Origin of the sequence: Nitrosomonas sp. (assembly GCF_040256045.1) — a bacterium.
GTDB lineage: Bacteria > Pseudomonadota > Gammaproteobacteria > Burkholderiales > Nitrosomonadaceae > Nitrosomonas.
This window is the reverse complement of record NZ_JBDZWD010000019.1, coordinates 1-40752: the sequence shown is the minus strand read 5'-3', so window position 1 is coordinate 40752 and position 40752 is coordinate 1. Positions and strand designations below refer to the sequence as shown.

The 40752-nt window shown below is 50.4% G+C and carries 35 protein-coding genes, 1 pseudogene and 1 riboswitch; of the genes and pseudogenes, 12 read left to right on the top strand and 24 right to left on the bottom strand.

Annotated features, from left to right (window positions below):
- Positions 1-281 precede the first annotated feature (281 nt).
- Entirely contained in the window at positions 282-572 is a 291-nt protein-coding gene (locus ABUL11_RS05395; RefSeq protein WP_350282842.1) for a DinB family protein, read from the bottom strand.
- A gap of 114 nt (positions 573-686) precedes the next feature.
- Positions 687-790, top strand: a riboswitch (guanidine-I (ykkC/yxkD leader).
- A gap of 260 nt (positions 791-1050) precedes the next feature.
- Between ABUL11_RS05395 and uca the strand changes: the two genes are divergently transcribed.
- The gene (gene uca / locus ABUL11_RS05390; protein ID WP_350282841.1) at positions 1051-4677 is read left to right on the top strand and encodes an urea carboxylase; all 3627 of its coding nucleotides are present in this window, start codon (positions 1051-1053) and stop codon (positions 4675-4677) included.
- Here uca and ABUL11_RS05385 read toward each other — a convergent pair.
- The 3 genes from ABUL11_RS05385 to ABUL11_RS05375 all read right to left on the bottom strand — a co-directional run bounded on the left by ABUL11_RS05385 (position 4665) and on the right by ABUL11_RS05375 (position 10229).
- Positions 4665-6032 (bottom strand): transglycosylase SLT domain-containing protein, encoded by a 1368-nt coding sequence (locus tag ABUL11_RS05385; RefSeq protein ID WP_350282840.1) that lies wholly within the window; start codon positions 6030-6032, stop codon positions 4665-4667. The two genes, uca and ABUL11_RS05385, sit on opposite strands and share 13 nt — an antisense overlap.
- Before the next feature lie 149 nt (positions 6033-6181).
- A complete protein-coding gene (locus tag ABUL11_RS05380) occupies positions 6182-7327 on the bottom strand; it encodes a ribonucleotide-diphosphate reductase subunit beta (RefSeq protein ID WP_396956507.1) in 1146 nt (381 codons plus the stop codon).
- A 40-nt stretch (positions 7328-7367) separates the two neighbouring features.
- Positions 7368-10229 carry a ribonucleoside-diphosphate reductase subunit alpha gene (locus ABUL11_RS05375; protein WP_350282839.1) on the bottom strand — a complete coding sequence of 954 codons (2862 nt, stop codon included), beginning with the start codon at positions 10227-10229 and terminating at the stop codon, positions 7368-7370.
- A 246-nt stretch (positions 10230-10475) separates the two neighbouring features.
- Between ABUL11_RS05375 and ABUL11_RS05370 the strand changes: the two genes are divergently transcribed.
- The 3 genes from ABUL11_RS05370 (at position 10476) to ABUL11_RS05360 (ending at position 15704) form a co-directional block, all read left to right on the top strand.
- On the top strand, positions 10476-13922 hold the full coding sequence (locus ABUL11_RS05370) for an acyl-[ACP]--phospholipid O-acyltransferase (protein WP_350282838.1): 3447 nt from the start codon (positions 10476-10478) through the stop codon (positions 13920-13922).
- A gap of 172 nt (positions 13923-14094) precedes the next feature.
- Entirely contained in the window at positions 14095-14646 is a 552-nt protein-coding gene (locus tag ABUL11_RS05365) for a sigma-70 family RNA polymerase sigma factor (RefSeq protein ID WP_350282837.1), read from the top strand.
- A 35-nt stretch (positions 14647-14681) separates the two neighbouring features.
- Entirely contained in the window at positions 14682-15704 is a 1023-nt protein-coding gene (locus tag ABUL11_RS05360; RefSeq protein ID WP_350282836.1) for a FecR domain-containing protein, read from the top strand.
- A gap of 43 nt (positions 15705-15747) precedes the next feature.
- Here the strand turns inward: ABUL11_RS05360 and ABUL11_RS05355 are convergent, their stop codons facing one another.
- The 10 genes from ABUL11_RS05355 to ABUL11_RS05310 all read right to left on the bottom strand — a co-directional run bounded on the left by ABUL11_RS05355 (position 15748) and on the right by ABUL11_RS05310 (position 20788).
- The gene (locus tag ABUL11_RS05355) at positions 15748-16050 is read right to left on the bottom strand and encodes a HigA family addiction module antitoxin (RefSeq protein WP_350282835.1); all 303 of its coding nucleotides are present in this window, start codon (positions 16048-16050) and stop codon (positions 15748-15750) included.
- A gap of 9 nt (positions 16051-16059) precedes the next feature.
- Entirely contained in the window at positions 16060-16338 is a 279-nt protein-coding gene (locus ABUL11_RS05350; RefSeq protein ID WP_350282834.1) for a type II toxin-antitoxin system RelE/ParE family toxin, read from the bottom strand.
- A gap of 272 nt (positions 16339-16610) precedes the next feature.
- Complete coding sequence (locus tag ABUL11_RS05345) at positions 16611-17153, bottom strand: sugar O-acetyltransferase (protein ID WP_350282833.1); 543 nt, start codon at positions 17151-17153, stop codon at positions 16611-16613.
- A 68-nt stretch (positions 17154-17221) separates the two neighbouring features.
- Entirely contained in the window at positions 17222-17986 is a 765-nt protein-coding gene (locus ABUL11_RS05340) for an amidohydrolase family protein (RefSeq protein ID WP_350282832.1), read from the bottom strand.
- A gap of 501 nt (positions 17987-18487) precedes the next feature.
- Complete coding sequence (locus ABUL11_RS05335; protein WP_350282831.1) at positions 18488-18895, bottom strand: type II toxin-antitoxin system VapC family toxin; 408 nt, start codon at positions 18893-18895, stop codon at positions 18488-18490.
- On the bottom strand, positions 18892-19167 hold the full coding sequence (locus ABUL11_RS05330; protein ID WP_350282830.1) for an AbrB/MazE/SpoVT family DNA-binding domain-containing protein: 276 nt from the start codon (positions 19165-19167) through the stop codon (positions 18892-18894). Before ABUL11_RS05330 ends, ABUL11_RS05335 begins: the two co-directional genes overlap by 4 nt.
- A 258-nt stretch (positions 19168-19425) precedes the next feature.
- Complete coding sequence (locus ABUL11_RS05325; protein ID WP_350282829.1) at positions 19426-19806, bottom strand: type II toxin-antitoxin system VapC family toxin; 381 nt, start codon at positions 19804-19806, stop codon at positions 19426-19428.
- 3 nt (positions 19807-19809) lie between these two features.
- A complete protein-coding gene (locus ABUL11_RS05320) occupies positions 19810-20016 on the bottom strand; it encodes an AbrB/MazE/SpoVT family DNA-binding domain-containing protein (RefSeq protein ID WP_350282828.1) in 207 nt (68 codons plus the stop codon).
- A gap of 89 nt (positions 20017-20105) precedes the next feature.
- Positions 20106-20519, bottom strand: coding sequence for a type II toxin-antitoxin system VapC family toxin (locus ABUL11_RS05315; RefSeq protein WP_350282827.1), 414 nt, complete (start codon positions 20517-20519; stop codon positions 20106-20108).
- Between the two features lie 2 nt (positions 20520-20521).
- A complete protein-coding gene (locus ABUL11_RS05310; protein ID WP_350282826.1) occupies positions 20522-20788 on the bottom strand; it encodes an antitoxin in 267 nt (88 codons plus the stop codon).
- A 366-nt stretch (positions 20789-21154) separates the two neighbouring features.
- Between ABUL11_RS05310 and ABUL11_RS05305 the strand changes: the two genes are divergently transcribed.
- Positions 21155-21403 carry a type II toxin-antitoxin system Phd/YefM family antitoxin gene (locus tag ABUL11_RS05305; protein WP_350282825.1) on the top strand — a complete coding sequence of 83 codons (249 nt, stop codon included), beginning with the start codon at positions 21155-21157 and terminating at the stop codon, positions 21401-21403.
- A 110-nt stretch (positions 21404-21513) separates the two neighbouring features.
- Positions 21514-21933, top strand: coding sequence for a putative toxin-antitoxin system toxin component, PIN family (locus ABUL11_RS05300; protein WP_350282824.1), 420 nt, complete (start codon positions 21514-21516; stop codon positions 21931-21933).
- A gap of 155 nt (positions 21934-22088) precedes the next feature.
- Here the strand turns inward: ABUL11_RS05300 and ABUL11_RS05295 are convergent, their stop codons facing one another.
- From ABUL11_RS05295 to ABUL11_RS05270, 6 genes are all read right to left on the bottom strand, one after another.
- Positions 22089-23405, bottom strand: coding sequence for a PepSY-associated TM helix domain-containing protein (locus tag ABUL11_RS05295; protein ID WP_350282823.1), 1317 nt, complete (start codon positions 23403-23405; stop codon positions 22089-22091).
- Positions 23406-23415: 10 nt separating this feature from the next.
- Positions 23416-25887 (bottom strand): TonB-dependent siderophore receptor, encoded by a 2472-nt coding sequence (locus tag ABUL11_RS05290; RefSeq protein WP_350282822.1) that lies wholly within the window; start codon positions 25885-25887, stop codon positions 23416-23418.
- Between the two features lie 126 nt (positions 25888-26013).
- A complete protein-coding gene (locus tag ABUL11_RS05285) occupies positions 26014-27030 on the bottom strand; it encodes a FecR domain-containing protein (protein ID WP_350282821.1) in 1017 nt (338 codons plus the stop codon).
- 13 nt (positions 27031-27043) lie between these two features.
- A complete protein-coding gene (locus ABUL11_RS05280) occupies positions 27044-27601 on the bottom strand; it encodes a sigma-70 family RNA polymerase sigma factor (protein ID WP_350282820.1) in 558 nt (185 codons plus the stop codon).
- Positions 27602-27784: 183 nt separating this feature from the next.
- Positions 27785-28171: a VOC family protein gene (locus ABUL11_RS05275; RefSeq protein ID WP_350282819.1), complete on the bottom strand. Its 387-nt coding sequence runs from the start codon at positions 28169-28171 to the stop codon at positions 27785-27787.
- 56 nt (positions 28172-28227) lie between these two features.
- Complete coding sequence (locus tag ABUL11_RS05270; RefSeq protein WP_350282818.1) at positions 28228-28902, bottom strand: EcsC family protein; 675 nt, start codon at positions 28900-28902, stop codon at positions 28228-28230.
- Between the two features lie 384 nt (positions 28903-29286).
- On the opposite strand from ABUL11_RS05270, the gene mdoG reads away from it, so the two are divergent.
- The 6 genes from mdoG to smbP all read left to right on the top strand — a co-directional run bounded on the left by mdoG (position 29287) and on the right by smbP (position 35765).
- Positions 29287-30825, top strand: coding sequence for a glucans biosynthesis protein MdoG (gene mdoG / locus ABUL11_RS05265; protein WP_350282843.1), 1539 nt, complete (start codon positions 29287-29289; stop codon positions 30823-30825).
- Positions 30818-33421 (top strand): glucans biosynthesis glucosyltransferase MdoH, encoded by a 2604-nt coding sequence (gene mdoH, locus ABUL11_RS05260; RefSeq protein WP_350282817.1) that lies wholly within the window; start codon positions 30818-30820, stop codon positions 33419-33421. Before mdoG ends, mdoH begins: the two co-directional genes overlap by 8 nt.
- A 472-nt stretch (positions 33422-33893) precedes the next feature.
- Positions 33894-34118, top strand: a complete 225-nt coding sequence (locus ABUL11_RS05255; protein WP_350282816.1) for a ChaB family protein — start codon at positions 33894-33896, stop codon at positions 34116-34118.
- A gap of 72 nt (positions 34119-34190) precedes the next feature.
- Complete coding sequence (locus ABUL11_RS05250) at positions 34191-34586, top strand: CsbD family protein (protein WP_350282815.1); 396 nt, start codon at positions 34191-34193, stop codon at positions 34584-34586.
- Positions 34587-35072: 486 nt separating this feature from the next.
- Complete coding sequence (locus tag ABUL11_RS05245; RefSeq protein ID WP_350282814.1) at positions 35073-35387, top strand: hypothetical protein; 315 nt, start codon at positions 35073-35075, stop codon at positions 35385-35387.
- A 36-nt stretch (positions 35388-35423) separates the two neighbouring features.
- Positions 35424-35765 carry a small metal-binding protein SmbP gene (smbP, locus tag ABUL11_RS05240; RefSeq protein WP_350282813.1) on the top strand — a complete coding sequence of 114 codons (342 nt, stop codon included), beginning with the start codon at positions 35424-35426 and terminating at the stop codon, positions 35763-35765.
- A gap of 361 nt (positions 35766-36126) precedes the next feature.
- On the opposite strand, the gene ABUL11_RS05235 is transcribed toward smbP, so the two are convergent.
- The 4 genes and pseudogenes from ABUL11_RS05235 to ABUL11_RS05220 form a co-directional block, all read right to left on the bottom strand.
- On the bottom strand, positions 36127-36582 hold the full coding sequence (locus ABUL11_RS05235) for a DUF3465 domain-containing protein (protein ID WP_350282812.1): 456 nt from the start codon (positions 36580-36582) through the stop codon (positions 36127-36129).
- Between the two features lie 81 nt (positions 36583-36663).
- A complete protein-coding gene (locus ABUL11_RS05230; protein ID WP_350282811.1) occupies positions 36664-37053 on the bottom strand; it encodes a lysozyme inhibitor LprI family protein in 390 nt (129 codons plus the stop codon).
- A 121-nt stretch (positions 37054-37174) separates the two neighbouring features.
- Positions 37175-38452, bottom strand: a complete 1278-nt coding sequence (locus ABUL11_RS05225) for a nucleotidyltransferase family protein (protein ID WP_350282810.1) — start codon at positions 38450-38452, stop codon at positions 37175-37177.
- Between the two features lie 354 nt (positions 38453-38806).
- Positions 38807-40290 (bottom strand): annotated as a pseudogene (locus ABUL11_RS05220) (transposase).
- Positions 40291-40752 lie beyond the last annotated feature (462 nt).

The following is a 40752-nucleotide window of genomic DNA, read 5'->3' as shown; positions in this document are numbered from 1 at the left end:
TCAAAATATCAGAATTATGGCGGTAGAAATTGTGAAGCAATTATGGATAGTAAAACGTTAAATGAAAATAATAAACTTGAGACGTAACCCACTAAAACTTGACCTTTATGGCGGCTCACGGAAACTTCTGCTCTCTGCCAAGAGAAAGGGATTCGTGATGAAAGATTATCAGAGTCTGAGTCACCCAAAATGGGACTGCAAGTATCACATTCATATCGTCTAGTAGAAAATTTCAATAATCAAAACCCTCGTTTATAACCTCCAGGCCAGGAATCTTAAGATTAAACAGGAGTCTGCATTTCTCGAATTTGAGTAGTCAACAGAACAGGAGAAATAGGCAATCCCTCACGAAAAAACATATCCCCAGTGACACTGATATGGCAAAGACTATGTGTGACAAGGTACATCAGCATCTCTGCTCTACTCATGCAACCTTGGTCTCCATCAGTAAAAACAAAATCTATCCTTTCTGCTGCAGCTTCATCATCTAATTGTTTGGCGTAGCCAATAAGCCATTCGTCCAGTTTTCTGGCTTTGAAAGCCGATGACAACGAAAGGCAGTGCAGTCCCATTGAAAATATTATTGTTCCAGAAAAGATCGGCTGCCTATAAAATAGAGCTTATGTTTTGATTACAGCCAGTAACACCAACACCATCGAGATCGGTTGTACGGGTAGTTGGTTGCAATGACTTCAGGCTAGGGTTCCGGCTTTCCTGTAGAAAGCGGCTGGTCCGAGAGCCTGAGGCTTCGTATGACGAAGCTCCACGGAGGGATAAAAGCCCGGGAGGTTACATAATGCTAAACGCATTATTGATTTCTGTCGTTTCCTGACCTCCTGGAGATTCGTTATATGTATTATCTGCTTGCCTGCTTCTATTTCCGGCTTTACACCGTGTTTCCTGTTTTCCTCGCCCACGGCCCGTCCTCTACAGGAAGCGGATATCTGTGTTTTTCATCGACTTTAAAGAATCTATATTTGTTTTCGCTGATACAGTCAGCATGTATCGCAGTATGGCCTGTTTGATCAGGCAGTACAGTAAGGGGAATCTATGTTTACAAAAGTTCTGATCGCCAATCGGGGCGCCATCGCCTGCCGTGTCATTCGTACTTTGCGCCATATGGGAATCGGCAGTGTGACTGTTTTCACGAAAGCTGATGCGCTATCACGACATGTGCTGGATGCTGATGAAAGTGTTTGTATCGGTGATGGGCTTGCCAGCGAAAGTTATTTGCGTGCCGATAAAATACTGGAAGTTGCCCATCGCACTGGTGCCCAGGCTATTCACCCGGGGTACGGATTCCTGAGTGAGAATGCTTCATTCGCGGAACAATGTGCCGCAGAAGGGATTTGTTTTCTGGGCCCCACTCCTGAACAGATACGTACTTTCGGCCTGAAACATACCGCCCGTGCGCTTGCACAACAACTCGACGTGCCGATGCTGCCAGGTACCGGATTACTGGAACACCTCGAAACCGCCTGCGAAGAAGCACACCGGATCGGTTACCCGGTCATGCTCAAAAGTACAGCAGGGGGAGGGGGTATCGGTATGCGCTTGTGCCGCAACCGACAGGAACTGATCGATGCATATGAGTCTGTCAGAAATCTGGCACAAAGCAATTTCAGTAATGCCGGATTATTCCTGGAAAAATATATCGACCAGGCCCGTCACATAGAAGTACAGATTTTCGGCGATGGCCGCGGAAAAGTGATTGCATTGGGAGAACGTGATTGTTCCATGCAACGGCGTAACCAGAAAGTGATCGAGGAAACACCGGCACCCGACCTGTCACCAGTAACCCGTAACGCATTACAGGAAACAGCCGTGCGCCTGGGGGAATCGGTTCAATACCGGTCTGCCGGCACAGTGGAATATGTCTACGATCCCGCAGTCGACCGGTTTTATTTTCTGGAGGTCAATACCCGCCTGCAGGTGGAACATGGCGTCACCGAGATGGTAACCGGCATCGATCTAGTTGAATGGATGGTGCTGCTGGGTGCCGATGCTTTACCGCCACTGGAATCATTTACCATCCAGCCGCAGGGGGCTTCCATACAGGCTCGTGTGTATGCGGAAAATCCAGCCAAGAATTTTCAGCCGGCCAGTGGCTTGCTGAGCGCTGTCGAATTTCCGGAAACTGCACGGATTGAAACCTGGGTGGACGCGGGTTGTGAAGTATCGGCCTTCTATGATCCAATGCTCGCTAAAATCATCGTTCATGCCGGCAATCGTGATCAGGCCATCGACCGTTTGATCGCCGCATTGGACAAAACCACGCTCTACGGCATCGAGACCAATCTGGATTATCTCAAACAGGTATTATCCGGAACGGTATTTTGCAGCGGACAGGTCAGCACCCAATTCCTCGCCGGATTTCACTACCAGCCGCATACCCTGGATGTACTCAGCGCCGGTGTACAGACGACAGTGCAGGATTACCCGGGCAGAACGGGCTATTGGAATGTAGGAGTGCCGCCCTCCGGGCCGATGGACAGTCTGGCCTTTCGTCTGGCCAATCATCTGGTTGGAAACCCCGATGACTCGGCAGGATTGGAAATCACTCTGGCCGGGCCAACGCTGAGATTCAACTGCAACAGTCTGATTGCAGTATGTGGAGCACCCATCGATGTCTGGCTGGATGGCGCTCCCTTGGAGCAGTGGCGATCCCATTTCATCAAAGCAGGCTCACTGTTACGATTCGGCAAAATCCGTCAGTCTGGCAGCCGCGCCTGTCTGGCCATCAAGGGCGGAATACAGGTGCCGGATTATCTGGGCAGCCGCTCCACTTTTACACTGGGACAGTTCGGCGGGCATGCCGGGCGGGCGCTGTGCACCGGGGATGTGCTACATATCCTGCCTGCAGAAGATGCGGAGCCAAGAACATTGCTCCCCGAAAATATTCCCCATTACACCAGCCGGTGGGAAATCGGAGTCCTGTACGGGCCGCATGGTGCACCGGATTTCTTTACCGAGGCCGATATCAATGAATTCTTTGCCACTGACTGGAAGGTGCACCACAATTCCAGTCGTACCGGTATACGTTTGCTCGGTCCCAAACCCCAATGGGCACGCAAGGATGGAGGTGAAGCCGGCCTGCACCCTTCTAACATCCATGACAATCCCTATGCAGTCGGTGCAATCGATTTTACCGGTGATATGCCCATCATCCTGGGGCCGGATGGCCCCAGTCTGGGAGGATTTGTCTGTCCTGCCGTAATCGTGCAGGCAGAATTGTGGAAAGCCGGGCAGCTCAAACCCGGTGACAGCGTGCATTTTCACCCGCTTACAGCGGAACAGGCACTGATGCTGGAAAAGCAGCAGGACAGCATGATCCAGCAGCCGGATTCCTTCACTCGCGTCCTATCCGATATTCCTGCTTCCCCGGTTGAATCAGGTGATCCTGTATTACACCGGATTCGGGCAAATGACGAGCAGGTACAAGTGGTTTACCGACAATCCGGAGATAAATATCTGCTGATCGAATATGGCGAAGCAGTGCTCGATATCGCACTGCATTTTCGCGCACATGCTCTGATGGCCTGGTTACAGCACTGTATTGAAGAAGGCGACCTACCCGGAATTCTTGACATGACACCGGGCATCCGCTCTTTGCAGATACATTTCGATTCGCGGCTTCTGGCCCGTAACTATCTCCTGGACAGGCTCATTACCGCCGAAAAGAATTTACCAGCAAGCGACGATATGGAAATTCCTTCGCGTATAGTGCATTTGCCACTCTCCTGGGATGATGCTGCCACAAAACTTGCCATTGAAAAATATATGCAGTCAGTCCGGCCGGATGCACCCTGGTGCCCGAGCAACATCGAATTCATCCGGCGCATCAACGGGCTGGACAGTATCGATGAGGTCAAACGTATCGTTTTCGATGCCAGCTATCTGGTCATGGGGCTGGGAGATGTCTACCTGGGCGCGCCGGTGGCCACGCCGATCGATCCACGCCATCGCCTGGTCACCACCAAATACAATCCTGCGCGTACCTGGACACCGGAAAATGCAGTCGGAATAGGAGGAGCCTATCTCTGCATTTATGGTATGGAAGGTCCCGGAGGATATCAGTTTGTCGGAAGAACGGTGCAGATGTGGAACCGCTACCGTCAGACCCAGGACTTTACCGCAGGCAAACCCTGGCTGCTGCGCTTTTTTGATCAGATCAAGTTTTATCCCGTTTCTGAGCAGGAGCTGCTTGAATTGCGCCACGACTTTATCACCGGGCATTTTACACTTCATACTGAAGATACTGTTTTCAGCCTGCGCAACTATCATGCATTCCTGCATCAGCATGCAGGCAGTATTCAAGCCTTCAAAACCCGTCAGCAAAAGGCTTTTGAGGCTGAACGCGAGCGCTGGAAAATCGGAAACGTACAGGAAGACGGTATCAGTGGCGAGGGGGTACTTGATGAACCCGGTATGCAAAATACACCTGATTTACCCGAGGGAGCATACGCCATCAGTTCAGATGTGACCGGTACCGTATGGAAACTGCTGATCGAGACCAGGCAACCGGTCAATGCCGGGGATCCGGTCATCATCATCGAATCCATGAAAATGGAAATCACCCTGAGTGCACCGGTCAGCGGGATCGTGAAACAGATCAGCTGCAGACAAGGTGATTATGTATTTGCCGGTCAGATGCTGCTGATCGTTCAGGAAGAATAAGGGCTGCTGAAGGAGGGCGCTGTCAGCTTGAATGTAAGCTTCTGCCCAATGGAAAGCAGGTCACTCCCCTTGTTCCATAAACGGATCGTTTTGATATCAATACCGTAGCGCTTGGCAATAGCGTGGAGCGTATCACCCTTTTTGACAGTATAAACGATGACTTCCGACCGAGAACGCTTCGTTGCCGGTGGTTTGAGCTGATAGTGTGCAAGGTAGGTCATTTCTCTTGCGTTGCTGCCATCACGCGGCACCAGCAATATCTGGCCTTTTTTCAGAGTGGTACGTTCAGAAAGGCCATTGATCTGGGCCAATCGGGCAACCGGGATACGATACCTGCTGGATAAGTCGCGCAAAGTTTCTGTTTGCTCGATCTGGTAAGTTCGCCACGACACCAGCGACTTGTCATAATTTTCGAGGTTGTCTACGAAAGTTTTTATTTTGGTAACGGGCAGCAACAGTGTCCGTGGAGAATCCTCTGCCTTGATGAGAGGCCGGTGGTATGCGGGATTCAACGCATTGAATTCGCTTTCTGAAATTCCGGCAAGCCGGGCAGCCAGTTGTACATCAATCGGCTGGGTAATCGTGATCTGCTCAAAATAAGGTCGGTTTGGAATGGATTTCAGCTTAATGCCATAACGACGAGGATTAGCAATGATATTTCTGATGGCGATCAGTTTAGATATATAGTTCCTGGTTTCAGGCGGAAGACCGATTTCCTGATAGTTGACAGATTTATTACCGCCATGACTCTCGTTGATCACTTTCTTCAGTGATCCCTGCCCCCAGTTATAAGCGGCCAAGGCGAGTTTCCAGTTTCCAAACATTTTGTAGAGCATCTGCAGATAATCCAGTGCCGCCTGGGTGGCCGCAATGATGTCGCGCCGTTCGTCATGCCACCAGTTCTGCTCCAGCCCGAACGCTTTTGCTGTCGAGGGGACGAATTGCCACAATCCTGCTGCATGCCTGCGAGAGTAAGCATCCGGATCAAACTCACTCTCAATGATCGGCAACAGTGCAATCTCGGCCGGCATACCCCTACGCTCCACTTCTTCGATGATGTAAAACAGATAACGCTGACTACGTTCAACAATATGATCTATGAATCGCTGGTTTTTACTGAAATTACTTTCGTGCTGCCGTACTTCCTGACTTTGAATATTAGCCAGGGAAAACCCGGTCCGTACGCGCATCCATAGATCATCCTGCTGCTTGTGTGGTTGTACCTGATACTGTGCATCCAATACGGTGATACTTACATTTTTTTCTAAAGTTCTGCCGGCTTGCACCGTAACAGGGAGAGAAGCCAATACTACTGCAGCAATCAATGCTAGTGAGGTATTCGATTTTGTCTTCATCCTGAATAAAATGAACGGTTCGCTCGCATAATTGTTTTTTTGAAAATAAAAAAGGCTGGTCACCTGTATTTTTTAATTTTAAAGTGAACCAGCCGGCCCTTTGCTATTTTACATGATTTTATCAATCGACAATTGATTGATTAACACTATTAATCCCAGCTTAATACGCCCCCTGTCTGATACTCGATCACACGCGTTTCAAAGAAATTCTTTTCTTTCTTTAAATCAATCATTTCCGACATCCACGGGAAAGGGTTACCTGCTTCGGGGAACAATGGATCGAGGCCGATCTGATGACTGCGGCGATTGATGATGAAACGCAGATATTCCTTGAACATCGGCGCATTCAGGCCAAGCACGCCGCGCGGCATGGTATCTTCAGCATAGCGATACTCCAGTTCCACTGCCTTGCGCATCAGGACGCTGATTTCTTCACGAAATTCCCGGGTCCACAGATGCGGGTTTTCAAGTTTTATCTGGTTAATGACATCGATGCCGAAGTTGCAATGCATGGATTCATCACGCAGGATGTACTGATACTGTTCGGCCGCCCCGGTCATCTTGTTCTGACGGCCGAGTGCCAGAATCTGTACAAAACCGACATAGAAAAACAGCCCTTCCATGATGCAGGCGAACACGATCAGGCTTTTCAGCAATTGCTGATCAGTTTCCAATGTACCTGTCTGAAACGTGGGATTCGTCAATGTGTCGATGAAGGGAATCAGAAACTCATCCTTATCACGAATCGACTTGATTTCATGATATGCATTAAAAATTTCACCTTCATCCAGGCCAATTGATTCAACGATGTACTGATAGGCGTGCGTATGGATAGCTTCCTCGAACGCCTGTCGCAACAAATACTGGCGGCATTCAGGGTTGGTAATGTGCCGATAGGTCCCCAGTACGATATTGTTGGCTGCCAATGAATCTGCCGTGACGAAAAAGCCGAGGTTGCGTTTGACGATACGGCGTTCATCCTCGGTCAATCCGTTGGGATCTTTCCAGAGAGCGATATCCCGGTTCATATTGATTTCCTGCGGCATCCAGTGATTGGCACAGGCAGACAGATATTTTTCCCACGCCCACTTGTACTTGAATGGCACCAACTGATTGACATCCGCCTTACAGTTGATGATGCGTTTGTCTTCAACGGAAACACGACGATGATCCTCTGCCGACATTTCCTCGTCCGGAGCCTGCCGCTCAGCGATTGCATCGGCCATTCTTGCTTGTGTGCTCGTGCCTGCCAGGATATTTCCCGGCTGAAATACTTCATCTTCAAAAGTCAGCATGATTTTGCTCCTTGGGTTCTGGTAGGGGATTGTTCGATGCTTACTGACATGCTTCACATTCCGGATTGTCGATCGCACATTGCTGTGGGGTCGCGTGGGCCAAGCTGGCTGCTTCGTGCTGCGCGGGAACCGCATTCAGTGTGCCGGTATGAACCGTCGATTTTTCAGCAGTGGTCGCTCCGAGAGCGCGCAGATAATAGGTCGTCTTGAGTCCGCGCAACCAGGCAAGCTGGTACAACTCATCCATTTTTTTGCCGGAAGCACCTGCCATGTAAAGATTGAGCGATTGCGCCTGGTCGATCCACTTCTGCCTTCTGGAGGCTGCTTCGACCAGCCATTGAGGATCAACCTCGAATGCTGTAGCGTACAAATTGCGCAAATTCTCCGGTACCCGATCAATCTTGCTGACTGCTCCATCGTAATGCTTGAGGTCGGCGATCATGACTTCATCCCATAAATCCTGCTTCTTCAGATCATTTACCAGCCACTGGTTGACGACCGTAAATTCTCCGGAAAGATTGGATTTGACATATAAGTTCTGATAAGTGGGTTCGATACTGGCGGAAACACCGATGATGTTGGAAATCGTCGCAGTCGGTGCAATCGCCAGGCAATTGGAATTACGCATGCCGTACTGTCTGATCCGGTCACGCAGAGCATCCCAGTCCTGCGTGGATGAGGTATCGATTTCCACATGGCCGCCGCGCTCCTCACGCAACAACTCCAGCGTATCCTGCGGCAGAATGCCACGATCCCACAAACTGCCCCGGTAAGTGGCATAGGTGCCGCGCTCTTCGGCCAGTTCAGTGGAAGCCCAGTAAACATGGTATGCAACTGCCTCCATCGATCTGTCGGCAAATTCGACTGCTTCCGAAGAAGCATAGGAAATGCCCAGCTTATGCAGACAATCCTGGAAACCCATGATCCCCAGCCCGACCGGTCGATGCCGGAAATTGGCATTGCGCGCTTTTGCCACCGCGTAAAAATTGATGTCGATCACATTGTCCAGCATGCGCATCGCTGTCGTAACCGTCTGTTTGAGCCTGGCCTGATCCAGTTTGCCATCGACAATATGGGCCAGCAGGTTGACCGACCCCAGATTGCATACGGCAATTTCCTTTTCGCTGGTATTCAGCGTAATCTCAGTACACAAATTGGAGCTGTGCACGACACCGACATGATTCTGCGGTGAACGTATATTGCAAGGATCCTTGAATGTAACCCACGGATGTCCGGTTTCAAACAGCATGGTCAGCATCTTGCGCCACAACTGCCGGGCTGGGATGCGCTTGAACAGGGTCAACCTGCCCTGTGTTGCCTGCTCTTCATAGGCGATATAGGCCTCTTCAAACGCTCTGCCGAATTTGTCGTGCAAATCTGGTGTATCGGAGGGCGAAAACAGTGTCCATTCCTGGTCTTTCTGCATACGTTTCATGAACAGATCCGGCACCCAGACGGCAGTATTCATATCATGCGTGCGTCTTCGATCATCCCCGGTGTTTTTACGCAATTCCAGAAATTCCTCGATATCGAGATGCCAGGTTTCCAGATAGGCACAAACCGCCCCCTTGCGCTTACCGCCCTGATTGACCGCCACTGCCGTATCCGACACTACCTTGAGAAAAGGCACCACCCCTTGCGACTTGCCATTGGTTCCCTTGATGCGTGCGCCCATTGCCCTGACCGGCGTCCAGTCATTGCCCAGCCCGCCCGCAAACTTCGACAGCAGAGCGTTTTCCTTGATAGCTTCATAAATGCCATCGAGACTGTCCGGCACGGTGCTCAGATAGCATGAGGACAATTGCGAACGCCGTGTACCCGAATTGAACAGGGTCGGCGTCGAGCTCATGAAATCGAACTTTGATAACAGGTGATAGAACTCGATGGCGCGGGCCTCACGATCGATTTCGTTCAGCGCCAGTCCCATGGCGACACGCATGAAGAATATTTGCGGCAGTTCGATACGCCGTTCGGAAACATGCAGGAAATAGCGGTCATACAAGGTCTGCAGACCCAGGTAGCCAAACTGCAGGTCACGATCGGCAACCAGCGCTTCTGATAACCGCGCCAGATCAAACTGTCCCAAACGTTCATCCAGTAATCCGGCCTCGATCCCTTTCCGGACAAACTCCGGGAAATATTCGGCATAGCGCGACTGCATAATCTCATGAGCAACTTCTTCACCCAGGACTTCATAACGGATGTTATCCAGCAAAAGCCGTGCCGTCACAAAACTGTAGGCAGGCTCTTTCTCGATCAGCGCACGGGCAGACAGCACAGCAGATTTTCTGACTTCCTCGGCGGGCACGCCATCGTACAGATCCTTGAGCATCGATTTGACAATCAGCCCGGCATCGACCGTATTCCCCAGATTCTGGCAGGCTGATTCGATACGAGCCATCAGCCGGGCCGGATCGAGCGGAATCCTTTGCCCGTTTTCCACGATGTGCAACACAGCCACCTGAGCGGAAGCCGGTTGAGCTGATTGCTGCCTTGCCCGTTCACGCGCCCGCTCCTCACGGTACAGCACATAAGCACGAGCGATGTCATGGTCACCCGAGCGCATCAGCGCCAGCTCGACCTGATCCTGAATATCCTCGATATGGAACGTACCGCCCTCCGGCCGGCGGCGGGTCAGAGCATGCACAACCTCCCCGGTCAGTTGTGCCACGATCTCACGTACACTGGAAGAAGCAGCACTTTGCCCGCCTCTTACGGCGATGAACGCCTTGGTCAATGCAATGGAAATCTTGCCCGGCTCAAATGCCACCACGGCACCATTGCGGCGGATGATCTTATACTGAGAATAATTCTGCCGAGCCGCCGGCAAATCGGTCATCTCTTCCAGAAAATTTTTCTGCTGGACGGAGGAGGAGGAAGGGAGGTCTGTGGCAAGCTGCATGGTCAAATTCTCCTGTACGACGATGGTACTGCTGATCGAAAAATGGTCGAAAATCAAGTAGCTGGAAAGGAATTGGCTGAACACTGCTGGACACCTGATAACACAATATATTGTGTCTGACAGGATGAAACAATGGTACCTGTTGTGAAATGCTGTTGTCAACAGCGAACAGAACTTTGTCATGATGCTAGGGTTTCCGGGAGGAGTTCCCTATAATCAAAGAATCACTATCCGAGAAGGTTCGTTATGCACTCAAGTCAGTGGAAGCTGCTTTCGAGCAGGCGCTTTTTACCCTTTTTCGTTACCCAGTTTCTGGGTGCATTCAATGACAATGTTTTCAAGAATGCGCTGGTCATTCTGATCACCTACACCACCATGGATAACGCAGGCCTGAGCCCGCAGATCATGGTCACGCTGGCGGCCGGTATTTTCATCCTGCCGTTTTTCATCTTTTCTGCTACTGCCGGCCAACTGGCGGATAAGTGGGATAAGGCACAGCTGATCCGCCATGTCAAATTCGTTGAAATCATTCTGATGGGGGGAGCAGCGGCGGGGTTTTATCTGGATAGCGTCGTGCTGCTAATGGCGATTCTGTTTCTGATGGGCGCCCAGTCCGCTTTCTTTGGGCCATTGAAATACAGCATCCTGCCGGACCAGTTGCATGAAGATGAGCTGATCGGCGGCAATGCATTGACCAGCGCAGGAACATTCGTCGCCATTCTGCTGGGGACGATCATAGGGGGGCTGCTCATTCTGGCCGAGCAGGGAGAAGCAATCGTATCCGGCATAACGATCGGGATAGCGCTGGCCGGCTGGCTGTCCAGTTTGTTCATTCCCTCGGTCCGCCCGGCGGCGGCAGATACGATCGTCAACTGGCATGTTTTTGATGAAACACGTGCCATCATCCGGCAGGCACGTGAGAACACCACGGTATTTCACGCTATTCTCGGGGTATCGTGGTTCTGGCTGTTCGGTGCCACCTTCTTGTCGCAATTTCCCACCTTTGCCAAAGAAATCATTGGTGGAAATGAACAGGTGGTTACGCTGTTTCTGACGCTCTTCTCAGTAGGAATCGGTATCGGGGCGCTACTGTGCGACAAATTGCTCAAAGGCGAAGTAGCCGCAACTTATGTTCCCTTAGGCGTACTGGGCATGACGATCTTCACCGTCGATCTGTATTTTGCCAGTACGTCACTCACACCTGCAGCAAATGGAACACTCATCGGCGTACTGAATTTCCTGGAATCATTCGCTCACTGGCGTATTTTGCTGGATCTGCTGGCTATCTCGATCTGTGGTGGTATCTACATCGTACCGCTTTATGCCATCGTGCAAACCTATACGGAACCTTCCCGCCGTTCACGCGCCATTGCTGCCAACAACATCATGAATACCCTGTTCATGGTGGTTTCCGCAGTGGGTATCAGCGTAATGCTGGCACTGGATTTCACCGTTTCTGAAGTCTTCCTCACCCTCGCCTTGTTAAATGGCCTGGTTGCGGTGTATATCGCGGGACTGTTACCATATGAACTGGCCAGATCCATCCTGCAGTGGGGATTTCATACGTTCTATCGCCTAAAAATCAAGGGACTGGAACATTATCGGCAGGCGGGAGAAAGAGTACTGATCGTCGCCAATCACCTGTCGTTCCTGGATGCCGCACTGCTGAGCGTATGCTTCCCCGAACGCCTGTGCTTCGCCATCAACACCAGCATTGCCCGCAAATGGTGGGTGCGACCCTTCCTGTTTCTGGCAGATACCATTGCGATCGACCCGACCAATCCTTTGTCTACCCGTCTGCTGATCGAACGCATCAGAAACGGTGACAGGGTAGTGATTTTCCCTGAAGGCCGGCTGACATTGACCGGCTCACTCATGAAAATCTACGAAGGCCCGGCCATGATCGCGGATAAGGCCGGGGCAAAACTATTGCCGGTAAGCCTGTCAGGCCCGCAATACACACTTTTCTCCAGACTCAAAGGGAAAGTAAGAATACGCTGGTTTCCCCGGATCACCGTAACCATCATGCCGCCGGAAAGTTTCGATCTGCCGGATTCAGTCCGTGGCAAACGCCGTCGCCGCGCAGCCGGCCTGAAGCTGTACGACCTCATGACCACAACGACTTTTCAGGGCAATATCCTGCGGCAAACCCTGTTTCAGTCGCTGCTCGATGCTGCGGCCACACACGGCAGAAAGCACGTCATCGCGGAAGATGTCGAACGCAATCCATTGAACTATTCTCAACTGATCATACGCAGCTTCATCCTGGGTATTGTTCTGCGCCGCCATACCCATGCACAGGAAAACGTGGGAATCATGCTGCCCAACATGGTGAGCACGATGATCAGTTTTTTCGCTTTGCATGCTTTCGGGCGTATACCTGCCCTCCTGAATTTTTCGGTCAGTCCCAGAAATCTCATGACAGCGTGCCAGGTAGCACAGATCCGAACCGTCATCACTGCACGCAGGTTCATCGAAGCCGCCAAACTGACCGGGCTGGCCGACAGCCTGAAAGCACAGCAGATCACGCTGATCTATCTGGAAGATCTGAAACATCAGGTGCACTGGTGGCACAAACTGGCGGGGCTGGTGGCAGGCCTGCTGCCGGGAATCAGTTACCGTTATACCCATTACCGGCGTAAGCCGGATGCGCCAGCAGTCGTCCTGTTTACCTCCGGATCGGAAGATGTGCCCAAGGGCGTAGTGCTCAGCCATACCAACCTGCAGGCCAACCGTTTCCAGGTATCCGCCCGGATTGATTTTGGCCCGACCGACCTCGTATTCAATGCACTGCCTCTCTTCCATTCCTTTGGATTGACAGGCGGTATGCTGCTGCCGGTACTGTCCGGCATGCGTGTCTTTCTGTACCCGTCTCCCCTGCATTACCGCGTCATTCCCGAACTGATCTACGACACCAACGCGACCTTGCTGTTCGGTACTGATACTTTCCTCGCCGGTTATGCGCGCCATGCCAACGCCTATGATTTTTACAGCGTTCGTTACGCGTTTGCCGGCGCCGAGAAACTACGGGAAAGCACACGCAGACTGTGGTCGGAAAATTTTGGTGTGCGTATCTTCGAAGGTTATGGCACGACAGAAACCGCCCCGATCCTCAGTTTGAACACCCCCATGCATAACCATCTCGGATCGGTCGGTCGCCTGTTACCCGGTATTTCCAGCAAACTGGAGCCTGTCCCGGGAATCACGCAGGGAGGCAAACTGCTGGTATCCGGCCCGAATGTGATGTTGGGCTACTATCTGGCAACCAATCCCGGGATGGTCGTACCACCTGTCGATGGCTGGCATGATACCGGCGACATCATCGAAATCAACGAGGAAGGCTACATTTTCATCAAGGGGCGCGCCAAACGGTTTGCCAAAATAGGCGGAGAAATGATTTCACTGCCGGCCATAGAAGAATCGATCCATCAGCTGTGGCCAGGCTACAGCCATGCTGTCATCCAGATTCCCGATGCCAGAAAAGGTGAACAGATCGTTCTGATCACAACTCGCCAACCGGCAGATCGCAGCGACATCATCGCTTACTTCAACCAGAATGGCCTGGGAGAACTGGGGATACCGAAAAACATTCTGTACATCGACAAACTACCGCTGCTCGCTACCGGAAAAACCGACTATGTATCACTGCGCGAATGGGTGCTGCAACAAGGAGGTGAAAATATCGATCAGTAAAACAGCTTTTCCTGACTAGATATGAGCAGAATAAAACCCGAAATCATCAATTCAAAAGATACCGGCCGATAAATTTTTTGAGTAACTTCTAACTTTTCAAAAGGTATAATATATTTGAGAATAACAATTATTATTGATTGTGTTATTAATAATATTTAAATACTGACAGTAGATGAGTAACCCCGACTATAAATCTTCTCCCTCTGTTGAAGTCCTGTACAACGATCATCACACTTGGTTACGGGACTGGCTGCGCCGACGGTTGGGTAATGCAGTCGATGCTGCAGATTTAGCGCAGGATATTTTTTTACGTCTTCTGCTGAAACCCTGTCATTTCAATAACTTCCTGGATGCTCGTGCTTATTTGCGAACCACGGCTTATCATCTGTGTGTCGATCTATGGCGTCGCCGCGAGATCGAACAAGCCTGGCTCGATGTACTGAGCACTCAGCCGGAAAATCGGGTACCGTCCACTGAACATCAGGCTATCGTTCTTGAAGCCTTGTATGAGATCGATGCAATGTTGCGCAATCTCCCGTCAAAAGCTGCCAATGCATTCATACTGGCGGTCGCATGTGGCATGACTGATAAGGAAGTAGCAAAGGAACTCGGCGTATCTGATCGGATGGTACGAAAATATATTGCTCAAACCATGCTGCACTGCATGCAGCTCGAAATCAGGGAAATAGTCGTTAATTCCGCTGGTTCACCCGATATTACCTGACTTGGCAACACATCGATTTCAACTCGAAACACACTGTGGCGATTACTGATTCTTCATTACTGAACCAACCCATACCCTCACATGAAGTCATGGAGCAGGCAGCAGAATGGTTTGCACTGCTGCGCTCAGGTGAAGCCTGCGAACAGGATCATCTACGCTGGAACAGCTGGCTGAACAGCGATGCGAGCCATCGTGTCGCCTGGCATTATGTCGAACAGATCAGCCAGCGCTTCAATCCTATCCATACCAGCCCTGATCCGCATTCCACCGCAAAGATTTTACAAAATACCCGGCGAAACCGCCGCCGAGTACTGATTGGTATTGGTACACTGGTCGGGAGCAGCCTGTTTGGCTGGGCAACCTGGCGTCATACAGCGCTTCCCGGTTTTGCCATGGCCTGGATGGCCGACCATACCACGGTAACGGGTGAGGTCCGCAAAATCACGTTACCGGATGGGACCCGTGTCTGGTTGAATACTGCCAGCGCTTTCAATATCGATTATCGATCCGATCTGCGCCGCCTGAATCTGGTAGCCGGTGAAATGCTGATCGAAACTGCAACCGATCCGGTTCGCCCGCTGGTCGTCGATACACCGCAGGGGCGCTTGCACGCATTGGGCACACGTTTTACCGTACGGCTGGAAGAAAGTGAAACTTTCCTGGCAGTGTATGAAGGTGCCGTCAGGGCACACGCCTCCACGGGCACCAGCATCATCGTGAATGCCGGTCATCAGATCCGTTACACGAATGAAGATTTCTCATTGCCGATAACGGCAGATCCTGCACGCGCGGCCTGGACCCAGGGGATATTACTGGCACGGGATATCCCACTCAAACAGGTCGTCGATGAATTGCGCCGCTATCGCAAAGGTTATCTCGGTATTGCGCCGGAAGTGGCTGATCTGCTGGTCTTTGGCAGTTTCCCGTTGCAAAACTCTGATCAGGCGCTTGCCATGCTCGAATCCGTACTGCCCATTCGTATTCAACATACCTTGCCATGGTGGGTCAGTATCGAACCTCGCCTTCCTTCTATTCCACCCGGCACCGATCCGATATAACTATTTCCAGTCAATCAGTGTTTTTACCGGATCAAAGCGTTCATTATGTGCTATAGGAATCAGTGGTAACAAGACGTTTCACCTGAAGTTTCGTACGGCGCTGCTCTGCCTGCCACAGGTCATATTGAGTCTGCTGATTCAGCCAGCTTTCAGCAGTTGTATCGAAAGCGATGGACAGGCGAATCGCCATTTCCGGACTAAGTCCGGCACGCCCATTGAGAATAGCGCTCAAGGTCTTGCGGCTGATCCCCAGAGCTTCTGCCGCCTCAGTGACAGAAAGACCAAGCGGATCGAGGCAGAGCTCCCGAATCACTTCACCTGGATGAGGTGGATTGTACATAAACATGGTAATACCTCAATGATAGTCTTCATAGTTTACAACCTCGGCATCTTCACCATCGAACCGGAAAGTAACTCGCCAGTTTCCACTGACATTGACGGCCCACATATCGGTTCGATTTCCTTTCAGTTCGTGAAACCGCAGACCTGGAAGATTCATATCCTGCGGCTGCCTTGCGGCGTTGAGCCGGCCAAGTATCAGGCGGAGTCTGTTCACATGAGATGTCTGGATTCCGGAGATACTTCCAGTTTCAAAGAAGCGCCTGAGACCTTTATGCTTAAAACTCCGAATCATATACAAAATGTAACCTATTACGTACCGGGTGTCAATTATGTAGAATAAGGCAAGAATAGGGGATGGATCATGGTTTTTGCTGGTCTTTGGCAGCTTTCCACTGCACGACTCCGATCAGACACTCGCCATGCTCGAATCAGTACTGCCTATTCGTATTCAACGTACTTGCCATGGTGGGTCAGTATCGAACCCCGCCTTCCTTCTATTCCACCCGGCACCGATCCGATATAACTATTTCCAGTCAATCAATGTGAGCCGGGACGGTTTACTCTTTACTGGTCAACAATCGTGCGTATGACACTGCAGGGGTTCCCGGCAGCAAATACACCTGCGGGAATATCCTTCGTCACAACGCTTCCAGCTCCGATAACGGTTCGTGCTCCGATTCTTACACCCGGGCATATGATGGCTCCCCCACCAATCCAAATATCATCTCCGATTTCGATTGGCTTGCCAAATTCCCGTCCGCTTGACCGTTCCCTGTAACCTAACGGGTGGGTTGCTGCATACAGTTGCACCGATGGTCCTATCTTGACTCTTGATCCAATACAAACTGTACAAACATCCAGAACAACGCAGTTGAAATTGAAATACACATCGTCGCCGATGTATATATTGCTTCCGTAGTCGCAGTAAAACGGAGGCTCTATCCATAAGTTTCTTCCGGCATTGGGAAGCAGTTCCTGAAGTAACCGCAGGCGAGATTCTGTATTCAGCTCGAGACTGTCATTGAATGCTTTTGCTCGAATTCTCGCCAGGCGGCGTTCTTCAACAAGTACCGGGTCAAGCGGGTCGTAGAGTTTCCCGGAAATCATCTTTGTCTTTTCAGAAATCATCGATCAACTCGCTTATTGTGCTCAACGTCCCCTGTTGCTTGTAATTGTCAGCTATTCCGCGGCTTGTATAAATTGAGTGCATTCTTGTTGAATACATTTTCTGCTGCTTTAGAGCCAAGCGCTTCAATGATCAGCATAAAATCTTCATGAGTGTATTCTCTTGGCGCTCTGGTGGAAGGTAAGTCGGTGCCAAACATAAGTGAGCCAGGGTTGGCTGAGTATAAATCCTTGAGGGCATTGGCTATGGGAAAATCGACCCTGCTAAAACCTGTAGCCTTTACTTTGACTCCTTTTTCTGCGAGCTGAACAAGCAATTTGAATCCAGCCTTGCTCAAGCCAAGATGATCGATGCTCACTGCGGGAAGTTTGATGAGAACCCCAAAAAGATCAGCGAGCATGGCTGAGTCAGCGTAAAGCTCTACATGCCAGCCAGCAACTTCATTTATTCTGGATGCTAAAGATGACAGGTGACGAATCTCTTCAGAGCCACCACGCTTTAAATTGAACCGAATAGCGCGAACGCCAATATCGTCTAACTGGAGTATTTCTCCATTTGAAACAGTGTTCGGAAGCTGTGTGACCCCCACGAATGATGGCCCAAGATTTTTAAGCGCCTCGATCAGATAGGTTTGATCGAAGGCTTGAAACGAACCGGAAACTATTGCACCACCGCACAAGTTATAAGGGAGCATCCGAGACAGATAATCGGTATTTGTAAACGACTCCGGCATGTACCCATTATTTGGTACCAAAGGATATCGTTTATCAATTATATGTAGATGAGAATCGAATAATTGGTAGTCTTTCTGCATGCCCGATCTCTTTACTGCCACATTCTGATGGCTGAGGTTACCGCTCACTATTGATGAAACGCTTGCTCAAAAATCACTTCATCATAAGCAATACAGATTCCTTTCACAGCTCTCTTCTTACGCCGGACTCACGTTAAATAACTGACTTGAGGCAGATGATATATAGCCATTATCAATGGTTATCGCCAGTTTTTTTCATGGCTGGTTCCGCATTTGATGCCTTCATTCGTTTTACCGGATGAAAGCATCAAATTATCAACCAATCATAAAAAATATTCCTATGCCTTGTTTTCACACCAACAATGTCGCAATTTCGGCCGCGTCACTGTACCGCTTCATTCTGTTTAGTCCCACTTTGTGATGGGATGTGTTGACGATAAAGCGTTCAAGTTCGTTCTGCCAGCATTTGATGTGTATTCGTAAGGTGTGAGTACTGGTACGGGTTGCGCGAGGTCGTATCCCTCCGCCGGGAGGTTGAAATCGTGAGGAGCGATGCGGCTCTCAGGTGTCCGTCCGCAGCAGTTCCACACCTTCTTGTCGGGCCAGCGCCTTGTCGAAGGTGAACGTATGTTGGCAACCCAGACGATGATTGCGCGCGATGATCAGACAGTCGGCAAAACCTCCCTTGCCGTGGCGAAAAGCGGCCGCCGCCTGCTCCAGCGTGGCGCGATCTTCGAAGGCAAAGGTCTTGACGGAAAGCAGCAAGTCGATTATGCCGGCCAGCGCAGCCTTGTCCATGCCATAGCACGCCTCAAGCACCCAGAACGTTTCAGCAATGACCAGATCGTTGATGAACACGGCTTCGGGCGTGTCGTTAATCGGCTCCAGCAGCTTGCGCACGGCCTGGGCCTGGGCCGCGTTGTCATTGACGAGCAGGCGCACCAGCACATTGGTGTCGAAACCGATCATGCCTGGCTGTCTTCCTCAAGCGGGGTGGCTGCCAAGTGCCGTGCCACGGTGGCCTGCGCGATAGCCTGATCCATTTCCTCCAGGCTGACTGGTCGCTGCCCCGGCCTGCGCAGAATGCCGAAGATGTCCAGCGCCGTGCGATTGACCGGCCGGGCATGGATGACGCCGTCAACAATGTCAAAATCCAGCTGTGTACCCTCGGTCAGACTCAACCGGTCCCGGATGGGTTTGGGCAGGGTCACCTGGCCCTTGCTGGTGATGGTGGCTTGCATGGTGTGTCGCTCCCTGGAGGAAATTTCTGAATACTATATTTTTATCAGAAAAATATCAATAAGTAAGGAATTTTACGGGGTTTGGATATACGCATGAATTCGCCCCTCATCAAGCTGCGCGATATCCACAAGCGATATGGTGGATGGGATATCAGTCGTTATGGCGGAAATGTGAAATAAACTTAAAAACTGTAGTTAATCGCTTATCAGTGCAAGGATGCGGGTCGTACTTCACCACATCCTGCTGTGCCACATGAGTTATGTGCCGCTCTTCGGTACATACTTGACATTTAACAAACCTTCAAAATCATTATCCTGAGTCCAAAGCATGGCATCGTACTTATGCGCAGTGGCAAATATGATGCTGTCCGCTAATGGCAACTTATACAGAACGCCAAACTTTGCAGCGTCCATTGCCAGCTCAGAATCCAGGGACACCACTCGCCCTTGCTCCATGTGAGCCACCACAACCAAGGCAGCCTCCTCGCCACGTTGGCGTAACACGTTCTTGAAAACTTCCGTTATGGTAATGCTTGGCACCAGCAACTGCGAGATTTGCTCAACAGGTTCTGCAAATACCGGTGCATTTGCATCACCTGCGAAATAGGACAACCAGGCGGAAGAATCAACTACATTCATACCTCATACCCGATCTTCGTCTCTGGTAACGGTAGTATCAATATCCTTGAGAAAACCTCTCATCTCCTTCATGGGCTTGAGGGGAATCAATTCAATTCGCCCCTGATAGGACATAACCTGAATTTTCTGCCCCGACACAATACCCATTGATTCACGAATTTCTTTCGGAATTACAATCTGATACTTCGGTGAAACGGTAACCGCTGTCATAGCCAATCCTCTATCGATCTTAATATAGTATTACGATACATCTATCGATCAAGGGTGGTCAAGCGCAACAGGACATGGTGATACTTCGATTAATCAGTGGTCCAATCCTCCATGCGCAAACCGGCCACGCGGTGGAATTCACCCACGTTGTGGGTGATGAGGGTCAGGTTGGCGATCAGCGCATGGGCGGCAATCTGTATATCGAGTGCACCGATGGGGGTACCCGCGCGTTCGAGCGTGGCGCGCACCAAACCGTAGGCATCGGCGGCAGCTTCGTCCCACGGCAATATGGTGATGCCTAGCAGGAAACGATCGACCTCACGCTCCAGCCTTATGGCAGCGGGCAGCAAGCGAGCCACACCGTAGCGCAATTCGGCTCGGGTGATGGCGGAAATACAAACGGCATCAACGCTTTCGCGCCGCAAACGCTGCTCCAGATGCGGGTAGCCACCGCGCAGCAGATAGCTGGCAATGTTGGTATCCAGCATATAGCACAAAGTCATGGCTAGGCGGTATCGTCTTGTGGCAGCAGCCAGTCGCGTATTTGCTGGGGTGGCTGATGACGGTCAGCCAGAAAGTCGGCCGGTACGGCGGTCAGATCACGCTGGGCAAGGAATTCATCCCATGAGGTCCAGCCCGCGCGGCTGGAGAGGATAACGTCGCCAGTCAATGGATCGCGTCGGATAAAAACTTCATTGCCCTCGAAACGGAATTCGGCCGGCAGGCGCACGGCCTGACTGCGACCATTCACGAATAGTTTGGCGGTTTGCATGAAATATCTCCTGTCACGTTGGGTTGACAAGAGTATATATCGCGATAGATACCAACTCAACGATCAAAACATAGCACACTTACAGTTCATTGACGCCAACGTAAAGCAGTTTTGGCACATAACCCCGCCACGAAGACAAACTCATATTCTCCAGTTTCTGCCCTGCCAGGGCCTGTCTTGCCTATGTATCATGACGAAAAAAGGTCAAATGTGCCTCATCTGGGGCACCGCGATCAATGGATATCAGGCATCTCATGATTTCGCTTCGCCACTTGGCATCTTTGAGCCACTTTCAGCAGGGGCATCTTGACCAGTCGCGTCGATAATAATGTACAATACGTACAAATATTACAAAAGGAAGTTAATATGCGTACTGTAACAGCAAGTGAAGCCAGGCAGGGGTTGGCGGAAATCATCGAGGCAGCCCGGCGCGAGCCTGTCATCATCCAGCGTCAGAAACGGGATGTGGCAGTGATGATGTCGATGGACGAATACGAGCGACTGGTCAATCTAAATGTGGCTGAGTTTCAGCGCTTCAGCGATCGTGTCGGCGCCCAAGCACAGGAAGCCGGTATGACGGAAGAGGTATTGCAAGAATTGCTAAAGAACGTCTGATAAAACCCTCCATGAGCTGTATGCAGACAAAATCGTGATGATCGCAGAAAACCGACGGAGGTCGTAGCTATAGCGATGCTGAGGAGTACAAATCAGAGGTTCCCTAAGCAGTGAAGACTGATCGTCAGTTAGTGATCGACACTAATCTTTGGATCAGCCGCTTGCTTATACCCAGTGGTACGGCAGCCAGAGCGGTGGATCACGGGCTCTCCTGGGGTACTCCATTGATGTCCGAGGAAACACTAACAGAATTGAGCGATGTTCTCTCCTGGACCAAATTCGACCGGTACGTCTCGCGCGAGGACAGGCAGCATTTTTTGCGTTTACTCGGTGGTATTACTCGAGTGGTTTCCATCACCCGGCGGGTCACTGCGTGTAGAGACCCCAAGGACGATAAGTTCCTTGATGTGGCGTTGAACGGCGAAGCGCATATGATCCTGACAGGAGACCGGGATCTCCTGGAACTGCATCCTTTCCATGGGATCGAGATACTTAATCCGGCAAGCTTTCTGGGCCGGCCAATCGATTGAGTGTGCTTTTCACATTATCTTCTGTTCAACCCCACCGATGTCTGATCAGCTACCTACCACTCGCTGCTCAAGACTCACTGCGACGCCACCAAGCCAGGATCACCACCACAACAGGTGCCAGAATGGTCAGCCACGATACCATGTCCCAGATACCGTCACCGATGAGGGCGGAAACCAGGCCGATTAGGACTGCCACGCTTAATAGCGCCGGTATGAAAAACACTTCTCGCACCGATTGTCGGTGCTTTGTATACATCGTGCGCGATTCCAGCCGATTCGTCATGTAATCTATCCTTGTTTTCATTGGTATAAACCATCGTGTTGTTCAACGCTGTATGGTCGTCGAGAGGCAGTACAGCATCGTCCGCTTTGGAAACCGATGCTGTCGTCGTCTTGGGTTTACGCAACCAGAGATACAGACCGCTGGCCAACACGACGATAGCGATGAGGTCGAGCACTGCCCACAGAATTTTCAGCGGCAGGCCGCCGTAGTCGCCAAAGTGCAATGGTTGCGACAGAAACAATGTCTTCACATACCAGGGCATATCACGTGAATCAGTCAGCTCACCATTACTGGCATCGACCAGCGCCGGCTTAAGCAGCCGCGATGTGATCGGTGTGTTGCCCCTCAGGAAAAAAGTATAGTGGTGCGGGCTGGAAAACATCGTACCCGGGAAAGCGACCAGCCGTACCTCCATGTCCGGCGCCGCCGCGCGAGCAGCACGCAACGATGCTTCAAGATGTGCAGGCTGTGTGACGGGTGGCAGATCTTTAAAGGGTGCGGTCATTTCAGCCATCTGGTCCATTTGCCACAGGCTCAGGATAATGCGGTCCAGCGTGTTGATGGAGCCGGTCAGGCCCACCACTGTCAGCCAGACCACGGTCACGATACCCAGCAGATTATGTATGTCCAGCCATTTGATTCGCGCACTGCGCTGCATGCGCAGCACGCCGAACTTCAGCCGCTGCATGAACGGATAGTACAGCACGACGCCAGATACGATGGCCACCACCATCAGCAAGCCCATGAAGCCCAGAAACAGTGTGCCGGGCAGGTCGGCAAACATGTCTACGTGAAGCCTGAGCATCACATACATGAAACCTTCACGGGTCTTGGGTTCGTCCAGCACTTTGGCAGTACGGGAATCGATCACCACTGAATTACTTTCCTCCGGCGGGGCATCGACCCGACTGGCCATCGATACAAAGGTCAGATCCGGATGCTCCTCCTGATCCCAGAACATAAAGCGGATGACTTCGCCAGAGCGGCGTTCGAGCGCCGCCTGTGCGATACGGTCCATACTGGCGTTCGGTGTGCCTTCAGGCATGGAGGGTGCCTCCACCACGCCACTGAGATGCTCGATTTCTTCATGAAAAATCAGTGGCAGACCAGTCAGGCACAACAGCAACATGAACAAGGTGCAAACAATGCTGCTCCATTTGTGAATCCAGGCCCAGGAATGTAACGACATCAGTATCTCCTTATAGATCGATGGAAGCAGAGAAATTTATGGTACGCGGTGTTCCGATGAAGAGAGAACCTGCTGTAGCTGCACCGAAGTAATCCTTGTCCAACAGGTTTTCAACATTCAAACGGAACATAACCGGCTTGGAGATGATGCGCGCAGCATAACGCACGCCTCCATCGAAGCGTACCCAATCCGGGATCTTCAGCGTATTGGTCGCATTGACAAAGGTTTTGGCGGTGTAGACCATCCTGCCTGTCAGCGTTAACCCCGGCAGAAAGCCAACATCCCATTCCGCTCCCAGATTGGCCTGCCACTCGGGTACCCCAATGGCTTTATTGCCCTTCAGCATCGCCGACACCGATTTGGACAACACTGCATCTATGTAGCTGGCGCCGCCCAGCACGCGCACGCCGCGCACAACTTCGCCGGCAATGGTTGCTTCCACGCCGCGATTGCGCTGCTCACCAAACACGCCGAACGTCGTACCGGATATACCCGCGCTGGGCCTGGTCAATTCGAACAGGCTCAGCGTTGTCATGAAGTTGCCCTGATCGAACTTGACACCGATTTCCTTTTGCTTGGATTTATACGGAGACATAATCTCCCCCGGATTAGTAATCGCCGCACTGATCGGTGCCGTATCCCCTTTCGATAATCCCTCGATATAACTCGCATACAGCGACAGTGACGGGCGCAGCTTGAACACGATGCCAACGACAGGCGTTATTGCGCTCTTATCGTAGCGCGGGCCACTGGCCATACCCGTAGCAAAATTGTAGCTTTGTCCCTCGACCTTCTGGTAACGCAGGCCAAGGGACGCCAACAGCCTGTCATCCCAGAATGACATCGTATCGGCCAGCACCACACTGGTCAGCTGAGTATCGAGGTAGGGACGCGCCAGGTTATTGATACCCTCAATGGAGGGAGTCGAAAACAATTGGCCGGTATACAAATTGGAAATACCGGGAGGAAAGCCGGTATAAAAGCCCAGCTCTTGCGACTGGTCAAGCCAGGTAAAACCAAATGCAGTACTATGGCTAACAGGCCCGGTAGCAAATACGCCGCGTATACCTGCTTCCAGTGACTGGGTGCGGGTAGGCATACGTTGCCAGCCTCCGGCGTAGGAATAGTCACCCGCCGTATTCAGAAGAACCGGATTGGCAGCGAAAGCGCCCCAGTTAAGTTTACGCATACCGTAGCTCGCGTATGCGGTAACGGCCTTACTGATATCGTACTCTGCCTTGAACAGCCACGAGATATTGCGACCATCAGTCCAGCCGTAACCAGGGTAGGCCGTAGTGTTGTCCGGTACACGCGGGACTGCAGTCAACCCGGGACCCATTGAAAACTGGCGTACCACGTTATTGATGCGCTCTTGTTGCCACAACAGATCGAGAGAAGCTCGCAGTGAACGCTGACGAAAATCCAGCCCCAGCGACCCCAGGCTCTGATAAGTAGACTGACCATCGATTGTCGTATTGCCACCGCGGTGCATGACATTCAGGCGTGCACCGAATACATTATCCGGCCCGAAACGGCCACCAATATCCGCATGGCCACCAAACAGGGAATTTGAAGTGATGCCGGTCGTGATCCGCATCAGTGGTGTATCCCCAGCGCGCTTGGGCACCAGATTAATGACGCCGCCTACACTGCTGCCAGGCGCCATACCAAACAATGCGGCAGACGGGCCTTTGATCACTTCCACCCGTTCTATCGATTCCAGAGGTGCCCGCCAGTAGGGTGTCAGGCCAAACAACCCGTTCAGAGCGAAATCTGCGCTGGAGACCGAGAAACCGCGCATCGTAAGGTCTTCGTTGATGTTGGAGCGAGCACTGCTCATACGTACCGATGGATCCAGCGCAGCAATATCCGCCACCGAACGTGCCTGGTTATTTTCGATCACTTGTGACGAGTAGCTGGTAACACTGAAAGGCGTATCCATCACCGCGGTATTGCCAAGCACACCCATACGTGCACCACTGCCTACCTGGCCTCCTTTGTAAACCGGCGGTGCCTCATCAATAGCGGCTCGATGGCCTGCCACCGTTACCGTTGGCAGCACGGTCCCGCTTGTCGTCATCGTGGCAGCAGTCGCCCTGCGTATCACGTATCCGCTACCAGGGGTGGCAACCGCCTCCAGTCCGGTTCCCGCCAGCAGTGCCTTCAACCCGTCCGGCACGCTGTAGCTGCCAGTCAGGCCAGGACTGTGCTTATCTGCAGTCAGTGCACCATCAATGGACAGCGTAATGCCGGCATCTGCCGCAAAATGGTTTAGCACCTGGTCCAGTGTACCGGCCGGGATGTCATAGCGGATGCTTGCTTGCGGCTGAACAGGTACTGTCGTGCTTTGCGCCCGCACCGGCACAAACGTTGCCGCCATGGACAGACAGGCCAGCAGCACGACCTGGCGCAATAGCGCTTGCGAACGACAAGCCCCCGTAACGCACAGGTTGGCAGGAAGATTGGTGTTTCTCGTTGGCATAGATTTTTCCCTTCAGTAATAGGTGGTCCCGGCTGTTTGCCAGGGCCTTACCTGTATTCCGAACGAGATGGGAAAAGTGCTACGGTTGATGCAAAATTTTTTTGGTGAGAGGGTCAGAAGATTGTTTCATTTGAACGGATGGGGTCCAATGGTGATCCACCAGCGCGTGACTGTCTGGACTTGTACCGGCAGGGCCTGGGTAAGCAAGCGCAGACTCTGATCAGTATCGTCCAGTGAATAAACGCCGGAAACGATCAGATCCTTGACTGCCGGGTCACAACGCAGCACACCGCTGCGGTAGCGGCCCAGCTCGACCAGGAAATCTTCCAGTCGCATACGTTCGGCCACGAGCAGACCGCGCGTCCAGACAGTTGCACTGATTTGCAGTGCCTCAGGTGCTTCGACTCCGGTGTGATCGAAACACGTCTGTTGACCGGCATCAAGCCGTACGACATCGTCCGGATTCACGGTGGCCGGGCGGATAGCGACTGCGCCATCCTGTACCGCAACCTGAATTTGTGTATCTGATTCGCGTACATTGAAGCGTGTGCCCAGCGCCTGGATACTGCCCCGGGTGGTTTGCACCAGAAACGGGCGGTCGGCACTGTCTGGCGCTGTAACGATGAAGATCTCACCCGTGCGCAACAGCAATTGGCGTGTCTGCGCGCTATAGCACACATTAATGGCAGTGGCACTGCCGAGCGTCACCTGCGTACCATCGGCAAGTTCGATATTACGCCGCTCACCATACCCGGTGTGGTAATCGGCCATCATCATCTGCCATGGCACTGTTTGCTGCAATCCATAGCCGGCGATACCGGCGCCTGCCAGCAGACCTGCCATACCGAGTACTGTGCGACGTGCTTTACATCGCCTAGCATCAGCGCTGCGTAATACTTCGGCAACAGGTGAAGCCAGCGTCTGCAGTTGTTCATCGGTACGTTCCACCTGAGCCCAGGCACGGGCATGTGCCGGGTCAGCCGCCAGCCAGCTCTGCCAGCGCGTACGATCTCTATCGGTAGCCTCTCCCGACCAGAAGATAACCTGCCATTGCAATGCCTGCTGCAAGATGTCGACCGCAGGCGCAGTATCATGCTCAGGTTGAGCTGCGCGGGGTAACGAAGGTGTATTGCTGTCACTCATGTGCGTGCCAATGTCATGGAGCGGTGCCAGTCGGTGAATTCAAGACACAGTGACAAGTCTGCGCAGCGCGCAGCATATACTTACGCACTGTCGCGACGGAGATACCCCGGCGCTGCGCAATATCGGAATAGGTCAATCCATCGAGCCGCGACAGCAGGAACACCTCACGCACCCGAGACGGAAGACTACCCAGCGCGGTATCGAGCAACAACAGTACCTGCAGCGCCAGTACACGTTCTTCTGCCGATGGTGCAAGATTTTCCGGCAGTTGCGCCAACGCCGTCAGGTAGGCTTCCTCGACGGCACGACGGCGATACAGATCCACCACCAGACCTTTGGCGATCTGAGTGAGAAAAGCGCGCGATTGTTCGGCATTGGGTACGCGACCCGAAACCAGAACGCGCACGAAGGTGTCATGCGCCAGATCGGATGCATCAATGGCACTGCTCAGTCTGCGGCGCAGCCAAACCTGCAGCCAGTCGTGGTGATTGCAGTACAGGGCCTGAACATCCGTGGATACAGTAGTGTCAGGCGCCAGACATGAATCGGTATGAATACTGTTATCCAACATGATAAACAACAAGAATGAGAATGCTTATTATTTTATCAGGCTGGTAAAAACGAATCTACTCGTGGTTTTATACGCGAGGGAAATAAAACAGGCGGGGTTCTTTCAAGTGTTAGAACCATAGGATGCTGGGACGAATTAACGCCAAGGCATCCCAGTTTATTTTTACAGGTAGCCTTTGTTTTGCTATACCGTACGTTCGCGCAGATGAACGATATTACCTTCCGGATCACAGACATTGCGCACCCGTAAACCGGGCCCCGGCCACAGTGGTCCCCATACCTTGCCACCAAATTCCTCGGCGATACGCTCAGCTGTGGCAAGGCTCTCAACAGTGAAGAACGGTTTGATTGCCTGTTCCTCGCGCGGCACTGGCGGTACGGCAATGGTGATCTGATCGGCAAACTGCGGTGGAATTGCGTGAATGATCAGCTGAACATCTGGTGATTGCAGCACCTTGTGTTCACTGTCCGCGTGCAACACTCTCGCCCCCAGCACTTGCTCGTAAAAGGATGAAACTTTATCCAGATGCTTTGCATAAATCAGCACACCTGTGCGAGCGGGGCTAGACATTGTGTCCTCCGGATATGTCCGTTAAATAAACAACCTGTACGGCCCGATGCTTGAAGTTAGACGATCGAGTCGGCAACCGAGAAAAAATCCCTTGCCTTTGTTCCGACATACCAGGTCAATCCTTTGTTGGCAGAAAAGCCAATGATTACACCAACGCCGAACGGGATAGCTTTTTCTGCAGCTTTTTTTGTGAAGGTTATTCCAACTTTCTTGAATAGCTCTCTTAACGTTTGAAGAGACGCATCCTGGAGATATTGTTGCATCATTTTTACTGATGCTTTTTTGCCAGGTTCTTTCCCGCCCACTCTGGTCATCTCACTGATTGCACCAAGCCCCGCAACCATCAAACAAAGGCGTTTTTCCTCTTCGATGGTAATGTCACGGCCGTAAATCGTTGCAATGGCCATTGTCATTTCAATTTGATACTTCATGGAAAGAGCCGCATTGGCTGTTGCGCCGCCAAATGCAGCCAGAACAGTGCCAAGTCCGGGTATTGCCCCTGTAAGAGCGGTAGTTCCGCCCACAAAGGCAGTATAGTAGGAGTAATTCGATATGATCTTATCGGCAGCATAAGCATTGATCTCGTCTTCTGAACGATCGCTCCCATACCGGGTTACATATTTGTCCTTGAGTTGCAGAGCTTCTTTTCTGATAGCAGCAGGCTCTGCAAGAATCAGTTCAATTGCTTTCAGAAGGATTGGTTTGTCACCAACCGTAATGACTTCTGACATCTCATCTCCTTGTGTTCGTACTGTCGTCTAATGGGCTGATCAGGAACACAGTGGATAATTCGGCGGACAGCAGCGCATTGTTATATGTCTTTCTCATTAACACTCATAAATATTGCTTTGAATTGGTGAGGCATTTTCGTTCGTCAGCGGTACGGTAGCGTAGTCTTCACCCAGAAAACTGGAAGCTTTGAACAAATTCTTAGAACTGATTCACGCCAAGCCTGTCGAAGCCACAGGCAGTACATATGCTTTGATGAGCTCCATGCGAATGGTTTCTGGACGAATTGGTAAAATCAGTAGCGATTCGGATTGCGTGAGTTTTCATCAAAATGGATCGGATCAATTAAGCACACAAAAGACAAACTGATGAAACATAAACCACAAATGATAAAAATGCGTTGGTTGGATACAGCAGTAGTGTTATTAGTTCTGTATGCTTCCTCAGCTTGGGCCTTTAGCATCGATGATGTCGCAAAACAGGCTCAATTATTAGCCGGTAAAAACTATGAAACGCCGGAAAGCAATTTGCCCTCCACTTTTCGCGATATGAAATATGCGGATTACCAGCAGATTCAGTTTAATCATGATAAAGCTTACTGGAGTAATCTGAAGACTCCATTCAAGCTTGAGTTTTACCACCAGGGTATGTACTTCGATACACCTATCGAAATTAATGAAATAACCGCTACGTCGGTACATAAAATCAAATACAGCCCTGATTATTTCAATTTTGGTAATGTCCAGCATGACAAAGACACAGTGAAAGATCTTGGTTTTGCTGGCTTCAAAGTGCTATATCCGATCAATAGCAAAGACAAAAACGATGAAATTCTCAGTATACTCGGCGCCAGCTATTTCCGCGTGATTGGCGCAGGTCAGGTTTACGGTATTTCCGCACGCGGCCTGGCTATCGATACTGCTCTGCCTTCCGGCGAAGAGTTTCCCCGGTTCCGGGAATTCTGGATCGAACGGCCTAAACCGACTGACAAGCACCTGACAATCTATGCGCTGCTGGACTCGCCGCGTGCGACGGGCGCTTACCGCTTTGTCATGATTCCGGATCGCGATATCGTAGTCGATGTCCAGTCGAAAATTTATCTGCGCGATAAGGTCGACAAGCTGGGCGTTGCACCGCTGACGAGTATGTTCCTGTTTGGCTCTAACCACCCTTCTCCGATAGTGAACTTCCGTCCTGAGTTACATGATTCTAACGGCCTCTCCATACACGCCGGTAATGGAGAATGGATCTGGCGTCCACTAAACAATCCGAGACGTCTGGCCATCAGCCGTTTTTCCGTGGAAAACCCGCAAGGGTTTGGTCTGCTGCAACGTGGCCGTCAATTTTCACGTTTTGAAGATCTGGATGATCGTTACGATTTACGTCCGAGTGCATGGATAACGCCGAAAGAAAATTGGGGCAAAGGCAGCATTGAGCTGATAGAAATTCCAACCAACGACGAAACCAACGACAACATCGTCTCTTTCTGGATACCGGATCAACTGCCGGAGGCTGGTAAGGAAATAAACTTCAAATACACCATCACCTTCAGCCACGACGAAGACAAGCTGCATACACCGGATAACGCGTACGTCATGCAGACGCTTCGCTCAACAGGTGATGTAAAACAGTCTAATCTTATTCGTCAACCTGATGGCACGATCGCCTTCGTCGTCGATTTCACTGGCGCGGAGATGAAGAAACTACCGCAGGATACACCTGTTGCAGCTCAGGTCAGTATTGACGACAACGGTACGATCGTCGAGAGCAGCGTGCGTTACAACCCGATCATTAAAGGCTGGCGCCTGACACTGCGCGTAGAAGTGAAAGATGTAGAAAAAATCACTGAGATGCGTGCTGCACTAGTCAATGGTGACCAGATACTGAGTGAAACCTGGAGTTATCAGTTACCCGCTGATGAATAAAACAACTGAATACATCGATGCGCTGCCGCTGACTGCCGCTGAGAAAGCAACGCTGCCGACAATAGATATCCGCACTCTTCATAAGGCACTGGATTCTAAGCATCATGACTATGCGCGTGAAGATGATTCGCCGCTGGGATCTGTGAAAGCACGGCTTGAGCAAAGTTGGCCTGATTCTCTGGTTAACGGACAACTGACTGAAGACGACGAAGAGCGTACACAACTGGAGACAATGCCAAAAGCGACACGCTCATCAATGTCGCCGGATCCGTGGCGCACCAATCCGATTGGCCGATTCTGGGATCATTTGCGCGGGCATAATGCCACACCACACGATATGTCGCAATTGACGAAGGAAGAGCAGGCTCATGAACAAGAATGGTGTACCGTCGGCACCATTCGCCGCTACATTCTGCTACTGCTGACATTTTCGCAGACTGCGCTTGCAACCTGGTATATGAAAACCATCCTTCCTTATCAGGGTTGGGCACTGATCAATCCGATCGACATGATTGGCCAGGATGTGTGGATATCGTTTATGCAGCTGCTGCCTTATATACTGCAAAGCGGTATTTTGATCCTCTTCGCTATTCTCTTCTGCTGGATATCTGCCGGTTTCTGGACGGCGCTCATGGGTTTTCTGCAATTGCTGATCGGTAAAGACAAGCACAGTATTTCCGCATCGCTAGCAGGAGATGTGCCAATCAATCCCGAGCACCGTACGGCGTTGATCATGCCTATCTGCAATGAGGATGTGGATCGCGTGTTCGCCGGATTGCGCGCGACCTGGGAATCAGTGAAGGCGACAAATCAGCAGCAACACTTCGATATCTATATTCTGAGCGACAGCTACGACCCTGATATCTGCGTCGCGGAACAGAAAGCGTGGATAGAACTGCTTGCAGACGTCCAGGCCAAAGGGCAGATATTCTATCGTCGTCGCGGCCGCCGCGTAAAACGCAAGAGCGGCAATATTGACGATTTCTGCCGCCGCTGGGGCAGCCAGTACAGCTACATGGTGGTGCTGGATGCGGATTCGGTAATGTCAGGAGAATGTCTGACCAGTCTGGTACGCTTGATGGAGGCCAACCCGAATGCCGGTATCATTCAATCGTGGCCGAGAGCTTCAGGCATGGATACCTTCTACGCACGCTGCCAGCAGTTTGCAACACGTGTTTACGGGCCACTGTTTACTGCCGGCCTGCATTTCTGGCAATTGGGAGAATCACACTACTGGGGCCACAACGCCATCATCCGTGTGCAACCGTTCATTGAACACTGTACGCTGGCGCTTTTGCCCGGTGAAGGCACTTTCGCAGGCTCTATTCTCTCTCACGATTTCGTGGAAGCGGCATTAATGCGCCGTGCGGGGTGGGGAGTATGGATTGCTTACGACCTGCCGGGTTCTTATGAAGAATTGCCACCGAATCTGCTGGATGAGCTTAAGCGCGACCGCCGCTGGTGTCATGGTAACCTGATGAATTTTCGCCTGTTCCTGGTAAAAGGCTTGCATCCGGTACATCGTGCGGTATTCCTGACCGGCGTTATGTCCTATCTTTCCGCCCCGCTGTGGTTTATGTTCCTTGCACTTTCCACTGCGCTGCAGGTGGTGCATGCGTTCACGGAACCGCAATACTTCCTGCAACCACACCAGCTGTTTCCGGTGTGGCCGCAGTGGCAGCCGGAACTGGCGATTGCACTGTTGGCCTCGACCATGGTGCTGCTGTTTTTGCCCAAGCTGCTGAGTATTTTGCTTATCTGGTGCAAAGGAACGAAAGAATACGGTGGATTCATTCGCGTCACGATCTCCCTGCTGCTGGAAGTGATTCTTTCAGTCCTGCTGGCGCCGGTGCGCATGCTGTTCCACACCGTATTCATAGTCAGTGCGTTCCTTGGCTGGAAGGTGACATGGAAATCGCCACAACGCGACGATGACTCCACCACGTGGCGTGAAGCCTTTACGCGACATGGTTCTCAACTGCTGCTGGGGCTGATTTGGGCAATAGGGATGGCGTGGCTCGATCTGCGCTTCCTGTTCTGGCTGGCACCTATCGTCTTCTCGCTGATTCTGTCACCGTTCGTATCAGTCTTTTCCAGTCGTGCATCCATTGGCCTACGCGCCAAACGCTGGAAGCTGCTCTTGATTCCGGAAGAATATTCGCCACCCAAGGTATTGGTGGATACAGACAATTATCTGATGATGAATCGCAACTGCACACTGAACGATGGCTTCATGCACGCTGTGTTTCATCCATCATTTAATGCACTGGCAACGGCAACAGCCACTGCACGCCACCGCAAGAGCAAAGTGCTTGAAATTGCCCGCGACCATCATGTCGAGCAGGCGCTGAATGAGCCCCCTGACAAACTCAACCGTGATTGCCGTCTAACCCTGTTGAGCGACCCGGTTGTCATGTCGCGTCTGCATTACCGCGTATGGGCAATGCCGGAAAAATATGCTTCATGGATGAATTACTATCAACAACTGACGCTCAATCCGTCAGCACTGAAACAATGGAAGCCGAATATCAAGGAAGAAGCTGACTATGCGGAATCAAATGCTCAAATCGATATGGCTCTTTCCGGTACACCCTGACGTAGTGCTAACTGGCAGCTCAATGCTGCATTAAGAGAACGGAGTTGAACACAATGTAAGAAATAATGACTGGCAAGTTTGCCGTTGTATCTTAGCCACCCTGCCACGTGGGAGCCGTTTGGATTTCAATGCACCCAATACACCCCTTCTTTTTCATTCCATTCGTACTATTCCCGAGAATTGAACCTACCACCCTTTAGCTCATCATCATTCTTTTATCATTAAATGATGGGATTCATCGAACTAAATTATCGTTATTTCTCTATTAATATCATATTGTTATTATTTATCTAAACATTCTGATGTAAAAATATTGAACGATAGAAGATATTTGTACACTTTCTCTATAAGAAAAATAAGAATGGTTTTCGATCGCAACATAATCAATTTTCAGAGATGACATAAGTCCGATTTACTGGATCCCGGTTGCATAAAAAACTGATCTTACTTTTTGCTAAATGGAGATTTTTCTATGCCTTACAAAAAGAACGAAGATCTGCCCGAAAACGTTATTCATGTTCTGCCTTCTCATGCGCAAGATATTTACCGCGCTGCATTTAACAATGCATGGAAAGAGTATGCCGACCCGGCAGATAGAAACGAAGAGAATTCCCGGGAAGAAACTGCTCATAAGGTTGCATGGAGTGCAGTTAAAAAGCTGTACCGGAAAGAGGGGAATGAATGGATAAGAAAATAAAGATTTGTTTATCAATCTTTCAAGTCAGGCATCACTAGATGCATCCAACTGTAGTTTTTAAGTTTAATTATTTTGAGTCATGAACTCGGTAGCCAAGAAATTATTTTTGCATATGGAGAATATATGAAACATACCTGCTCAACCAGTGATCTGGGATGTTTGAAATTCAATAAAAGAAGAGAAATGATGGGCTGGAATACAGTTGAAAGAAACTGGAAAGAACTAAAAGGCAAGCTTAAAGAAACATGGGACGATATGACTGATGATGAGCTGGATGTCATTGCAGGCAAACGTGAGCAACTAGTGGGGAAAATTCAAACCAAATATGAAATTGCAAGGGAAGAGGCTGAAAGACAGGTTAACGCTTTTGCTCACGATTGCGATGCCGCTAAGGAACCTTTGAGAAACATCGGCGAGGCAGTTAGTTCAAGGCAAAAATCAGTGAAAAAGCGGAGTTTATACACATAATAAATGAGCATTTTGAGCCGATTTTTAACACAAAAATGGCAACGCAGGTAGTTTTTCAGAGGTTCCGTAAGGAAAAGCCAATCATCAGGGGTATTTGGATACCGGAAAAATATGAATCTGTTTAGGAAATGATAATCGAACCATCATGCAGAAATGATGATTCGACTTAAAGAGCAGATCGGTACTTATTTATGAAACAACAATAAGTATTGGGGCTGCACAGGTGGGCCGGAATCTCGCCTGTATTACAAAAGTAGTAAATGGAATCCTTTTAACTTATTAAATTAACAGGAGTCAATCATGAAAAAACTGAATATTTCATCAACATTAGCTGCTGCCTCTTTTATTACCACAACTGCTTTTGCAAATTTGCAACTCTGCCTCCAATAGTACGGAAATAGAATGTGAAGTGGATGCAACTAGGACGTTAATTCAACCGAAGAAAGGTTGATCGTAGCGTCTTATAAACATACGAGGATATTCAAAATGAAAGCTCATATCTCAAAAGTGAAACTTTCTATTTTAGTACCAGTAGCCTTGTTGTCCGGATTCTTCCTGATAGGAAGTACTGCGGCAACAGCCGACTCTTCTTCAGACAGCAATCGCACAAACAGTGAGAAATACGAAAAGAAGGAAGATACCAGAAAATATGATCAGCGAAATGATTTGGATGAAAGCAGAAGAGGTATAGAAGATACAGTGATACCTGAGACTGATAGCAATTCAACTGATCAGCCAAATCACAATCTTCGCAATCCGTCAGAACAATCCCCCGCAGAAATTATGCCGGGCAGGAACTAATCTAATCAAAATTCTATTCAACAAAAGAGGAAAGTTATGAAAAAAATATTATCGAGTACTTTCATTCTGTCTCTATTTATGCTCAGTTCAGTCAATGCGCAGGCGCAGGTAGAGGATGTTCATCTGCAAGAAGCAATCAGACAAACCGAAGCTGTGGTTCTGGCAGTAGATGTAAAGACTATGACACAACTGGCGCAGGAAGCAGAAAGGTATGCCGTTGAAGTTAAATCAACACATCCCGAAGACAAGCACCTTCAGGAAGAAGGATTGAAACACCTGAATGACGTCATAAAAGAATCTCGGGCTGGCGAAGCTGCTGCAGCCAGAAAAGCTGCTATTGTTGCGTTGAGTAAATTTAATCAAATTGAGAGTAAATAAATACAGATCAGGGCCTGGAATGACAGAACGCATGTTATTCCAGGCCCTGCAGTTCTCAAATTTTGAAGACTTCCAGATTTTTATTCCATTCCCAAATCAAAAATGACACGAAGGCGAGCCCCAGACAGTATAAATAATACGGCTTGGCGAAGCCGACAAAGTTAGTTTTGATTTAGAAATGGAATTAGTCCTGCTTTGAGTTGAATCGTTAGAAAACCCCTGAAAAACGTCGGCGAGGCAGTCAGGTCAAGGCAAAAACCGGATAAAAAGCGGAGTTTATATGTAATAAATGAGCATTTTGAGCCGATTTTTAACGTAGAAAGGCAACACAGGTAGTTTTTCAGAGGTTCCTTAGCAGCGATTACTGATAAATTTGTCCACTATGTTTCAGCCACCCTCCCACGTGGGAGCCGTTTGGATCTCGATGCGTCCAATGCACAACCCCTCCTTTTTCATTCCATTCATACTGCCCTGAAAATTGAATGGAATCTCCCTTTCTGAGAGAGCCTATTCTCGGTGCGACATCGATATTATGCGCAATCAAAAGGGTTTGACCGGAACGAAGGGAAATAATGAATTTTTGGTGCCTGCTGCCAACATTGTCGTCCGGGAGCAATTTTGTGACAACGCCTTCTCCGGAGACTTGTAGATTGCTCTTACGATTTGAGAAAGCATCGGCAATCGCTGCATCCGCACCACCCTGGCTCTCCGAGAAAGTCGAATGCTGGAGTCTGTCTGGTATTGAGGTGTAGGGATTGCCGAGATACGAATAGCCGGCAACTATTGCCACCGCAAGAAATATGAGTTTCTTCTTCATGTTGTCACTTCTAATTCATGACTTAAACCACGCCGCCAAGCGAAGGCAAATATATCGGCTGGATGCACTTGCTGGATTTATTTACCGGCTGCCTCTGCACACATCACCTTCTTCCGCAGTGAGCCAGCCCGAAAGCTGCTCAATACGGTGGTTAACCAATGCAGTCTGCTCCAAACAACTGCACATTGGATAGACCGAACCGTATTCCTCACGCTTGTTATCAGCGGGATAAATAGCTTCCATCTCCGCATCCCGGAATGCCAACCATGCGCGCTGCGCCTTGCGTAGCCTGATTGTGAAATTGGCATCGTCTTTATGCTGTTCCAGAAGCTGCTGATAGATGGCATTGAGCTTTTTGTCCGCTTTCCGATATGCCTCACACGCATCATCATTGAGATCAGCTTGAGTCTGTGCATTCGCGATCGCACATAAAAGCGCACAAACAAAAAAGGCAATGGATCGAATATTCATTTTATTGAAGTCCAACGTTCAAGGTAACTGGCCTTGCACAGCTTTATGCGCAAGATCCGATTGACTGTAGGGTTGGACATCTCCGGGGGCACCGCATGAACATATATCGAGTAAATCAGATTCACGAATAGACTTTCGCAAGATTGTTATGTTTGAGCTTAAGCGTTGCAAACTCGCGTTCCGACGAAACCGTAATATCTGGTTCGCCAAACTGCTTCTCGGTTTCCACCGCAAGACGCGAGACAAATTCCTTTATGGCTTTTGAATCTGCTGGTTCGTTGTAAGCAACAAGCAGATCGATATCGCCATACAACTTGCGTCGCAGAAATGAGCCGAAAGCATAGATACTCACGCCTCTTGGCGGCGACAAGTCCTTTGCAAGCCTACTTATATTGCTAAGGCGATCTTCTCGTTCAGAGCGAAGCAGGTAATTTAGGAACTGTTCTCCGCTATACCGAATGGCGCCCATAAACTCGCCGAGCATGAACAGTCCGATTCCGTTCTCTATGCAGATTCGCTTTGCAGAAGGTGAATACTGAATTACCGGGCAGGAGCAAATAATGGCGTCAACGGCTGGATCGACCTCTAGCACCCGATCTAGGGTGTAGTCGGTAAAGTAATATGTGTTAGTTACAAAGACTTTGAGCGATCTTCCATCCACTAGCTGAACGAGCATGGTGGATTGATTCAGTTCTTGCAGGCTTTTGATATTGCTGTGATCTGACAAGAATCTGTTGATATAGGTTTTGATTTGATTGTGGCGATATTCAAGTTCCTCTTGCTCCATCACTTTAGGAGCCGACGATGGAATTCCAAGCTTTGTCTTGATGAAGTAGTCAAACTCTCGCGGGAATAGTTTATAGTCATTGACCCTACGATCCATCAGGCAATTGTCTTGGAATGCATCTACGTGAATCTTGTACAAGAGCATTTGCAAATAAACATCCCAGGGATATTGAAAGTTTCGCCGATTCATTTCGATGAGTTGCACGATTCGCTGATTGTGGGGAATGATGGTGTCGAGGCAGCGCCTACGCCAAAGACGCAATCCATCTCCTCCTTCACCCCTTAGTACGTTGTTCGAGAATGGTCCGCACTCGCGAAATATGGTCGCATTTTCGTCGAGCAGATCATTTACTGCGGAAAGTAGCTGTTGCTCATTTTGGATGTTCGGAATTGCAAACAGTGACGAAATCTTTTCAGCATGAGCTTGTTTCCAAGCAAGCATCGATTCTACGGAAAACTTGCTTTCTAGTTCATCAGCGACCTTATGACATTCAAGGCAAAGCATGATGAGATTCACTATGCCGTCTTTCTCAATGTACTCAGCAAGATCGTGATCGCTTCGCGGACCCGTGCTTCCGTGACCGACGATATGAGCGACATTGGCAACGCTCACAACATCGTCTTCAACTGACCGAAACAGAGGCCGGTTACATGCAGGATTCTGGCAGAAACCGCAGCTTTGTGCCCAGAGTTGTCGTGTAGTGTTAAGTGGGATCGACTTTCTAATCACGGTGCCAGCAGTCTTGTGGGTTATCGAATTAGTAGAGGAGATGCTCAACGAGGGTGTAGAAAAACCTATTTTTGGACTGGGGGGCGCCCAGACCTCAAATTCCAGATCCCAAATTTCTGAAATGCCTTGACGAGTGAGAGATCAGGTTTTTAGAACTATATTCATAAGTGTCAGTGTATTATTTATACCAGGCCTAGAGATGCTTGAGTACTTGATTTTGTCTTTGATCAACTGTTTTCATTGGCTTACCCCATAATGGGCAAGCTTCTCAATGTTGTGGACCAGACAGTACAGTTTCCATTGTCCGTCGACTTTGCTCCGACCCCGCAGGGTAAATCGATCAAGGCGTTTGTTATTGCGCAGGCTACCGAATACTGGTTCGACCGTCGCGAAGCGGCGGGTGATCATCTGTCGACCCTGATCAGAATCGATCTTCCGTTTCATCCGGTCAGTATGGGTTTCATAACCGTCGCGTTTGCCTTGGAAAAATGCAACCTGCCGCGTCTTGGTTTTCTCCGGCGTGCGCAAACACTGAGTCCGGAGGGGGCAAGGCAGGCAATCTCGCTCGGCGCCCCGAAACTTCATCGCTGCATAGCCATTGAAGGTGCAGTTCGAACCGTTCGAATAGAGTCGTTTGCCAGCCGGGCAGAGACAGTGCGAGCCATCCTCGGCAAGCTGGAAGTCACCTGGACCAAACCGTTTCGAGATCAAAGGTTGTCCACGCTTATCCCAGAGTGGATCGGGCTTGGCCTTGTGTGCCGCTTGCCCATGGTAGCGTTCGTCGCGTTTGCGGTAGCCGTTGTCGGGAAGGTAGGCGTTGATGCCTTCTGTCGCCAGCATCTTGAGGTTGTTTTCAGAATGATAGCCAGCGTCAGCGGTAACAACAGTTTGATTGCTCATTTGTGGCTTGACAGCTTGGACCACTGGAACAAGCAGTTCTTGTTCTGAACCGGTGCCATGAGCCTGCGCATCCAGAATAATCTGGTGTTTTTCATCTACCGCCGCTACGCCTGTGTATCCCTGGATAACACCCTTGCCAGTGGCCATCTTAGCCGATTCATTGTCAGTGAGGTTGGATTGGCGTACACCTCCCTTTGGTCCTTTGCGATCTTCCGGGTTAGCTGCCAGCCAATCTTTGAGTTGTTTTGCTTCCTTTTGCAATCGTTCCAGCTTGCAGGCTTCTCGTTGGGCCTGACGCTCGTCCACAGGGGTCATATCTGTTTCCCGGTGACGTGCCAGCATCTGCTTCGCGGCTTTTTCCATCTTTTCAGCCTGGCGTTGGAAGGTAACTTTACACCATCTATCGCGAACAATTCCCGGCCAATCAACCCTTGCCGGTCACACACCACTAACACCTGGGCGAATAACTTTGCCACTTCATCGCCTAGTTCGGCAATGAATGCCGCCAAGGTCGTGAAATGGGGTTGATTATCCCCGGCAACCGCTATGAACAATATGTTCTGTCGACACATCGCCTCGATCCGGCGGCTGCCAATCAGGCCGCGACTGTAAGCCAGCAAAATGATCTTGAACAATACAGCAGGATCGTAAGCGGAAGTCCCTTGCGCATCGTTCCGGTAACGCTCACGTAGACCGCTAAAATCCAATTCATGATCGACGAGATAGCATAAGGCGTGTTCGAAACTGCCTGGAATAAGCTGCCGTGAGAAATCAACAGGTAACAGCATCAGGCCCTTTTGAATCGGTTTGAATCGCGCCATCCTATATCTCCTGATAATCTTCACCAATCCTGATTATTCCATGGAAAAACCAATAGGCTTAGGTTTTCCTACAGCGTCAACGTTTGAGCTCAGGGCGCGGCCCGTCAGGAACGTCGTGCCTGCAGCGAATGGTTAGTACAGGCCCCGAACTGGCGCCTTAATACATACCGAATTCGCTGCTGATGCGCCATTTTCCAACCCATCTCCTCCACCATAGGCCTTGGCCGCTTTAGCAATGAAACAATTGCCGCAGCACCATGCGGGCTATGCGCAGCACCGTACTCTTCTTCTGGGAGAACCGACATTGCACTCTGGTATCCGCATAACCCATAACCAAAGTAGGCACACCGCAAATACGAGTACGCAATGTCATCCTTGCGCGACAGCACCGCCACCCAACCTGAATTGCCCCGGGTTTTGAGGAGGCTCCAACTTTTGAGAGAATGGAGTCATGAATAAACA

Excerpts from the sequence above, each read along its gene's own strand:
- ABUL11_RS05395 (WP_350282842.1), bottom strand. The coding sequence starts at position 572 with ATGGGACTGCACTGCCTTTCGTTGTCATCGGCTTTCAAAGCCAGAAAA.
- uca (WP_350282841.1), top strand. The coding sequence starts at position 1,051 with ATGTTTACAAAAGTTCTGATCGCCAATCGGGGCGCCATCGCCTGCCGT.
- ABUL11_RS05385 (WP_350282840.1), bottom strand. The coding sequence starts at position 6,032 with ATGAAGACAAAATCGAATACCTCACTAGCATTGATTGCTGCAGTAGTA.
- ABUL11_RS05380 (WP_396956507.1), bottom strand. The coding sequence starts at position 7,327 with ATGCTGACTTTTGAAGATGAAGTATTTCAGCCGGGAAATATCCTGGCA.
- ABUL11_RS05375 (WP_350282839.1), bottom strand. The coding sequence starts at position 10,229 with ATGCAGCTTGCCACAGACCTCCCTTCCTCCTCCTCCGTCCAGCAGAAA.
- ABUL11_RS05370 (WP_350282838.1), top strand. The coding sequence starts at position 10,476 with ATGCACTCAAGTCAGTGGAAGCTGCTTTCGAGCAGGCGCTTTTTACCC.
- ABUL11_RS05365 (WP_350282837.1), top strand. The coding sequence starts at position 14,095 with ATGAGTAACCCCGACTATAAATCTTCTCCCTCTGTTGAAGTCCTGTAC.
- ABUL11_RS05355 (WP_350282835.1), bottom strand. The coding sequence starts at position 16,050 with ATGTTTATGTACAATCCACCTCATCCAGGTGAAGTGATTCGGGAGCTC.
- ABUL11_RS05350 (WP_350282834.1), bottom strand. The coding sequence starts at position 16,338 with ATGATTCGGAGTTTTAAGCATAAAGGTCTCAGGCGCTTCTTTGAAACT.
- ABUL11_RS05345 (WP_350282833.1), bottom strand. The coding sequence starts at position 17,153 with ATGATTTCCGGGAAACTCTACGACCCGCTTGACCCGGTACTTGTTGAA.
- ABUL11_RS05340 (WP_350282832.1), bottom strand. The coding sequence starts at position 17,986 with ATGCAGAAAGACTACCAATTATTCGATTCTCATCTACATATAATTGAT.
- ABUL11_RS05335 (WP_350282831.1), bottom strand. The coding sequence starts at position 18,895 with ATGATCGGTTTCGACACCAATGTGCTGGTGCGCCTGCTCGTCAATGAC.
- ABUL11_RS05330 (WP_350282830.1), bottom strand. The coding sequence starts at position 19,167 with ATGCAAGCCACCATCACCAGCAAGGGCCAGGTGACCCTGCCCAAACCC.
- ABUL11_RS05325 (WP_350282829.1), bottom strand. The coding sequence starts at position 19,806 with ATGAATGTAGTTGATTCTTCCGCCTGGTTGTCCTATTTCGCAGGTGAT.
- ABUL11_RS05320 (WP_350282828.1), bottom strand. The coding sequence starts at position 20,016 with ATGACAGCGGTTACCGTTTCACCGAAGTATCAGATTGTAATTCCGAAA.
- ABUL11_RS05315 (WP_350282827.1), bottom strand. The coding sequence starts at position 20,519 with ATGACTTTGTGCTATATGCTGGATACCAACATTGCCAGCTATCTGCTG.
- ABUL11_RS05310 (WP_350282826.1), bottom strand. The coding sequence starts at position 20,788 with ATGCAAACCGCCAAACTATTCGTGAATGGTCGCAGTCAGGCCGTGCGC.
- ABUL11_RS05305 (WP_350282825.1), top strand. The coding sequence starts at position 21,155 with ATGCGTACTGTAACAGCAAGTGAAGCCAGGCAGGGGTTGGCGGAAATC.
- ABUL11_RS05295 (WP_350282823.1), bottom strand. The coding sequence starts at position 23,405 with ATGTCGTTACATTCCTGGGCCTGGATTCACAAATGGAGCAGCATTGTT.
- ABUL11_RS05290 (WP_350282822.1), bottom strand. The coding sequence starts at position 25,887 with ATGCCAACGAGAAACACCAATCTTCCTGCCAACCTGTGCGTTACGGGG.
- ABUL11_RS05285 (WP_350282821.1), bottom strand. The coding sequence starts at position 27,030 with ATGAGTGACAGCAATACACCTTCGTTACCCCGCGCAGCTCAACCTGAG.
- ABUL11_RS05280 (WP_350282820.1), bottom strand. The coding sequence starts at position 27,601 with ATGTTGGATAACAGTATTCATACCGATTCATGTCTGGCGCCTGACACT.
- ABUL11_RS05275 (WP_350282819.1), bottom strand. The coding sequence starts at position 28,171 with ATGTCTAGCCCCGCTCGCACAGGTGTGCTGATTTATGCAAAGCATCTG.
- ABUL11_RS05270 (WP_350282818.1), bottom strand. The coding sequence starts at position 28,902 with ATGTCAGAAGTCATTACGGTTGGTGACAAACCAATCCTTCTGAAAGCA.
- mdoG (WP_350282843.1), top strand. The coding sequence starts at position 29,287 with ATGATAAAAATGCGTTGGTTGGATACAGCAGTAGTGTTATTAGTTCTG.
- mdoH (WP_350282817.1), top strand. The coding sequence starts at position 30,818 with ATGAATAAAACAACTGAATACATCGATGCGCTGCCGCTGACTGCCGCT.
- ABUL11_RS05255 (WP_350282816.1), top strand. The coding sequence starts at position 33,894 with ATGCCTTACAAAAAGAACGAAGATCTGCCCGAAAACGTTATTCATGTT.
- ABUL11_RS05245 (WP_350282814.1), top strand. The coding sequence starts at position 35,073 with ATGAAAGCTCATATCTCAAAAGTGAAACTTTCTATTTTAGTACCAGTA.
- smbP (WP_350282813.1), top strand. The coding sequence starts at position 35,424 with ATGAAAAAAATATTATCGAGTACTTTCATTCTGTCTCTATTTATGCTC.
- ABUL11_RS05235 (WP_350282812.1), bottom strand. The coding sequence starts at position 36,582 with ATGAAGAAGAAACTCATATTTCTTGCGGTGGCAATAGTTGCCGGCTAT.
- ABUL11_RS05230 (WP_350282811.1), bottom strand. The coding sequence starts at position 37,053 with ATGAATATTCGATCCATTGCCTTTTTTGTTTGTGCGCTTTTATGTGCG.